This is a genomic window from Halalkalibacter oceani (assembly GCF_023715605.1).
GTDB classification, from domain to species: domain Bacteria; phylum Bacillota; class Bacilli; order Bacillales; family Bacillaceae_D; genus Halalkalibacter; species Halalkalibacter oceani.
This window is the reverse complement of the sequence record NZ_JAMBOL010000025.1, coordinates 1-48,425: the sequence shown is the minus strand read 5'-3', so window position 1 is coordinate 48,425 and position 48,425 is coordinate 1. Positions and strand designations below refer to the sequence as shown.

The following is a 48,425-nucleotide window of genomic DNA, read 5'->3' as shown; positions in this document are numbered from 1 at the left end:
TCCCGAAGGAATCAATCAGGTTCATCCGCTCGACTTGCATGTATTAGGCACGCCGCCAGCGTTCGTCCTGAGCCAGGATCAAACTCTCCATAAAAATGGTGAGCTGATTAAGCTCTTACGTTAATAAATTGACAGTCGCTTCACCCTGCATCCTGTGCAGGCTCCGCTGACTTTTTTGTGGTGACATTCGTCACCTTTTTCGCTTGGCTTTTGTTCAGTTTTCAAAGAACTCGTTGTCGTTTATGGCGACTTAATTATCATATCAAATACCGACTCGCTCGTCAATACTTTTTTTAATTAAGAGTTCATCCGTCATTGGCGACAAGAAATAATATAACATATTTTAAAAGAACAATGCAACACTTTTTTCATAAATATATTTATCCCGTCATGAGTTTTCGCTTGCTTTCGCCATCGTAATGACGACATTACCTTTCTTATGGCCTTTTTCTACATAACGATGAGCCTCCACTATTTTTTCTAAAGGATAACAGCGATCAATAACCGGTCTGAAAGCGCCGGTCTCCAACAACTCCTTTAACGTGATAAGATGATCTGTTCTCTCAGCAGAAACTCCGGAGATTACTTTCGTACGAGTCGTTATTGAAGCAGTGACACTTTGCCACATTTGCGAAAGCCCGCTAGCCCCCAAAATCAATCGTCCGTTTTTCTTTAACCGTTTTTGGCTGGAGAGGACAGATGCTTTCCCTACCGTATCAAAGATCATGTCATACTGTTCATCACTCGCGGTGAAGTCTTCTTTTTTGTAGTCGATAACATGATCTGCGCCTAATGATCTGACTAACGCGACATTCTCTGTACTGCAAACCCCTGTAACGAGCGCACCATAATGTTTGGCGAGCTGGACTGCAGCTGTCCCGACTGCTCCGGAAGCTCCATAAATGAGCACATTCTGTCCACTTTCTATATTCGCCTTTTTTAAAAAATGCAGGGCGGTTAATCCGCCGAAAGGAACAGACGCAGCTTCTTCAAAAGAAATAGCAGGCGGTTTGAATGTTAAGACTGCTTTTTCAGGCAGGCTTATATAGTCAGCATAAGCACCGAATGTCATTCCCGTTACGCCAAAAACGGCATCTCCGGCTCTGAGTCCGCTGACATCTTGACCGATCTCCTCCACCACTCCAGCGAATACCCCGCCTAAGACCGGCCTTCTCGGTTTCGTCAGCCCAAAGAAGAACCTGACAGGAAACGGCTCTCCCTTTCGCATACGCCAATCAGCTGAATTTACGGCGGTAGCCAATATTTTAACGACTATTTCCTCTCTTTTAGGTGCAGGCTTTGTCACTTCTTCAAGCCGGAGAACGTCCGGCGGCCCATAACTCTCACAAACGATTGCTCTCACTAGATCACACCTCTCCCTTTTCTCCCTAACATACTGCTTTATCGCGAGGCTGTGCAGCTACTAAAGTATGGTTTACATCAATCCTAAATCGCGGGCGCGGGCGACCGCTTCTGTTCGCCTTTGAACGTGCAGCTTATCAAAAATATTACGATTATATCCTTTTACCGTGCTCAACGCGAGAAACAGCCTGTCGCAAATTTGACGATTGGACAATCCTTTGGCGATCAGCTGCAGCACTTCCACTTCACGTGCAGTCAGAGGGTCGGGTAACGGCACAGCTTTTGCACCGCTATTTTCGCTCGTACGCTGTTCTGCACGACCAAGCAAAAGCAATCTTTGTCCATAAGGTGTCAGCAAACCTTGAGCCGCTGCTTCCGCTAACAAATTAACGATTGGCAGCCCTTCATCAAGAAAAAGCCGGACAAAGCCGTGTGGCTCGGCAATCCGCAAAGCATGCTTCAACGTTTGCAGCGCCTGTTTCTGTTCGCCGCGAGCGTGGAAAATAAGCGATTGAAGGATCTCTGCTTTAAGCTGTTCATCCTGCCATTCGTTTTCCACCACGTACCTGCGCCATGCCGTTAAGGTCTTCAGTGCCGTATGCGTATCTCCTGACGCGAGCGACACACGGGCTTGAAGGAGAGAGTGATCGATTGAATCAGCTAATTGAAGAGCGGCAGGCAGCTCCCCGTGCAGCAGCAGGATGCGCCCCCGCAAGGCCACAATAGCCGGCTGCAGCTTGTCGTACTGCTCCTGCCGGGCGATTTGCTCAAGCTCAGCCAACCGGGCTGAGGCCCCTATTGTATCTCCTCCTGTCAGCTGAAGCTGTATAAGAAACAATTCACACGCTGCAGCTCTGTCTGAGTTTTCGACTTGCCTCGCCAATTGTGCCCCTCTTTTGCCATGCTGAATAGAAGTGTTGACATCATTCCATTCATAGAAAATCCTCGCTAAGCCAAGATGCGCCTCACACGCTGCCGGGAGGGACGGTTGGCCGGCAAGCTCCAGGGCGTTCTGATACGTTCGCGCCGCCGGTTCAAGCAGCATTTCACTTTCCTGAACATTGCCCAGTCCGATTGTCGCCATAAGCGTAATCATCGAATGCCCAAGCTTCTTGCTGCTGGATATCGCCTCTGTATACGCCCGGCTGGCAGCGAGACGCTTCCCCTGAAGCTGATACGCGTAGCCAAGCGTCCAGGAAGCGGCCGTCCGAACGGGTACGTTGTCCGGACGCAAATAGCGCAGCGCCTGTTCGGATTGGTGAACAATCGTCTCAGCCTGATGCAGACTGACCGCTGCAGTCGCTCTGATCACGGCAATATGCCCAAGCAAGTTTCGATTGGCAGCATTTTGCTCAGCGTCTAGCAAAGCTGCTTCCGCCACCTGCAGCTTTTTCTCGATTCCAGTTAGTTGGCTGATGAACAATAATGCTGAAGCGTGTGCGACCATTAATGCCGGCCGCTCAACGAGTACGGCGGCAGGCAATGACTCCAACCAGTTTAAGACTGGCGTCACAGCTCCACGAAAGTGCAGCGGCATTCCTCCTCCGTCCATCAGCCGGCTCGCCCGCTCGATATCATTCGCCGCGGCGGCATGCTGAAAAGCCTCCAGCTCCAGGTCATGCTGTTCAAACCAGATACTCGCTCTTTTGTGCAGGCATGACTGCTCTGCTTCTGCCCCTTTGGCAGCGGCAAATTTCTTTCGTAAAAGATCGGCAAAAAGATGGTGGTAGCGATACCAGCATTTTTCATCATCCAGCGGAATGACAAACAGATTGAGCCTCGTCATCTGCTGCAACATTTCCTCGCTGCACTTCTCGTTTGGAAAGAATGTCCGTGCATCGAGAACGGCATCACAAAGGGATGCACAAAATCGTTCAAGAATCGAGGTTCGCAGCAGAAAGTGCTGCATGCTCTCTGGCAGCTGTTGCCACACCTCCTCTACCAAATAATCAAAAATAAAGGAATGTGTGCCGGTAAACGAGTTGATAAAATCAGTCTTGTTCTCCGCATCGCGCAAGGAAATCGCCGCCAATTGCATTCCGGCAATCCAGCCCTCCGTACGTGATTCAAGCAAGGCTGACTCTTCTAGTGAAAGATCGATATCCATCGCATCGGCAAAAAACTGAAAGGACTCGTTTTTGGTGAAGCGCAAATCAGATCCACGCAGTTCGGTTACGTGATCACGCGCCCTTAACCGTGCGAGAGGGAATGGTGGATCTTCCCGAGTGAGAAGGACAACGTGCATATTGGACGGGAGATGGGTAAGCAAAAAGAGGAGAATCTGATTAACGGAACCGGCAGCTACAAGATGGTAATCATCGAGCACGAGAAGGAAAGGACTCTCCATTTTCCCGATGTCATGAAGCAAAGAGGTCAAAAGGAATTCAGTTGAAGGGGATTGGGGAGTTTGAAGCAGCTTCATCAGCTGATCACCTGTCTTTTCTTTGATCGTTTGCAAAGCGGCGATCAGGTAAGTGATAAAGCGTTTTGGATCACAGTCTTCTTTATCTAATGAAAGCCAGGCAGCAGGACGCCCACATTGGGAAAGCCATTCGCTTGCTAGCGTTGTTTTTCCGCAGCCGGCTGAAGCAGAGATCAAGGTCAGTTTGCGGTGCAGTCCTTTGTTTAAGCGTTCTATTAAGTGGAGACGAGAGACTGCATTAGGTGGACAGGACGGAATAAAGAGTTTAGTGGAAATAAGCGCATCTTTCATTTGAATCTTCTCACCATCCTAAAAAAACTGTTGGGCTCGCTACATTTTTATAGAGAGGCGCGCGGGGTGCCCCTCTCTACAATAAGTAGTGTGAACGAAGGACGTACGGGATTATTTCTTTACAATCTCTTCAATATGAAGCTTTGGTTCCTGCACGAGCTGAATAATGGTATTGTCACTAAGCTTGACCATTGGTCTCGTTGGCGCCTGCTGATCAAAAAAGATGACTTCCGCCTCTTGACCGGATGACAAGCGGACCCGACTGCCAATCGTACTTTGAACTAAGCTTTGAACGAGCATTTCAACAACTTTTGTTTCAAGCTTTCCAAACCGCTCCTTCTCGATTTCTTCCAACACTTGAAAAGGGGAACGTTTTGGCCGGTAATGACGCTCTGAGATCATCGCATGATACATATCGGCGACAGCCACAATTTGACTGAACAAATGAATTTTTTCCGCAGACACCCCTAATGGGTAACCGCTGCTATCATACCGTTCATGATGCTGCAGCACCCCAACTAATATCGAATCGGTAACACCAGGGACACCTTTCAGCATTTTATAGCTGTAAATAGGATGCTTTTTCACTTTTTCATATTCTTCCTCGGTCAAAGAACCTGTTTTCCTTAAAATCGCTGAAGGGAGCTTTGCCATTCCTGCATCGGACAACGCCCCACACAAACCGACCTGGATCGAGCGTTCCTCAGTCAGTCGTAATTTTTTCCCCAGGAAAGCTGATAGGATTCCAACATAAACGGAGTGATGATAAAGATAATCCGCTTTATTATTCAAATGGTGGAGATGAAGCAAATAATCAGGTGAATGGTGGATTTTTTCAAATAGCGATTCAAAGAGTGATCTGACCGCAGACATATCTACCGCTTTTCCTTCTTTCCATGATTCGAAAAGCTTTTTGTACATTTTGACGGCTGAGAGATAGTCTTCTCCTACATCCGTTTCCTTTGACGCTGTCTGTTCTTCTTCAACCGCCGGCTCTTCTTTCACTGCGCCCGGAACAAACGTCTTGCCATCGGCGAGCCGCGGTCTTACCTCAACGGTTTCCACCAAAAAGGCTTTTAAAAATTCCAGATGCTCTTCATTCAAAACCGTGTTCCTCTTCACTAATGGAACTTCTGTTAAGCCCGGCACATCTTTTGACATCACGCACCCTGGTTGAAGCTGTGCTACTTTCACTTCCATCCCCGCTCATCTCCTCTTCTTTGAACCTTATCTTCTTTCTATTATATCGGCACATCGAAAAAAGAGCTATACGTCATGGCATAAAACAGCCTGTCCGTATAGCCCGAAAAATGAAAATATTATTCGTTACCGTCTTCTTCAATTCCTTCTTCTACTTTTGCTACTTCTTCATTTTCCTCTGGTTGATCCGCTTCTGCCTCTTCCACATCTTCCTCGTCTTCGATATCAACCCGGGCGACAGTCGCCACTTCTTCGCCTTCATCGACACGAATTAACATCACACCTTGCGTATTCCGTCCGGTCGTAGAAATTCCTTCTACTTGCGTCCGGATAATCACGCCGCTGGCGGTAATAATCATAATGTCATGATCTGCCGAAACGACCTTCAAAGAAACGAGCGGGCCATTTTTTTCGGTGATGTTACATGTTTTAATTCCTTTACCGCCACGGTTTTGAATCCGATATTCCTCAATTGGCGTCCGCTTTCCGTACCCTTTTTTCGTGACGATTAACACATCATGTCCTTCAACGACCATATCCATTCCGACGACACAGTCATCATCACCGAGCGTAATCCCGCGCACTCCGGCTGCCGTTCGTCCCATTAGACGGACATCCTGCTCATGAAAGCGAATCGACATCCCCTGCCTTGTGCCGATAATGATTTCCTGGTTGCCGTCAGTCAGACGGACACCATGAAGCTCGTCCTCATCGCGCAGGCTGATGGCGAACAATCCACCGCGACGGATATTGGCAAACGAAGACAGTTCTGTCCGCTTGGCGACCCCTTGATTTGTCAGGAAGAACAAATAGGCGTCATCTCTAAACTCTTCAATCGGAATAACCGTACTGATGTATTCACCCGGCTCAATTTGTAAAAGGTTGATAATCGGAATCCCTTTCGCCGTCCGGCCTAAATCAGGAACCTCGTACCCTTTCAGGCGATACACCTTCCCTTTGTTTGTAAAAAAGAGAATCGTATGATGGGAATTCGTCGTGAAAAGATGCTGAACAAAATCATTATCATTTGTCCCCATCCCTTGAATTCCTTTTCCGCCCCGCTTTTGACTGCGGTAAGTGGAAATCGGCATCCGTTTAATATAGCCGTGATGGGTAATCGTCACGACAATATTTTGCCGTGGGATCAGATCTTCATCCTCTAAATGATCCTCGCTCATCGAGATGACCGTACGGCGCTCGTCATTAAACTTCTCTTTAATCGCTGTCAGCTCTTCTCTGATGATTTCAAGAACCTTCTCCTCATCAGCCAAAATCGCTTTTAATTCAGCGATTCTTTCCATCAGCTCTTTATACTCGTTTTCGATTTTATCCCGTTCCAAGCCTGTTAAGCGCTGAAGCCGCATATCGAGAATCGCCTGCGCCTGCTCATAGCTCAACGAGAAACGCTCCATTAAGCCGTTGCGGGCAATTTCCGTCGTTTGCGAGGAACGAATCAGGCTGATCACTTCATCAAGATGATCTAACGCGATTCTTAACCCCTCTAAAATATGGGCGCGCGCTTCCGCCTTGCGCAGCTCGAATGCCGTGCGCCGACGGATAACTTCAATCTGATGCTCGAGGTAATACTCGAGACATTGCTTTAAGTTGAGCACTTGCGGATGCCCTTTGACAAGCGCCAGCAAATTAATCCCGAAGCTTGACTGCAAAGCCGTTTGCTTATACAGATTGTTGAGCAGCACATTGGCATTGGCATCGCGCCGCAGTTCAATCACGATTCGCATTCCATTCCGGTCGGACTCATCACGAAGATCTGTGATTCCATCAATCTTCTTATCGCGCACCAGTTCGGCGATTTTCTCGATCAGCTTTGCCTTGTTTACTTGATAAGGCAATTCGTGAACAAGAATCCGGCTTTTGCCATTCTGCTCCTCGATTGCTGTTTTCGCCCGCAGCGTGATTGAGCCTCTCCCCGTTTGGTAGGCGCGGCGGATTCCGGAACGGCCTAAAATTTCAGCACCGGTCGGAAAATCAGGCCCTGGAATATACTCCATCAACTCTTCGACCGTAATCTCAGGGTTATGCGACAAAGCGAGCACCCCATCAACCACTTCACCTAATTGATGCGGAGGAATATTTGTCGCCATCCCAACGGCAATTCCTGACGCTCCGTTCACGAGCAGGTTCGGAAAGCGCGCCGGAAGTACGACCGGTTCTCTTTCCGATCCATCATAGTTATCTGTATAATCAATCGTATCTTTGTTAATATCGCGCACTAATTCCATCGAAATCTTCGACATCTTCGCTTCAGTGTACCGCATCGCTGCCGCTGCATCGCCATCGACTGAACCGAAATTACCGTGACCATCAATCAGCATGTAACGGAAGCTGAAATCCTGCGCCATTCTAACCATCGTCTCATACACAGCGGAATCACCGTGCGGGTGATACTTCCCAATGACCTCACCGACAATACGTGCTGACTTTTTATAAGCTTTATCAGGCGTCATTCCTAATTCATTCATCGCAAACAAAATCCGGCGGTGTACCGGCTTCAGTCCGTCTCGGACATCAGGAAGGGCGCGACTGACGATAACGCTCATCGCGTAGTCCATAAAGGACTCTTTCATTTCCTGACTTATATTTATCGGTTTTACTTTCGATTGATCTTGCTCAGCCATTTGTATTAACCTCCATCTTCACGCCTAGACATCGAGATTCTTGACATACTGCGCATTTTCCTGAATGAAATCACGGCGCGGCTCTACTCGATCTCCCATCAAAATCTCAAAAATTTCATCCGCCTTCATCGCATCCTCTAACGTGACTTGAAGCACCGTCCGATGCTCGGGATCCATCGTCGTCTCCCAAAGCTGAGTCGGGTTCATCTCACCAAGACCTTTATAGCGCTGAATGCCGACTTTGCTGCGGTCCTCGACTTTCTTTAAAGCTTCCTCCAGCTCTTTCTCACTGTATAAATAGCTGACATCCCGGCCCACGGTCAGTTTGAAAAGCGGAGGCTGGGCAATATAAATATAGCCCTTTTCAATCAACGGCCGCATATAGCGGTAGAAGAATGTCAGGATCAGGGTGCGGATATGGGCTCCGTCAACGTCGGCATCCGTCATAATGATCACTTTATGGTAACGCGCTTTTTCAATATCGAAATCATCGGAAATACCCGTACCGAGCGCCGTAATAATCGCCCGGATTTCATTGTTGGCAAGAATCTTATCCAATCTCGCCTTCTCGACGTTCAAAATTTTTCCCCGAAGCGGAAGAATCGCTTGGAAATGACGGTCCCGCCCTTGCTTCGCCGAGCCGCCCGCCGAGTCGCCCTCAACGATATAAACCTCACTGATCGAGGCATCACGCGACGAACAGTCGGCAAGCTTCCCCGGCAACGAGCTGACTTCAAGGGCGCTTTTTCTTCTTGTTAATTCACGCGCTTTTTTAGCCGCTTCCCGGGCCCGGGAGGCCATCAGCCCTTTTTCAATAATCTTGCGCGCGACCTGCGGGTGTTCATTCAAAAACCGCGAAAAATGCTCGGAGAATAACGAATCGGTAATTGTCCGGGCTTCACTGTTTCCTAATTTCGTTTTCGTCTGCCCCTCGAACTGCGGATCGGGAATTTTCACAGAGATAATCGCCGTTAGTCCTTCTCTTACATCTTCCCCGGTTAAATTCGGATCATTTTCTTTGAAGAGGCCATTTTTTCGGGCATAGTCATTAATAACCCGCGTCAATCCTGTTTTAAAGCCGGATTCATGCGTCCCGCCTTCATGGGTACTGATGTTGTTCGCAAAGGAATAAATATTGCTGCTGTAGCTGTCGTTATATTGAACAGCAACCTCAACAGCTAAGCCATCCTTTTCACTTTCAATATGAATCGGCTCTTCGTGTAACACTTCTTTCGACCGGTTAAGATGCTGGACAAAGGAAGCAATCCCGCCTTCATAGTGATAGGTGGCTTCTTTTTCTTCTTCACGCTTATCCGTAATTTTGATCGTTAATCCTTTATTAAGAAAAGCCAGCTCACGCAGGCGTGTCGCGAGCGTATCGAAATCATATTCCGTCGTTTCCGTAAAAATCGTCGGGTCAGGCTTAAAATGAATGATCGTCCCAGTCTTGTCGGTTTCCCCGATCACCGATAAATCGGCAGCCGGCACCCCTAATTGATATTTTTGATAATGAATCTGGCCTTCACGGTGAACCTTTACTTCCAGCTCTGTCGAAAGAGCATTTACAACAGAAGCTCCGACTCCATGCAAACCGCCCGATACTTTATAACCGCCGCCGCCAAACTTTCCGCCGGCGTGCAAGACGGTCATAATCACTTCAACAGCTGGACGGCCCATTTTTTCCTGAATTCCAACAGGGATCCCGCGTCCATTATCTTCCACCGTAATGCTGTTATCTTCTTCGATCGTGACGTGAATCGTATCACAATACCCGGCCATCGCCTCGTCAATGCTATTATCTACAATCTCCCAAACCAAATGATGCAATCCGCGAGCGCTTGTAGAACCAATATACATCCCCGGCCGTTTCCGTACCGCTTCAAGTCCTTCTAAAACCTGAATCTGACTTTCATCATAGGATTGTTGTTCAGGATGTTGTTCATTCGTCACCTTGTTCACCTTCATTCTCATTTATCTATCAAATCTATTGCAAAAATCACTTGCCGTCAGGTCTCTCTCATTCAGCTTCTTTCTCGAAGGCATAGTCTGTCATCGTTTTTCCCATCGCCCGCCGATTCAGCGTCAAAGAAGAAACCGGAGAATAATAGATGTCGTTGTCTGTAATAACGATTGATTTAATATAATCAGCTGAAATGATCGTTTTTGCCTTGCGGGCTTCTTCTTCTTTCAGATAGGTTTTTGTTATCGAGGAATGCTCTTGGACATCGCGATTTAATATAGCAATAATATCTTTTGAACGGATCAGCACATCGCCGCCTAAATGAATAAACACCGGTCCACCGCCTCCCCAATCATCTTTTTTCCACCGTGCCTTCTGTCACTTCAAATACAGCCGCCTGCTTTAGCGTCTGTTCATCAATTCCTTCCACGCTTGTCGTTGTCACAAACGTCTGGACTTTATCCTGAATCGAGCGTAACAAATGGGACTGACGATAATCATCAAGCTCAGAGAGGACATCGTCCAGCAAAAGGAGCGGGTACTCCCCAACCTCGGCATAAATCAATTCAATTTCGGCTAATTTAAGAGCAAGCGCGGTTGTTCGCTGCTGACCTTGCGAGCCATATGTTTGAATATCATGCCCGTTCACCCGAAAGCTGAGATCATCCCGTTGCGGCCCAAAAAGGGTGACACCGCGTTGAATCTCCTTATCCCGCTTTTGTTTATACACTTGATAGAGTTCTTCTTTTATGTTCGACAAATCCATCTCGTCTGATACCTCTCCCGGGGGAACATAGCTGATTTCGAGCTTTTCTTTTCCCCGGCTGATATCGTAATGAATCGGAAAGGCCCATTCCTGCAACCGTTTCACAAAAGCGAGCCGGCGACTGATCACCTCTGCCGCCAGTGCGACAAGCTGATCGGTCAGAATATCGAGCATCTCACCTGAGCCTTTTCTCGCCTGAAGATCCTTCAACAGATGATTGCGCTGCACAAGGACTTTCTGATACAGGCCGAGATGATACAAATAGACCCGGCTAATCTGACCAATTTCCATATCAAGAAACCTTCTGCGGACTTGCGGGCTTCCTTTGACCAGCCCGAGGTCCTCCGGCGCAAACATGACGACATTCGCCGCCCCTACATACTCACTTAATTTGCGCTGCTCAAGCCCGTTGACCTTGCCTTTTTTCCCTTTCAGCGACAGGATCAACTCCAATTCAAAAGGACCCGTCCTTCTTGCGAAATGCCCTTCTATCCGTGCAAATTCCTCCCCCCAGCGGATAAGCTCCTTGTCCTTCGTCGTCCGGTGGGATTTGGCCAAAGCGAGAACATAAATCGCTTCCAGCACATTCGTTTTCCCCTGTGCATTTTCCCCAAGAAAAATATTTACGGGTTGTTGAAATGATAAGGCTGCCTGATCATAATTGCGGAATTGCCGAAGCGTAAGCTGCTTTAAATCCAAAGGGAGTCCCCCTATTCCGCTGCAATTTCAAATTCTGTTCCATCGGCGAGCGTCACTGTATCGCCCGGGCTGAGCTTTTTTCCGCGCCGGTTTTCTTCCTCTCCATTCACCCATACCACATGTTCAGCAAGATACCACTTTGCCATGCCGCCCGTGTCTATGATTCCTGCTTCTTTTAAAAATTGTCCCAGTGTTATGTACTCCGTCGAAATGGAGATTTGGTTCATTTCATCACTCTTTTCTGCATGAACTCGTTGGCGTATCAAAGGGAAGACAGCAACTCACCGTATGATTTGCTGTCTTCATAAAATCACGTCATTAGATTATCTTACTTTATATTGTACTAAACCAAAGCTGACTAGCCAAGTCTTATTGTGAGAGTCGTCCCGAATCATCGCGGGAATTTTAAGAAAAACGCCTCTGGCTTCGTTCCTAGCTGCTTTAATAGGTTCTTACCGGTGAAAAGAGATGCAAATAATTGTCATGATCAATCGGTTTGATGACGAACGGGCTCATCGCCCCGGTGAACATCACATGAATGTCCTCACTGTCAATAACCTTCAACGCATCAATGACATTTTTTCCGTTAAATGAAATCCTCATCTCTTCCCCGTCAATTTGCGCGTCGATATGCTCCGTAACCTTTCCGACCTCCGGTGAAATCGAAGTCACCTCAACCTGACCGTCCAATGTTTTTAAGTTAATTACATTGTTTTTTCCTTCTCTTGATAAGAGCAGCGCCCGCTCCAATGTGTGCAGAAATGACTTCGTCTTTAAGTGAAGCGACGTTTTCGACTGAGTCGGAATCATACTTTTCGTAACCGGATATTTCCCCTCCAGCAATCTTGAGAAAAAGAGCAGATTCTCCATTTTGAACAAAACTTGATTCTCCGTCACAACGACATCAATTAAGTCATTAGAATCATCAATAATTTTGCTAAGCTCAATCAAGCTCTTCCCAGGAATAACAACATTTTCAAATGAAAGGGAATTATCGTTCTTTTCGATTTTCGCCTTTCTGATCGCCAATCGGTGACTGTCTGTTGCAGTACAGATTAACTCTCCTTCCTCGGTCTCCAAGTTTACACCTGTCAACACCGGACGTGTTTCCTGAGTGGACACCGCAAACACCGTTTGCCTGATCATATTCTTCAGCATATCTTGCGGCAGTTTAAAAAGAAGATCCTCCTCAAGCTGCGGCAGACGTGGATATTCCTCTGGATCAAGGCCGTTTAAATTAAATACGGAAGAACCAGAACGAATCGTCGTCGCAAACTGATCGGTGACGCTCACTTCAATATCCTCACCAGGTAATTTCTTTACAATTTCCGCAAAAAAACGGGCCTGTAACACGATGCTGCCAGGCTGTTGGATCGTCACGATTTCTGAATCGGCATCCTCTTTTGGAATAAACGTTTCGATCGAGACATCCGAGTCACTGCCGGTCAGCGTGATTCCATCCTCTGTCGCCACAATTTTAATTCCCGTCAAAATCGGAATGGTCGTTCTTGATGAAACGGCTTTTGCTACATGCTGGACATCTTGAACAAATCGATCACGCGTAATTGTAAATTGCATTCTGAAAAACTCCTTATAATTCATTAATATTTTTGATAAAAAGTAGAAGTACTAGTAATAGGGCCTGTGGATTTGTGGAAAACTGATAAAAAGAACGAAAAAAGCAGCCTATCCACATGTGGGCAGTATGTTGATAGGCAAGTAGACATTATCCACAATTCACACAAAATAAAAAAGTTAAGAAGTACGAAGCTGGTCCATTAAATCCTGAATTTTCGCCTGGAATTCCTGATCACTTGCTAGCAAAGCGGAGATTTTTTCATGGGCATGAATCACCGTCGTATGGTCTCTGCCGCCAAATTCGCTTCCGATTTTAGGAAGGGAGGCATCTGTCAGCTCTCTCGATAAATACATGGCGATTTGTCTCGGGAAAGCGACGGATTTTGTTCGTTTTTTTGCTTTGAAATCCTCCAACTTTACATGATAGTGCTCACCGACAAATTTTTGGATGTCGGTGATCGTCAGCACCTTCGGCTTCGAATTCGGAATGATGTCCTTTAATGCTTCAGCGGCCAGATCGGCATTCATATCCTGATTAATGAGAGAGGAATAAGCGACGACCCGGATTAAAGCTCCTTCCAGCTCGCGGATATTCGTGTCGATTTGATTGGCGATATAAAGCATGACTTCATTTGGAATATCAAGGTTTTCCGCTTTCGCTTTCTTACGTAAAATCGCGATTCTCGTTTCTAAATCTGGCGGGGTGATGTCGGTAATTAACCCCCATTCAAATCTGGAACGAAGCCGATCCTCAAGTGTCGGGATCTCCTTCGGCGGTCTGTCACTCGAAATGACAATTTGTTTTGATTCCTCGTGAAGTGCGTTGAATGTATGGAAAAACTCTTCCTGAGTTTGTTCTTTTCCCGCTAAGAATTGAATATCATCTATTAGAAGCACGTCGACATTTCGGTATTTATTGCGAAAATGGACGGCTTTGTTATCACGGATTGCATTGATAAATTCGTTCGTAAATTTCTCCGAAGATAAATAAACAACTTTCGCATTCGGGTTATGATCCATCACATAATGGCCGATCGCATGCATTAAATGCGTCTTTCCAAGTCCAACCCCTCCATAAATGAAAAGGGGGTTGTACGCTTTTGCCGGAGCTTCGGCGACTGCGAGTGAAGCCGCATGGGCAAACCGGTTCCCAGAACCGATTACGAACGTATCAAACGTATATTTATCGTTCAGCATCGTCTTCGTCACATGATTTGTTTGGCCATTGTCCTGCACGGGCCGCTTCTTGGGCACCGGCTCAATCAGAAAGCTTTCCTCCATTTCATTTTGAGGAATGACAAATTTAGGCTGGAGTCTGGTTCCTGTCAGCTGTTCAATCGTGTCAGAGGTTAAATCAGCATAATGATCTTCAAGCCAATCACGGGCAAATTCATTCGGCGCCGTAATAATAATGACGTCGTTTTGGATGTCATTCGCCTTTGTCGCTTTTAACCATGTCTCAAAACTAGGCTTGCTGACCTTTTTTTCAATTTCAGCAAGAGCCTGGTTCCATAAATCATGGATGTTTTCCAAAAGTTTCGCCTCCTTGTCCTTTTTTCAATACAATACCAAACAAGCATCTACCGTATGTATAAGGCGATGAACGATTCAAACCGCTTAGCTGTTCAACCTTTGTACAATCATGAGATGCGTTCGTATAAATATACATATGCACATATAATGTGAAAAGGATATAATATAGTAGAAAAACGTCGCGAAGTTTTTTTTGAACAGGCTGTGGAGAAAAAAACTCACAAGATAAAAAAGATGTCCACAACGTTACCCACAGACTGTGGACAAGATTGTGACCGTGGATTGCTGTCCACGAGTGAAAACAACTTAATCATAGCAAAAAAACGCTTGAGTGGCAACGCTTTGTTGCATTTATCCACATAACACAGCATCTTGTGTTCAAATGATATCCACAGCACAAGATATGTGAACAAGTTGTCAGTATTTTTGTGGAGAAGTCGGATTGTGTCGAGAAATGATTATCCACAAGAGATAAAATGTAAAAATTGCTAGAAGGATTGTAAAGAAATTTAGTAGACTGTTAAAATGGAAAGAGGGAAAGAAACAAGTTGAAAAGGTTTCTTGACAACTGCACCTAATGTTCCTTATAATTTACAAGAATGTCTTTTTGAATAGTATCCTCAGGGAGGTGTAATAAATGGGAAAACCAACATTTCAACCGAATAATCGTAAGCGTAAAAAAGTCCACGGTTTCCGTGCGCGTATGAGCACTAAAAACGGCCGTAAAGTGTTAGCGCGTCGTCGTCGTAAAGGAAGAAAAGTTTTATCTGCATAGGCCACTGAATGTCAGTGGTCTTTTTCTTCATGTTTATCTTGAGGCCATGTCGCTGAAAGAGGGAGGAAGAGAGAGACGCTGGCAAGTAAGGAGTGAAGAGGTTGAAAAAAAAGCAGCGGATTAAAAAGAATGAAGATTTTTCTCTAGTTTTTAAGCAAGGTCATTCCGTTGCGAATCGACAGTTCGTTCTTTATATCCTGCCAAAAGAGGGACAAACCTGTTTCCGATTAGGTTTGTCAGTAAGCAAACGTGTCGGAAACGCGGTTACCCGGAACCGAATTAAGCGTTATGTGCGGGAAGTGTTTCAGGCAAAGCGGGAGCAGCTTAAGGCAGGGGCTGATTATGTAGTGATTGCGAGAAAACCGACGGCAGAGATGAATTTACAAGAAATCGAGCAAAGCATGCTGCATGTGCTGAGAAAGGCCCGTGCGTTAAAACAAAGAACGTCAAAGCGGGAGAGTGACAAGTAGTGGAAGCTGAACAAAAAGAGCTTGCTGCTGCGTTTGTTACAGGCCGAGGATGAAAGAAAGCTCCTTTCAGCCAGCTGTAGAGGCCCGGCACGATGCATTTAAGAAAAGCGCGACCGCGTTTTTCTGTAAAGCGTTAACATATAGATGAAAAGAAGCGAAACAAGGAGGAGAACACGTGCTCAAAAAATTTGGCTTGGTTGCGATGATGGTTGGGCTGCTTGTTGTCATGACGGGCTGCTTCGATGTTGACCAACCAATTAATGAAAATAGTGAGGGTTTTTGGGATTCTTATCTTGTTTACCCTCTTTCATGGGTAATCATTTACTTTGCCGATTTATTTAATGATGACTTTGGGTTATCGATTGTTGTCGTGACGATTTTGCTGCGGCTGTTAATTTTGCCGTTAATGATTAAACAGACGAAGAGCGCGAAGGCGATGCAGGCGATTCAGCCTGAAATGGCCAAGCTGCGTGAAAAGTACAGCGCGAAGGATCAGAAAACACAGCAGAAGCTCCAGCAGGAAATGATGGCGATGTTCCAGGAAAAGGGCGTTAACCCGTTAGCGGGCTGTCTGCCTTTATTAATTCAAATGCCGATCTTGCTTGCCTTTTATCATGCGATTATGAGAACGGAAGAAATTGGCGGACATCATTTCCTCTGGTTCGCGCTTGATGCTCCGGATCCCTATTACATCTTGCCTGTTGTCGCCGGTATTACGACGTTTATCCAGCAGAAAATGATGATGGTTCCGGACAATCCGCAAATGAAAATTCTATTGTATATGATGCCGATTATGATTTGTGCGTTTGCTATCTTCTTCCCAACAGCGCTTACTTTGTACTGGGTAGTTGGTAATATCTTTATGATAGTTCAAACCTATTTCATAACTGGACCGAATGCCGGCAAATCCAAAGTGGCTGAGGCCAGTTCGGGAGGCAAAAAGAAGTGAAAAAAGTGATTGTGTCAGGAAAAACGATAGATGAAGCTGTCGAGAAGGCGATCAATGAATTACAGACAACAAGAGACAGGCTGTCTTATCGTGTTGTTCAGGAACCTCAAAAAGGTTTTTTCGGTATTCTTGGTTCAAAGCCTGCGATGATTGAAGCACATCTTTTACCTGATCCAGTCGATGTCGCGTTTCAGTTTTTGGAACAAACAGTTGCGTTGATGAAGGTAAATGCGACCCTTACGAAGGACGATGCGGGAGAGCATATTGTCTTTAATCTATCAAGCGAAGAAGAACTTGGCCGTCTGATCGGCAAACGGGGACAAACGCTTGAATCATTAGAGTATTTGACGAATCTTGTCGCGAACCGCCAGGATGGAACGTATACCCGGATTGAGCTTGATGCAGAAAACTACCGTGAACGCCGCAGGCAAACATTGGAGCAATTAGCCGAACGGGTTGCGTATAAAGTGAAAACAACAAAAGAGCGTGTTTCGCTTGAACCGATGAATGCCCTTGAACGGAAAATCATTCATACGACGTTGCAGCGGGTAGAAGGAGTCGAAACTGTCTCAGAAGGAAAAGGGCTGAAGCGTCATGTCGTCATTCAGCCTCATCAATCGTAACTAAATGAAAGCAGGCTGTCTCCAATTGGTGATCTTCCGTCCGAAAAAGAGACAGCGGCTTACTGCGCAATGTGCAGACTCCGTTTCGGGGGTGTGCCAAAAGGAGAATCAGCCCTTTTGGCACACCCCTTAAGCAATGTGTGGAGCCGCTGCAAACTTTTGCAGCCGATTGCAGCACTGTGCAGCAGCCTGTTCATGGTAATTCCACTCATGCTGTGCTATTCTAATCTTTTAGATGACAGGTTTCCGGTTGCTCTTTGCCGGACCTGATAAAGACGGATATGTATGAAATGAAGCGAAGCAACCGAACAATAGATAAGAACGTAATGAAGATAATGAAGCGAGGAGGAGGTGAGTGAGCATGCAATCTGATACAATTGCAGCGATCTCGACCGCATTGGGAGAAGGAGCGATCGGAATTGTCCGCTTAAGCGGAGAGGAAGCGATTTCGATTGCGGATAAGATGTATAAAGGTAAGGACGCGCTTGCGGAAGTCGCTTCTCATTCGATTGTGTACGGTCATATTATTGATCGCACAACGGAAGAGCTGATCGAAGAAGCGATGGTGTCGGTGATGAGGGCGCCGCGGACGTTTACGAGAGAAGATGTCGTTGAAATCAATTGTCATGGTGGCTTGCTTTCCGTTAACCGGGTCCTCCAGCTCGCGCTGAAAAATGGGGCGCGTTTAGCAGAACCGGGTGAATTTACAAAACGGGCCTTTCTTAATGGGAGAATTGATTTGTCGCAAGCTGAGGGGGTAATGGACCTTATTCGCGCCAAAACCGACCAGGCGATGAATGTTGCCTTGAAGCAGGTCGAAGGAAGGCTCTCGACAAAGGTCCAAGTGCTGCGCCAGGCTTTATTGGAGACCGTCGCCCATGTCGAGGTGAATATCGATTACCCGGAATATGACGCGGAGACGATGACGCATGCGCTTTTACGGGAAAAAGCGGAGTTTGTAAAGAATGAAATCGACAAGCTCCTTCGTACGGCGGCACAAGGGAAAATATTGCGTGAAGGACTTTCGACGGTGATTATCGGACGTCCGAATGTCGGCAAATCTTCCTTATTGAATAGTCTTGTTCATGAAAATAAGGCAATCGTCACCGATATTCCCGGCACAACGCGGGATGTAATTGAAGAGTATGTCAATGTCAGGGGGGTACCTCTACGGCTTGTCGATACAGCAGGAATCCGGGAAACCGAGGATATCGTTGAAAGAATCGGCGTCGAACGGTCGCGTCAGGTGTTAAAGGAAGCTGACTTGATCTTGCTCGTTTTAAACTATGGCGAGGAGCTTTCGCCTGAAGACCGGGCGTTGTTTGAAGCGGTGGCCGGCATGAATGTGATCGTCATTGTCAATAAAACGGACCTGCCGCGGAAAATAAATATGGAAGAGGTTCGGGAATTAGCTGAAAAAGAGCAGCTTGTCACGACCTCCCTTCTTCATGATGAAGGAGTAGATCAGTTGGAACAGGCGATCGCTGAGTTGTTTTTTGGCGGAGGCATAGAGAGCGGAGATATGACCTATGTCTCCAATTCCAGGCATATTGCCTTGCTGGAGCAGGCAAAAGCGACGATTACAGACGCACTGGACGGAATAGAAGCCGATGTCCCGATCGATATCGTGCAAATCGATATTACGCGTACATGGGAGCTGCTCGGTGAAATTATTGGTGAGAGTGTACAGGAAAGCTTGATTGATCAGCTTTTTTCACAGTTTTGTCTTGGGAAATAGAAGATATAAGGAGGTAGTTGAAAATGAGTTATGATGGTGGTCATTTTGACGTGATCGTCATTGGAGCCGGCCATGCAGGTGTCGAGGCGGGGCTTGCCTCTGCAAGAATGGGCGCGAATACGCTTATGCTGACGTTAAATCTTGATGCCGTGGCGTTTATGCCATGTAACCCTTCTGTAGGAGGCCCGGCAAAAGGGATTGTTGTCCGGGAAATTGATGCGCTTGGCGGTGAAATGGGCAGAAATATCGATAAAACCCATATTCAAATGCGAATGCTTAATACGGGGAAAGGCCCGGCAGTAAGAGCGCTGCGGGCGCAGGCTGACAAATTCATGTATCAGCATGAAATGAAAAAGACGATTGAGGAGCAGGAAAACCTTTTGCTCAGACAGGGAATGGTCGAGCGTCTGATCGTCGAGGATGGCGTCTGCCGAGGAGTAGAAACGAATACCGGAGCAAAGTATTATGCCAAGGCTGTTGTGATTACGACCGGAACGTACTTGCGCGGAAAAATTATCCTCGGGGAGCTGGCGTACGAAAGCGGGCCGAACAATATGCAGCCGTCTGTGCAGCTGTCTTACCATTTACAGGAACTCGGGTTTGACATGGTTCGCTTTAAAACGGGCACACCGCCGCGTGTGAACGGGAGCACGATCGATTATTCGCAGACAGAAATTCAACCGGGAGATGACCAGCCGCGGGCATTTTCCTATGAAACGACGAAGTATATTACCGATCAGCTTCCGTGCTGGTTAACGTATACGAGCGAGGAAACCCATCAGATCATTTCCGGCAATTTAAATCGTTCGCCGATGTATTCCGGGGTCATTGAAGGGACGGGACCGCGTTATTGTCCATCAATAGAAGATAAGATTGTTCGCTTTTCGGATAAGCCGCGTCATCAAATCTTTTTGGAGCCTGAAGGACGCAATACATCTGAAGTATATGTACAGGGGCTGTCAACGAGCTTGCCGGAAGACGTCCAATTAAACATGTTAAAAAGCATTCCCGGGCTGCAGGAAGTGCGGATGATGCGTCCTGGTTATGCGATTGAGTATGATGCGATTGTGCCGACGCAGCTCTGGCCGACATTGGAAACAAAAGCTGTTGAAGGCTTGTTTACCGCCGGCCAAATTAACGGAACATCCGGTTATGAGGAAGCAGCCGGACAAGGAATTATGGCAGGCATTAATGCAGCCCGCAAGGCAAAGGGGGAGGAGGGCGTTATTCTTGACCGCTCTGATGCCTATATCGGCGTCCTCATTGATGACCTTGTCACAAAAGGAACGAATGAGCCGTACCGCCTGCTGACATCACGGGCTGAATATCGCCTGCTTTTACGCCATGATAATGCCGATCTTCGTTTGACAGAGCTTGGTCACCAAATCGGACTCATTCCAGACGAACGATACGAGCGCTTTTTGGTGAAGAAAGCGCAGATCGAGGCGGAGAAAAAGCGGCTTGAATCGATTATCGTCAAGCCATCGCCCGAGCTGGCTCAACTGTTGGAAGAAACCGGATCAGCACCGTTGCAGGAAGCAGTTCGCGCGACGATGCTCTTAAAGCGCCCAGAGCTCGGCTACAAGGATGTTGCTAAAGTGATTGAGCCGCCGTCAGAGACGTTGAGTGAGGATGTTACGGAGCAGGTTGAAATTCAAGTGAAGTATGAAGGGTATATTGAAAAGCAGCTTCAGCAAGTGGAGCGAGCGCAAAAGATGGAAAACAAAAAAATCCCAGAAGATCTTGATTACTTTGCGATTAACGGTCTTGCTTCAGAGGCTAAGCAAAAACTGAGCGAGGTTCGACCGCTGTCCGTTGGTCAGGCTTCTCGTGTATCCGGTGTGAATCCGGCGGATATTTCCATTTTACTCGTTTATTTAGAACAAGGCAGATTGGCAAAAATCCAATAAAACGGAGCGAACGGATGAGTAAAAAACAATTTATACCTTTATTAGAAGAAAAAGGAATAAGGCTGTCGACGAAACAGGAAGAGCAATTCTTTTCGTATTTTCAGCTGCTTGTCGAATGGAATGAAAAAATGAATTTGACGGCGATCACTGAAGTCGATGAAGTATATATGAAACATTTTTATGATTCCTTGTCGGCTGCTTTCTACTATTCCTTTCAACCGGGTCAGCGCTTAATTGATGTTGGCGCTGGTGCCGGTTTTCCAAGCATTCCGCTCAAGATTCTTTTTCCTGAGCTGCATGTCAGCATTGTTGATTCCTTAAAGAAACGAATCCATTTTTTAGAGCATCTTGCCGCGGAATTGGAGCTGACGGATGTGTCATTTTATCATGATCGTGCGGAAACATTTGGTCAAAACCCTTTGCACCGTGAGGCCTACGATATTGCCACTGCCCGGGCGGTGGCGAGAATGTCGGTTTTGGCTGAGCTTTGTTTGCCGCTGGTGAAAAAAAATGGCGACTTTTTGGCGATGAAAGGGGCAGGAGGAGCAGAAGAGGTGGCTGATGCTTCCAAGGCCTTATCATTGCTCGGAGGGGAAGTTGTGTGCGACTATCACTTCCGCCTGCCAATTGAAGAAAGCGAACGGCATATTATTCATATTAAAAAGAATAAACCTACACCGAAGAAATACCCGCGCAAACCTGGAACACCGAATAAAGCGTCTTTATAAAAAAGATGTTTCACGTGAAACATCGACTCATTGTTTCACAGGCTGCTGCAAAGCAACTTTTGGCATAGCCTCACGGAAATTTCACTTGACGGTATCTTATGTGAGCGATATAAAAGAACTAGAGAGAAAAGCAGGACATGATCAACAAATGTCGAATGTAGAAAGACGGTTACTATCAGAAGGTGGTGTCAGGCGATGAAGCAACCGTTTTCCCGCCTTTTTGGCTTTAGTGATAAGCAGGAAGAGGTTGAAGTGAGTGGGAATGAAGAGGTAAAGCAGCTTAAAATTACCGAGATTGTTCCTAATCGTTTTCAGCCCCGGACCGTATTTGACCAGGAGCGAATTGATGAGCTAGCCCAAACGATTCGTACCCATGGTGTCATTCAGCCAATTGTGGTCAGAGAACGTGACGGAAAGTATGAAATCATTGCAGGGGAAAGAAGATGGCGAGCTGTAACGTCACTCGGATGGGAAACGATCCCTGCCATTATAAAAGAATTTAATGATTCCCAGACGGCTTCTATAGCTTTAATTGAGAATCTCCAACGAGAAGGGTTGACGGCGATAGAAGAAGCGGTCGCTTATGCGAAATTAATTGAAATCCACGGATTAACCCAGGAAAGCTTAGCCCAACGATTAGGAAAAGGCCAATCAACGGTTGCCAACAAGCTGAGATTGCTTCACCTTCCGGAAATCGTACAAACAGCTATCATGAACAGGGACATATCAGAACGGCATGCGCGCGCGTTATTAGCCTTAAAGGATCAACAGCTTCAAACTAAGCTTTTGGATGAAATAAAAGAAAAGCAATTGAATGTGAAACAGACAGAAGAGAGGGTCAAACTCCTTCTTGAGGGACAACCTGCCCCGAAAAAGAAGCCAAAAAGAAAGTCCTATTCTAAGGATATGCGGATTGCGATGAATACGATCAGACAGTCAGTTGATATGGTCATGAAAAGTGGGTTACATGTCGATACAGATGAAGAAGAACATGAGGAATTCTATCAATTCACCATTCGCATTCCAAAGAAATAAAATAGAGAATGGGGCGAAAGGTTGTTTTAAGCAATGAATGTAACCGTCACGATCTTCTAAAGCCCGTTGTGAGTAGGTTTCTCACAACGGGCTTGTGGCGAGGATAGCCATTCCCAACAGATTAACTTGATTCTATTATTTATTTTTGGAAGAACGTTCAGGAAGTAGTATCGTTCTGGATGTTGTCTCCCCTGACAAAAAAGATTGTCGGGGGTTTTTTTAAAAGGTTGAAGCTGAAAAGACGATAATTGGTTATTTTGACATCCGCAGAAGTTACGATTTATAACTTTCTGAAAACGAATGCAAATAATTATGGTAGAATAAAAGCAGCAATGCGAATGTTTGGACGGAAAGCAGGTGACAGTGTGGCCAGAATTATTTCTGTAGCGAATCAAAAAGGTGGCGTCGGAAAAACGACGACAGCTGTCAATTTAAGCGCGTGTTTAGCTCATTTAGGCAAAAAGGTATTGCTTGTCGACATCGACCCACAAGGGAATGCAACAAGTGGGGTTGGTGTGGAGAAGGGGGAAGTCGATGAATGCATTTATGACATTCTTGTGGAAGATGTAGACGCGACTGAAGTCATTCGTTCTACTCCTTTAGCAGGGTTGGAAGTTTTGCCTTCAACGATTCAATTGTCGGGCGCTGAAATCGAGCTCGTTCCGACGATTTCCCGGGAGGTTCGTCTGAAAAGAGCGTTAGCCGCCATCTCTGATAAATACGATTATATTTTTATTGATTGTCCACCTTCCTTAGGTTTATTGACGATTAATGCACTGACGGCTTCTGATGCAGTATTAATCCCGGTTCAATGTGAATATTATGCACTGGAAGGATTAAGTCAATTGCTGAATACGGTCCGACTCGTGCAAAAGCATTTAAATACAGAGCTTGAAATTGAAGGAGTACTGCTAACGATGCTTGATGCCCGGACGAATTTGGGGATCCAGGTGATTGATGAAGTCAAAAAATACTTCCGAGAGAAAGTATTTGAAACAATCATTCCACGAAATGTTCGTTTAGGAGAGGCTCCAAGTCACGGACAGCCGATTATTGTCTATGACGCGAAATCACGGGGAGCCGATGTCTATATAGAATTAGCAAAGGAAGTGGTAGCAAGTGGCGAAAGGGTTAGGTAAAGGGTTACAGGCGTTATTTCCTGACCAGTCAGGTGAGCTGAAAGATCAGATTGTACAAGTTGCCATTAAAGAATTGCGACCAAATCCGTATCAACCTCGCCAATCATTTTCAGATGAATCGATTGCGGAGCTTGCTGATTCCATTACCGAGCATGGCATTCTGCAGCCAATCACGGCGAGAAAAAGCATCAAAGGCTACGAAATTGTAGTTGGCGAGCGGCGCTATCGGGCTGCACAAAAAGCCGGTTTGAAAGAAGTTCCCGTCATTGTAAAGGAATTTGACGAACAGAAGATGATGGAGCTCGCTTTGATTGAAAATTTACAGCGGGAAGACCTGAATCCAATTGAAGAGGCTGTCGCTTATGAAAAGGTGATGGAGCAGCTCTCGTTGACCCAGGAGCAGCTGGCGGCCCGTCTTGGAAAAAGCCGTCCTCATATTGCCAATCATCTGCGGCTGCTGCAGCTTCCAAAAGTGGTGCAGCAATTCATTTCAGACGGCAAACTTTCAATGGGGCACGGCCGCGCTTTGCTAGGGTTAAAGGATAAGAGAAAGCTTTCTGCTCTTCTTGAAAAAATCTTACAGGAGAGATTAAGCGTTCGTGAGGTTGAAAGCCTGGTCAATCAAGTAAATGAGCATGTTCCACGTGAAACAAAACGAAAAAAAACAAAGCTTTCTCCATTTTTGCAGACTCATCAAGAGGCGCTACGCAGCCGCTTAGGTACATCAGTCGCGATTAAACCGGGAAAGCGAAAAGGGAAAATTGAGATTGAATTTTTTTCGGATGAAGATCTGGAACGAATCATTCAATTGTTAAATGTGGAAGAAAAGGTGTAACATGAAAACTGGCTCATTGATAGTTGAGTCAGTTTTTCTATTTATAAAACGACGTGAATGAACAGATAAATAAAGAAGAGGAGACTAAGAGATGATTTATTTTGATCACGCTGCTTCTTCATTTCCAAAGCCAAAAGCGGTTGCTGATGCCATGTATGAAGCGGTTACGCAGTATGCTGCAAATCCAGGGCGCGGCGGACATGTTCTCGCTGAACGTGCCCGCCTGGCAGTAGATGAGGCAAGAACAAAGCTGGCAACGTTCTTTGGTGCGCCACATCCCAAACATGTCTGGTTTTATCAAAATGCGACGATGGCGTTAAATCAAGCCTTGTTCGGATTTCGCTTTGCCGAGGGCGATCATGTCGTCACGACAGCATTTGAACATAACTCTGTGCTGCGGCCGCTTGAACGACTGAAACGAGATAAAGGGATAGATGTCACCTATGTAAAGCCAAATGACGAAGGTGAAATTACAGCTCAGGCGTTGATCGAAGCATGCACAGCGAAAACAAAAATGTTCGCCATCAGTCATGCTTCTAACGTAACGGGTGCGTTTGTTCAAATGAATCAGCTGGCTTCCTTCGCAAAAGAAAATCAGATTGCTGTTCTGCTTGACGCTTCCCAGACAGCAGGAACGTTGCCGATTGACCTAGAGAACGATGGGATCGATCTGCTCGCTTTTGCTGGTCATAAATCGCTGCTCGGTCCACAAGGGACAGGTGTTCTCATAAGCAGGGAAGATTATGACTTGCTTCCTCTCGTTGAAGGGGGAACGGGGAGTTATTCTGAGCTGCCACATCAACCGCATATATGGCCGGACCGATATGAAGCTGGTACCTTGAATACCCCGGGTATTGCCGGTCTCGCGGCAGGAATCGAGGCGATCATTGAAAAAGGGATCACATCGATTTATGAGCATGAGCAGGCGTTATTAACACTTTTTATAGAAGAGACAGAGCAGATCAGCGGACTGAAACATTACGGCCCGATGGATTTGTCGAAACGGGTCGCTGTTGCTTCTTTTTCTTTGGAGGGGATTGGCAGTCATGAACTGGCGATTATTTTGGATGAACATTATCAAATTGCTGTGAGGGCCGGTCTTCATTGCGCTCCGCAAACCCATCAAGTGCTCGAGACGAGTGACAGTGGGCTCGTTCGCGTCAGTTTCGGTCCCTACAATACAAAAGAAGAAGTAGAGACGCTCATTCGAGCATTAAAGGAGATCCAACAGGCTTTCGGATAAGGTTCCATGAGGAAATAGGGATGGTTCAAAAGGCTGGTTACTCCTTATGAAACATCCCCTTCTTTTGAGGTTGATTTTAAGCTGAGAGCACGGAAAAAGGAAGGACGTGTTTCCTTTTCAGGCAGCTTCTCGTCTGCCTTTTTAATAGAAGCTGCCATCGTCTCAGCCATTTGAACGACGGTAAACAGCCGTGTATTTTGGAGAATGAAATAATCCATCATTCCGCCAATATTAACAATCCCGGTCATATGAATATCGCCAACTTCGGGGAGTTTCTTCTGAACCGCAGCTCCGGGATGGAGAGGTCCTTCAGCTAATGTAATTTTGCCAACTCCCGATAATCGTCCTAAACAAGCATCTATCGCCAAAATAAAAGAGCGTGGATGCTTATTTTTGATGTCCGCTAATTTGTCCTTTAAATTAACTGCATGGACAGGATGCTCAAGCGTCCCGTACACGATAAAGTGGCGCAGGTTTTGATGGGCAAGAATGGAGCCAATTAAAGGTCCCAATGAATCGCCGGTTGAGCGATCTGTCCCGATACAAATAATAACCAAATCGGATCGCGTATGGTTCTTCGTCATACAAGTGAGCTGATCTGCTAATACGTCAATAACTCCTTCTGCTTCCATGTGAACACGTAAGGGAGAATGTTTTTTTGCGAATAGACGATGGTTTGTACTCATATCATCGCCTCCTTTACCATAATAGTAATAGTATACGGAAAGTTTTTCCTTTCTATACATACGGATTAAAGGAGCGATGGGGATGTGGGCAAATGGACTGAAATGGATGTTCCTGATCATAGGAACGATGATCGGGGCAGGCTATGCTTCCGGCAGGGAATTATGGGAATTTTTTGGAGCGGAAAGTGGACTAGCAATTCTATTATTTACCATTCTTTTTACAATTTGCTGTATGGTGATTATGACGATCAGCTATACGCATAAATCGCGCCATTATCTCCCCGTCCTCCAGCTGTTAATGGGAAAGCAGCTGACGAAGCTCTATGATTTTATGATTATGCTTTATCTTTTTTCAACGACCGTCATTATGCTGGCCGGGGGAGGGGCGACGCTGGAAGTATTTCAGTTTCCTTATTGGCTCGGAACCGTTATTTTAGGCGGCTTTGTCGTTCTCTTATTCGTGTGGGATACGAAAGGGGTGACAGCGATGAATGCGATTCTAATTCCAATTTTGATTTTTTGTCTAGTTGGAGTATTAATTGCTTTTCAGTCGCTGCAGGGCTTTCCAATTCACCTTTCTTTGGACGAGCAGAGCAACTGGCCGTCGGCTTTAACCTTTACTGCCTTGAATATTTTGCCACTGGTCGCCGTTTTGGCGGCAATTGGCGATGAAATGAAGCATAAGGGGGAAATTTGGATTGCCAGCATTGGCAGCGGTCTCGCGCTTGGAAGTGTCTCCTTTCTTTATAATGAGTCCCTTCTCCAGGTCGCAGGCGATATTATGCTTTACGAAATTCCGTTATTCGCCATTTTAAAGCACTATCCTTATTATATGGTGTTAATTATGACCTTGCTGTTGTGGATGGCGATTTATACGACAGCCGCGGCGGGAGTATTTGGGCTGCTTTCGCGGATGAAGGACTGGATCAAAGGACCGGCGTGGCTGCTCGCTTTATTGCTGATTGCCATCATGTCGCCGTTGACGACGTTCGGCTTTTCCAACTTAATTGCCATTCTTTATCCGTTATATGGGGTACTGAATTTATATGTTTTCGCTGCAATTTTGCTTTATCCGATTTTTCATCATCGTTCGCTGTAGAAGATAGAGAGGACGGCTATTCCTTCCAGCCTGTTTCGTGTATAATAGACGAGCATAGGACAGTAGAGGGAAGGAGGCACCTGGCATGGCTGATAAGGAGTTTGCATTGCATGATGTCGTGGAGATGAAAAAGCAGCATCCATGCGGAGAAAACCGCTGGAAAATCATCCGAATGGGGATGGATGTCCGGATTAAATGTCTTGGTTGCCAGCACAGTGTGATGCTACCCCGTAAAGAATTTGCAAAAAAAATGAAAAAAGTGATTGAGAAAGCAGGCGAATAAGCGCACGGAGCGTTTGTCTTTTTCACAGGAAATCTCTATAATTGGTATCATTATCATAGAAATGAAGCGATAGATGAAAATAGAACGAAGGAAGTGAGTCGTCATGGCCTTAACAACAGGTATTGTCGGTTTGCCGAACGTAGGTAAATCGACGCTTTTTAATGCAATCACACAAGCAGGAGCGGAATCCGCCAACTACCCATTTTGCACGATTGATCCAAATGTCGGCATTGTCGAAGTGCCCGATCACCGTTTGCATACATTAACCGAGCTGGTCGAACCGAAAAAAACAGTTCCGACCGCCTTTGAATTTACCGATATTGCCGGGATTGTCGAAGGAGCGAGTAAAGGGGAGGGATTGGGAAATAAGTTCCTTTCTCATATTCGCCAAGTCGATGCGATCTCCCATGTCGTTCGTTGCTTTGCGGATGAGAACATTACCCATGTCGCTGGAAGCGTCAACCCGCTTAATGACATTAAAGTGATTAATCTTGAGCTGATCCTCGCCGACTTTGAAACAGTGGACAAGCGTATTACCCGCACGGCGAAGCTCGCGAAAACGAAAGATAAGGACGCTGTCGCTGAACTGGAAGTGCTGGAATTGTTGCGCGATGCGTTTGAAGAGGAAAAGCCGGCGCGCAGTATTGAGTTTACCGAAGAACAACAGAAAATCGTCAAACAGCTCCATCTGTTAACGAGCAAGCCGGTGCTTTATGTCGCCAATGTCAGCGAAGAAGATCTCCTGTCGCCAGAAGATAATGATTATGTGAAGCAGGTGAAGGAATTTGCGGCCGCTGAAAATAGCCAGGTGATCGTCGTCTGTGCGAAAATTGAAGCGGAAATTGCCGAGCTTGAAGGAGAGGAAAAGCAAATGTTCCTTGAAGAGCTTGGAATTCAAGAGTCGGGGCTTGATCAATTGATCCGCGCCGCCTATGAATTGCTCGGCTTGCAAACATACTTTACAGCTGGTGTTCAGGAAGTACGTGCCTGGACATTCCGCAAAGGGATCAAAGCACCGCAGGCCGCGGGCATTATTCACTCTGACTTCGAACGCGGCTTTATCCGCGCCGAGGTGGTTTCCTATGAAGATCTCGTCGATGCCGGCTCCATGACCGTCGCCAAGGAAAGAGGGAAAGTACGGCTTGAAGGAAAAGACTATGTCGTTCAAGATGGGGACGTCATTCATTTCCGTTTCAACGTATAAAGTCCAACAATGTCGATGTACAATTGAGCAGATTCGCCTGCTGTTTTGAGGGTGTGCCAAAAGCCAGCTTTTTTCCTTTTGGCACGCCTTTTGTTTTGCCGCTGATCAGCTGGAAAATAGCTTGCAGTCGATCATTGGTTCTGGTATAATCTATAAATGCGAGTAAAATGACTCCTTATTGATGAGTTTTGCTCCTTGCTCCAAAACGGAGCCGTTAGACCAAAAGGAGGTGACCGGAATGCGTAAGTACGAAATTATGTACATCATCGCTCCAAACCTAGAAGAATCAGCAACAAAAGAGATCATTGAACGTTTCAATGGTGTTTTGACAAACAATGGAGCTGAGATCGAAAAGGTAGAAGAGATGGGCAAACGTCGTTTAGCATATGAAATCAATGATTTCCGTGAAGGTTTCTATGTGCTTCTAAATGTACAAGCCAACTCTGAAGCGATTGCAGAATTCAACCGTCTAATTAAGATTAACGACAACGTGATTCGTGTTCTTATTACAAAAGACGAAGATTAATGAATACAATGGGGAGGGGTATGGATGCTTAACCGAGTCGTGCTTGTAGGACGCTTAACGCGTGATCCTGAGCTTCGCTATACGCCGAATGGCGTTGCGGTTGCGAATTTCACATTAGCGGTAAATCGCACATTTTCCAATCAGCAGGGCGAACGCGATGCTGATTTTATCAATTGTGTCGTTTGGCGGAAGCCTGCCGAAAATGTGGCGAACTACTTGAAAAAAGGCAGTCTTGCTGGTGTAGATGGCCGAATTCAAACACGCAGCTACGACAACAACGAAGGTCGTCGTGTCTTTGTAACTGAAATTGTCGCAGACAGTGTGCAATTTCTTGAGCCCCGCGGTGCGAGCCAAGGGCAGGGAAATGATTATTTCGGTGGTCCGCCTTCAGGTGGCAACGACTTTGGGAATCAGCAGAACCCTAATCAGAACCGATCATCTGGCGGATTTAATGATGATCCATTTTCCAATGATGGAAAGCCAATCGATATTTCGGATGATGATTTGCCGTTCTAATCAACCTCTCTCCTTAGTCGATCCGTTTATGAAAATAAAGATACTATTTTATAGGAAAGGAGTGCTGTCAAATGGCTCGTCGTGGTCGTCCAAAGCGTCGTAAAGTTTGTTTCTTTACAGTAAACAAAATTACAAAAATTGATTACAAAGATACGGATCTTCTGAAGCGTTTCATTTCTGAGCGTGGTAAAATCCTACCTCGCCGTGTAACTGGAACGTCAGCGAAGTATCAACGTCAATTAACAATCGCAATCAAGCGCGCTCGTCAAATCGCTTTATTGCCTTATGTATCAGAGGTTAACTAATTGGATTTCAATCAGGCTGTTGAGTATATCGCTCAGCAGCCTGTTTTCATTCACTCGTCTTCAGGAAGATGTGACAATCCTCGGCGTTCGCTTTAATTTTGCGGCTGGATACGCTAAAATAGACAAGGATATGGGAAACCATCAAAAATTGTGAGGACAAATGAAAACAAAGGATGTAGCTTCGGCAGTAATGACTGCGATGTTAAAAAATGAGGTGGATATGTGAAAGACATAAGAACACTGACAGAAGGGGCTATTTTGGCCGCTGTGTTTGCGATTCTTTTACTGGTGACAGCATATGTTCCGCTTGTCGGGATGATTACGCTCTGGGCGCTGCCGCTCCCGTTTGTGATTTATGTGCTGCGGCGCGGTTTAAAGGCCGGCTTTATGCTCGTGGCGGTCGCCTGCTTTCTTGCTTTTCTGGTCGGAGGACTTCCTTCTGTCCCTGCGGCGCTTGTATTTGGAAGTGCCGGGTTAATCGTTGGGGAATTATACCGGCGGGAACAACCAGGATTGACAGTTTTAGTCGGCGCGGGCTTAACATATACCGTTAACATGCTGCTCGTTTTTTTAGGGCTGGTTTTCCTATTAGGAGAAAATCCGATGCAAATGGCAGTGGATTTAACCCGCGAACAAATTGAATTCGCTGAATCAGCTTTTGATATGCCTACTGAGTCTGTGGCCCAAATGAATGAGATGCTCAACCAGCTTGGCTATTTAGCGCCTTTAATGATCGTCGGTGCGGGAGTGTTTTGTGCGCTGATTACACTATGGATCAGCCGCCTCGTCCTACGCCGGTTAGGCCATGAGGTTAACGGACTGCCTCCGTTTCGCGAGTGGCAGTTTCCAAAATCATTTCTGTGGTATTACTTAATTGTGCTAATCCTTGCGATGGGTGGATTCGAACAAGGGACGACGATGTATGCGATCGTCTGGAACCTGTTTCCTCTGCTTGAGATTATATTAGCGGTACAGGGATTTGCCTTTATCTTTTTCTTTTGTCATCACCGAGGAATTTCGAAGGCTGTACCGATTCTTTTAGTCATTTCAGCGATCATCATGTCGCCTTTATTGTTCATCATTCGAATTCTGGGAATCATTGATTTAGGCTTTGACTTGCGAAAACGCGTCATAAGCCAGAAAAAATAGGAGCTGACATTATGCCTGAGTTCTTAATGAAACGGTGGCACGGCTACCACGTCAAAGCTCTGTTTGCTGTCGCTGTTCTCTTTCTTGGCATCTTGACATTTTTTCAATGGCAAATAGGAGTGGTTGGCTTTATTCTACTGGGAGTGTTAGCGATTTATTCTGCTCAGGCCAAACGCTCCTTTGAGCGGGAACTTGAGCATTATGTCATGACGCTGACCTATCGGGTGAACAAAGCCGGAGAAGACGCGGTTACCAAAATGCCGATCGGTATTCTTCTTTACAATGAAACGGGAAACATTCAGTGGGTAAATCCGTTTATGGCGACGTTGATTGACGAAGACCTGTTAAATAAAGGGTTGGAAGAGCTGAGTGAGGAAATCGTGGAAATGCTTCGTCAAGAAGAGGATGAGAAGGTCATCACGCTAGAGGACCGCTATTATCATGTGACGCTTGAAAGGGAGGAGCGCCTGATATACTTCCTTGATGTGACCGAAAAGGAGAAAACGAAGGAACGCTTTGAAGAAACACAGACTGTTGTTGCCCTGATTTATTTGGATAATTATGATGAAATCACTCAAGGCATGGAGGACCAGGTTAGAAGCCGTTTAATCAGCCAGGTGACAGCTGCCCTCAACAACTGGGCAAATGATAACGATATGCTGTTAAGAAGAACGTCGTCTGACCGCTTTATCGCGGTGTTTAATGCGAAAACACTGGAAATGATTGAAGGGCAGCGGTTTGACATTATTGATGAAATTCGCCAGCTTACCGGAAAAGATAAAGTGCCGATCACCTTAAGTATCGGTGTCGGAACGGGGGAGAATTCATTAAGAGAGCTGGGCCAGCTTGCTCAATCAAGTCTTGATCTCGCTCTTGGACGTGGAGGAGACCAGGTGGCGATTAAACAAAGGAATGGCAAAGTCCGCTTTTACGGTGGTAAATCAAATGCGATGGAAAAACGGACACGGGTGCGGGCACGCGTCATTTCTCATGCTTTGCGTGATTTCGTGCTTGAATGTGAAAAAGTGATGATCATGGGTCATCAAAATCCGGATATGGATGCGATTGGCGCGGCGATCGGTGTGCAGAAAATTGCTGAAGTGAATGGCAAGGAAGGCTATATTGTTCTTGATCCGAGCGACATTAACCATGACGTTCAGAAGCTGATGGAGGAAGTCGAAAACCATGACCATCTCTGGTCACAGTTTATGACACCGGAAGAAGCAGAGGAGCAGATTACGCCACAGACGCTGTTAATTATCGTTGATACTCATAAACCGTCGATGGTGATTGAGCCCGCGCTGCTGGACCGGGTAGAGCGGATTATCGTGCTTGACCATCATCGGCGCGGCGAGGAATTTATAAAAGACCCTGTTCTCGTTTATATGGAGCCTTATGCGTCATCAACTGCTGAGCTCGTTACCGAGCTGCTGGAGTATCAGCCGAAGCAGCTGAAAATGGATCGGCTCGAAGCAACCGCTTTGCTGGCGGGAATCATTGTCGACACGAAAAGCTTTGCCGTGCGCACCGGCGCTAGAACCTTTGATGCGGCTTCGTTTTTACGTTCAAACGGAGCAGATACGACGCTCGTACAAAAGCTGCTGAAGGAGGATCTTGAGCAGTATGTGAAACGGGCAAAGCTCGTCGAAAGCGCCGAATACTACCGCGATGGCTTGGCGATTGCGGTAGCGGAGGAAGAAGAAACCTACAGCCAGATTATTATTGCCCAGGCTGCCGATACGTTGTTGAATATGAAGGATGTCGTTGCATCATTCGTTATTTCCAAACGAAAAGATGGTATGATTAGTATAAGTGCCAGATCGCTTGGGGACTTCAATGTTCAGCTGATCATGGAAAAGCTAAATGGCGGAGGGCACCTCTCCAACGCAGCTGCGCAGCTCGAGGAAGTGACGATTGAGGAAGCGAAAGAGCGGCTGCAGGAAGCGATTGATGATTATGTTGAAGGAGGTCAATCATAATGAAAGTCATATTTCTAGAGGATGTAAAAGGAAAAGGGAAAAAAGGCGAAACAAAAAATGTTTCTGAAGGCTATGCCAGAAACTATCTTATCCCCAATCAGCTTGCTGTTGAAGCGACAAAAGGCAATATGAAAAACCTGGAAGCGCAAAAGAAAAGTGAGCAAAAGAAGCAGGAAGAAAACCTCGCTGAAGCTGAGGTCTACAAAGCGGAGCTTGAAGCGCTTGAAGTGAAAATCACAGCGAAAGCCGGGGAAGGTGGACGCCTGTTCGGAGCGATTTCCACAAAGCAGATTGCCGAAACATTGGCGAAGATGAAAAAGAAAGTCGATAAACGGAAAATTATGCTTGATGAACCGATACGTTCATTGGGATATACAAACGTCCCGATCAAAATTCATCCGGAAGTGATCGCAACCGTCAAAGTCCATGTCGTAGAAGAATAACAGCATAAGAGAGAAGGGTGACAAAAACGAGTGTTCTCTTGACCAGTGGTGGTATAATTAGGGCTGAACTAGCTTATCCATTCACTAGGAAGAGGAGGCATTCGCGGATGTCACCCTTTTTCAAAGTTTACAATTTTGTAGGTTAATTCGCGTGAAAATGTCGGCTGGGGCCCGTTACAAAAATACGTAGCAGCTCTGGACGGCACTTTTGTGGGATAATTTGAGGAAGGCACTGGCTCCGCACCGTGCTTCTATGAAAGGATGAACATGCATGAGTGATCTGTTTGCTGATCGCACACCACCGCAGAATATTGAAGCTGAACAGGCCGTACTGGGCGCTATTTTTCTGGCCGATGAAGCCCTTGTGACAGCTTCTGAACGTCTTGCACCTGAAGATTTTTATCGTGCGGCTCACCAGCGGGTATATCAAGTCATGCTTGAACTGGCTGAAAAGGGAGAGCCGGTCGATCTTGTAACGGTGACAGCTGAACTCCAGGATCGCAAATGGCTCGATGATATTGGCGGCGTCGCTTATCTCGGCGACTTGGCCAATGCTGTGCCGACGGCGGCCAATGTGGAGTACTACAGCAGGATCGTTGAGGAAAAGTCCCTATTGCGCCGTCTGATCAAAGTGGCGACGAGCATTGCCGCTGAAGGCTATGCAAGTGAAGAAGAAGTCGACGCGATTCTCGATGAAGCGGAAAAGAATATTCTCGATGTCTCACAGCGTAAAAATACAAGTGCCTTTATTTCGATCAAAGATGTGTTGATCGAAACGTACGATAAAATCGAAATGCTTCAGCACCATAAAGGGGACATTACTGGGATTCCAACTGGATTTGTTGAGCTTGATCGCATGACGGCAGGCTTTCAGCGGAATGATTTGATTATCGTCGCTGCCCGCCCGTCAGTCGGTAAAACGGCATTTGCCCTAAACATTTCGCAAAATGTTGCCACCCGTACCGACGAAAACGTCGCGATCTTCAGCCTGGAAATGGGGGCGAGTCAGCTTGTTCAGCGGATGCTTTGCGCAGAGGGAAACATTGATGCCCAGCGGATGCGGACAGGGGCGCTTAATACCGAGGATTGGCAGAAGCTGACGATGGCGATGGGGAGCCTGGCGAAAGCGGGAATTTACATCGATGATACGCCGGGTATTAAGGTCAATGATATCCGTGCCAAATGCCGGCGCTTAAAGCAGGAGCACGGACTTGGGATGATTATGATTGATTATTTGCAGCTCATTCAGGGCAGCGGCCGCAGCGGGGAGAACCGCCAGCAGGAAGTATCTGAAATATCGCGCTCGCTAAAAGCAATTGCCCGTGAACTCGAAGTGCCTGTAATTGCGCTCTCGCAGCTTTCCCGTGGCGTGGAATCAAGACAGGACAAACGTCCGATGATGTCCGATATTCGGGAATCGGGAAGTATTGAGCAGGATGCCGATATCGTCGCTTTCCTTTATCGCGATGATTATTACGATAAGGAAACGGAAAATCAGAACATCATCGAGATTATTATTGCCAAGCAGCGTAACGGCCCGGTTGGAACCGTGGAGCTGGCATTCGTAAAAGAATACAACAAATTTGTCAATTTGGATCGCCGTCATGATGAACGCGATATGCCGCCGGGAGCTTAAATAAGCTTGCGGTATTTTTTTTGAATTTGTTAAAAAAGGAAAAATAGGGCCAAAGGCTGAACGCTTGTTGGGCGGCATGACTGTCCCGTGCGAATAATCGAATATTTAACGAACAAAACTAGATCTCTATGAATCCAATGTTCGGATTTTCGTTGACGGCGATAGAGGGAATTGGTATACTTAACAAGGCTTTGGAAAAAACTTGACTATATGATCGTTAAGGTGGAGGTGCATCAAATGTCATCAGTTGTAGTCGTTGGTACCCAATGGGGAGATGAAGGAAAAGGAAAAATTACAGATTATCTTTCTGAAAAGGCGGAAGTCGTTGCTCGTTACCAAGGTGGAAATAATGCTGGTCACACGATTGTCTTTGGAGGAGAAAAATACAAGCTTCATTTGATTCCATCAGGGATTTTTTATAAAGATAAAAGATGTGTTATTGGAAACGGGATGGTGATTGATCCGAAGGCGCTTATCGAAGAGCTCGCTTACTTGCATGAGCGCAATGTCGATACGAGCAATTTGCGGATCAGCAACCGGGCCCATGTGATTCTTCCGTATCATTTAAAGCTTGATATCGTCGAGGAAGACCGTAAAGGAGTAAATAAGATCGGCACGACGAAGAAAGGGATCGGCCCGGCTTATATGGATAAGGCGGCACGAATCGGTATCCGGATTGCCGATCTGCTTGATAAGGAAGTCTTTGAAGAGAAGCTTGAGCGTAATCTAGCTGAAAAGAACCGCATGTTTGAGAAGTATTATGAAGTGGAAGGCTTTACAAAGGAAGAGATTCTGGAAGAATATTTCGAGTACGGCCAACAGATTGAAAAGTATGTTTGTGATACATCGGTTGTGTTGAATGACGCCCTTGATGAAGGAAGACGCGTGCTTTTTGAAGGAGCGCAGGGGGTTATGCTTGATATTGACCAGGGGACATACCCATTTGTTACATCGTCCAACCCAATTGCCGGCGGCGTTACGATCGGTTCAGGCGTTGGTCCTTCCAAAATCAACCATGTGGTCGGTGTCTCAAAGGCGTATACGACGCGGGTTGGAGATGGTCCTTTCCCGACAGAGCTTCATGATGAAATCGGAAACCAGATTCGTGAAGTAGGAAATGAATACGGTACGACAACAGGCCGTCCGCGCCGTGTCGGCTGGTTTGACAGCGTCGTCGTTCGTCACGCTCGTCGTGTCAGCGGCATTACTGATCTTTCTCTTAATTCAATTGACGTGCTGACAGGCATTCCAACTTTAAAAATTTGTACGGCTTATAAGTACCGTGGCGAGATCATGGAAGAATTTCCGGCCAGCTTAAAAGTACTGGCGGAATGCGAGCCTGTTTACGAAGAGCTTCCAGGCTGGGATGAGGACATCACAGGCGCGAAGTCATTAGGTGAGCTTCCAGTCAATGCCCGTCATTACATTGAACGCGTTTCGCAATTGACAGGCATTCCGTTAACGATCTTCTCTGTCGGACCGGATCGCAGTCAAACGAATTTAGTACGCGGTGTATTTGCCTAAATAAATGAAGTAGGAAATGGTGTCCGCTGACCGCGCTGCAGCGGACGCCTCCGTTCCTGCCATATGTTTTTTTCTCTTTGCTTTTACACCCGTTTGAGCGGTGTGCCAACAAGGAAACAGCTTTGCCACATCATCTTTACGTTCTGATTGGAAAAGCACTTGCATCGGGCGTCATTTTTCGCTATCCTGTAAAGAGTACGGATCAGAACGCGATCCGGGAAATAAAAACTTTTTCAAAAAAATTGTTGCGCATCGATAGGCGCTATGCTATTATAAATCTTGTCGCTAAGATAACACTCATTTGAAGATGCCATCCTCAACAAAGAGATGCAACATTTGAGCGAGGGAGCTAGGAGCCATTAGCTCAGTTGGTAGAGCATCTGACTTTTAATCAGAGGGTCGAAGGTTCGAGTCCTTCATGGCTCACCATGTTTACGTTCACTGGCCCGTTGGTCAAGCGGTTAAGACACCGCCCTTTCACGGCGGTAACACGGGTTCGAATCCCGTACGGGTCACCATACATATTTTAGCGAAATTGGTCCGGTAGTTCAGTTGGTTAGAATGCCTGCCTGTCACGCAGGAGGTCGCGGGTTCGAGTCCCGTCCGGACCGCCATTTTCTTACTCATATCCTATACAGAATGGCTTGGTAGCTCAGTCGGTAGAGCAATGGACTGAAAATCCATGTGTCGGCGGTTCGATTCCGTCCCAAGCCACCATTTTTATTTTCAACGAGTCGTCTCGACGCAGCCCGCATCGAAGCAAAAGCTGTCAAGAGGAAGAGACACAGTCTTCAGCATAAAGTAAGGAACACTATCTAAACCATGCCGGTCTAGCTCAATTGGTAGAGACGAGCAAAAGCATCGTCGAATAAACGGCGAGTTGTCTCGACGCAGCCCGCATCGGAGCATAATCAGGCAAGAGGAAGAGACACAGTCTCAGCATAAAGTAAGGAATACTATCTAAACCATGCCGGTCTAGCTCAATTGGTAGAGCAACTGACTTGTAATCAGTAGGTTGGGGGTTCAAGTCCTCTGGCCGGCACTTCTCAAATCCACATGGGTATCTGTGTGGATTTTTTCATTTGTCAGGCTGCGCTGAATCTTTAGCCGGAGGCACTGTCACGACAATAGGCGGGGAAATTCAAAAGCGACTTCCAAATTTAGCTAAAATTCTAGTAATGTAACAACAATATTACAATCTTTTATCATTTTTTTTCATTTGACCCCTGACCTTAATAGTATGCTAGAATGGAGAAGGTTGACGAATAGTGTCAACCATTGTTGTACTGTCGTGTCAGGGGATAGTAAGGGATCCTTCCTGGTTCTATACGGAAGGGGAGTTTTACGGGGGGAATTTATAGATGAGCTCTACGAACATAGGCTCTTTGAATAGGAGAAAAAAAGTACTGATTGGTCTTATGCTGCTTATGATGATCGTTGCGGCACAAATCGTGAAAGCCGATGGAAAGCTGATCTATACGATTTATCATGTGTATGTCGATGGAAACCACGTCGGTTATTTGCTAGATGAAGAAAAGTATAACAGCCTGGTTGAAAATATGGTAGAAACCTATCAGGAGCAATATCCGGATTACTCGCTTCAGATCGCTGAGCAGGTCGAAATTATTCCTGAATTCGTCTTTCACCAAAAGAGTATGGATGAACAAACGCTCTCTGCATTAAAGGAGAAGTTGTCTGTTGAGGCGGAAGCGGTGGCGATTTATGTGAATGAAGAGGCTGCTGTTTATTTGCCAACGGAGGAAGAGGCCGACAAGACGCTTGAGAGCTTTATTACGCAATTCGTTGATGAACAGGAATATGAGACGTATCTCGAAATCGAAGAGGCCGCGAAGGCTAGTGAGACTGAGGAAACGACTGTCTCAGCGGCAGAAGTCGGAGAGACTGAGCTCGTTGATGTTGAATTGAGTGAGGACGTCGTACAGGTCGCGCAAAAGACAAGTCCGGAAAATGTTCTGACTGTAAAGGAAGCTGTAAAAAAGCTGACAAAAGGGGTACTGGAAGAGCAGCCATACGAGGTAAAAGAAGGCGATGTTCTCGGCAGCATTGCCAATGAACACGACTTAACAACAGCTGAGCTGCTCGACTTAAATGAAGGGCTGACTGAAGAGACGGTTTTGCAAATCGGACAAGAACTGAAGGTTACTGCCTATGAACCTTATATGGAAGTCATCTCAACGATGAAAAAGTCGGTGGAAGAAGAGATTCCTTTCCAAATCGAGGTGAAAGAAGATGAATCGATGTGGAAGGGCGATCAGAAGGTGACCCAACCGGGCCAGAACGGCTTGCAGCTTGTCGATTATCAATTAACGGAACGAAATGGTCAGCTTGTTAAAAAAGAAGCAGTACAGGAAGAAATCATTCAAGAGCCGGTTACAAAAGTCGTTGTGAGAGGAACGAAGGAAATGCCTTCACGCGGTACCGGCGAGCTGAGCTGGCCGGCTGTAGGCGGCTATATCTCAAGCTACCAGGGGAACCGCTGGGGAAGATTCCATCGCGGAATCGACATTGCCCGTCCGAGCAACTACGATATTCTTGCTGCTGATAACGGTACGGTCACCTTTGCCGGCCAGCAAGGAGGCTACGGCAATGTCGTGAAGATTAATCATAACAACGGAATGGAAACATTGTATGCCCATCTGCGCTCGATTGACGTCCAGGTTGGCCAAACCGTCGCCCAAGGGCAGAAAATCGGTGTTATGGGAACGACCGGAAATTCGACCGGTATTCATCTTCACTTTGAAGTAACCGAAAATGGACAGCTGAAAAACCCGATGGATTATTTGAATCGGTAAAAATAAGCTTTTTATGGCTATCTCAAAAGAGTGAATCTATCTTTTGAAGATAGCCTTTTCTAATACATTTAGAGTACAGGACTGAATTGGGAAATCGTTCTTAAAAACGAAAGAGCATTAATGTGTTAGAATGTGAGGGAGACTACTTGAAAACGGGAGAGATTCTGAATGGATAAACGAATTTTAGTTGTCGATGATGAAAAACCGATTGCAGATATATTAAAGTTTAATCTTGAGAAGGAAGGTTTTGCTGTTACATGCGCCTATGACGGGCTGCAGGCGATTGAGGCGGTCAGCAACGAGTCGTTTGATTTGATTCTGCTTGATATTATGCTTCCTCATAAAGATGGAATGGAAGTTTGCCGCGAGGTTCGTAAAAAATACGATACGCCGATTATTATGCTGACGGCAAAGGATTCCGAAATTGATAAGGTGCTCGGGCTTGAGCTTGGTGCTGATGATTATGTGACGAAGCCTTTCAGTACACGGGAATTGCTGGCGCGGGTCAAGGCTAACTTACGTCGCCATAAAGTGAGCGGGGAAGAAACGAACGCGCAGCGGGAAATTGTCGTTGGTGATTTAACGATCTACCCGGAAGCGTACCAGGTAAAACGCCGCGGGGAAACGATCGAGCTGACTCATCGTGAGTTTGAGCTGATTCATTATTTGGCCAAGCATCTCGGGCAGGTTATGACGAGAGAGCATTTGCTCCAGGCAGTATGGGGCTATGATTACTTTGGTGACGTGCGGACCGTCGATGTGACCGTCCGGCGCTTGCGCGAGAAGGTCGAGGATAACCCGAGCTTTCCAGTCTGGATCATCACACGGCGTGGAGTCGGGTACTATCTGTCCTCCCCGGAAAAACAGGAGCAATCGTAAATGAACAGAAAAGTTGGCTTTTTTAAGTCGATTCGCTTTAAGCTGATTATTATTTATGTTCTTCTCCTTTTAATTGCGATGCAAATTATCGGCGTCTACTTTACCCGGCAGCTGGAGGATCAGCTTGTCGCCAACCATGTCGACTTATTGAAAGAACGGGGCAACCTCCTCGCCTATAATCTGGCTCAGGAAATGACGGAGGTCCGCGAAGACCGGAGCACATTGACAACAGATATCCGGTCATTGCTGCGTGATATTTTCTCGATTGAAAATGCGGAGGTTCAGGTCATTGACCAGAATCGGGTTGTAATCAGTACCTCCAACTTTCAAAACCGGCATATCGTCGGTCAGCAAAGCACGGAAGTCCGGGTAACTCGCGCGTTAATCGGGATGCCCGATGAAACGATTTTGCGCGACCGGCACACAGGTCATCGGATGGCTGTGCTCGCTGTGCCGATTACGACCGATGATGGGCCGATTGGCGCGCTTTACATTGAAGCTTCGATTGAAGAAATTTATGGACAAGTGCAGGAAATTAACGGCATTTTGGCGAGCGGGGCGTTCATTTCTTTAACGATTTCCGCCTTGCTTGTTGTCCTATTGGCGCGGACGATCACGGCGCCGATCATTGATATGCGAAAGCAGGCCCTGCGGATGGGGCATGGAGACTTTTCCCGTCAAGTAACGGTTTACAGTACAGATGAAATCGGTCAGCTGGCGATTTCGTTTAACGAGCTGACGATGAAATTACAGGATGCAACAGTGACGCGCGACCGTGAGCAGAAGCGGCTGAAATCCGTGTTAACTCATATGACCGACGGGGTCATTGCGACCGATGAACGTGGACGAATCATTTTGCTGAATAAGCGGGCCGAGGAGCTGCTGTCTGTTGCCAGCTATCAGGTAATCGGTCAGCCGATTCTTGAAGTGCTGAAGCTGTCGGAGAGCTTTGCGATTTATGATTTGTACGATCAATCCGACTCCGTCTTGCTCGATTTCAGTACCGATGAAAGCGAATATATGCTGGAAGCCAGTTTTTCCGTGATACAGGAAGAAAACGGTCCGATTAATGGTCTGATTACGGTGCTGCATGATGTGACAGAGCAGGAAAAAATTGAACAGGAGCGGCGAGAGTTTGTCGCGAATGTCTCGCATGAGCTGCGGACGCCGCTGACGACGATGAAAAGTTATTTGGAGGCGCTTGAGGATGGAGCGATCACTGATCCGGAGATTGCGCCGCGCTTTTTAGGAGTGACACAAAATGAAACGGAGCGGATGATCCGCCTCGTCAATGATTTGCTCCAGCTTTCGAAGATTGACAGCAGAGACTATCGACTGACGTTGCAATGGGTCGATTTTGGCCAGTTTTTACATAGCGTCATTGACCGGTTTGAAATGATTGCTGAGGAAAAAAATATCGAATTTTCGCGGGCGATTACCGCGCACCCGACGTATGTGCAAATTGATCGCGATAAAATGACACAGGTGCTCGACAACATTATTTCCAACGCGATGAAATACTCGCCTGAAGGAGAAGGAGGAAATGTCGTTATCACCTTGCTTCATCAAGGCCACAATGTTCGGGTAAGCATCTCTGATCAGGGGATGGGTATTCCCCGGGAAAATCAGGCGAAAATTTTTGACCGCTTTTATCGCGTTGATAAAGCAAGAGCGAGAAGCGTCGGCGGGACAGGCCTCGGGCTGGCAATTGCCAAGGAGCTTGTCCATGCGCACCGCGGTGAAATCTGGGTTCAAAGTGAATATGGGGAAGGAACGACGATCTACTTTACATTGCCTTATTCCACATTCAAGGGGGAAGAGGAATGAATTACGAGCATATCAAAACCGGACTGTTAATCGGGCTCATCGGCTTAAGCATGGTGCTGACATGGAAGCTCTGGACCTTTCAGCCAAACTTCGCCCTGCTTGATGATACGACGCGCTATGTGCCGAATGAAGCTGTGAGCGAAGAGAAAAGGCTGACTGATCTGATCTTACCTGAGCAGATGGTGATTCATTATGGAGATCAGCATAGCATGATTCCGCGCGAAGCGGCAGAGTTTGAAGAGCTTTATCAAAGCCTGCTCAACGCCAGTCTCGATGAAGGGGAACTGATGTCGGCCGGTCCTTTTCCGAAGGAGGGGACAGAAGGTGGGATTGAGTTTGTTTTTCCTGCCGCCTTGCCGATTGATATTTTTCTCGGATTGTTTCAGGTTGACCGGGAAGAAATGAGTAGTCCGATCACAGCGGTGAACCGCTTGTATGTCTATATTGAAGAGCAGTCGGAGCAAGTCCGGATGCAGCTGCTTTCAAGTGAAGATGAGCCTATAGTAGAGCTTGATACAACGCTTGCGCCAGGCGAACTTGAAGAAAAGGTTGTCCGCGGAATTGAGGAGTACCCGGCTGTGACGGCTTTGTCAGAAATAGATGAGGCGCTGCAATCTACTAACAAAGCGATCTATATCCCGAATGAACCACTTACAGCTGAGCGGTTATCTTTTACCGTTTCGCCAATTCCGGGTGAGTTTTTCAGGCAGTCGTTATTTACCGATCCCGATTCGGTCAAATATTATCGCCAGTCCGGCAGTGAAGAGTCTTATACAGATGGAAACCGGATTATTAATATTAACAACAATGGGTTGTTTATGGAGTATAATAATCCGATTTTTTCAGACACACAGGAGCGGAGCAGCAAACACATCATTTTAAGCAGCTATGAATTTATTAACGGCCATGGCGGCTGGTCCGATCAATATTTACTGTCGAGCTGGGTGTCAACCGAGGCGCGCGATGAAGCTGAATACCGGATGCATGTCAATGACTTACCGGTCATCTCCTTTCAGGGCCTTGATCAAATGAAGCTCTCGACGACTCGTTCTGGCAATCAAATTGAAAGCTATTCCCGGCCGTTGTTTGATTTGGACGCCAGTCCGATCGATGCACGGCAGCAGGTTGAGCTGCCGAGTGGCGAAAGGCTCGTTGAGCGGCTGCGTGACCAGGAATTTTTTGATTTCGAGCGTTTAGAGAAAGTCACGGTCGGCTATGAAATGATTATGCCGAACCCTTCTTTTGTAACGGTAAATCCATATTGGTTTATTCTCTACGATAACCATTGGCAGAAAATAACGTTTAATGAGGAAGGGGGAGAAGCGGATGGATTGGAGTAAAACGAAAACAATCTTTATCGTCACCTTCCTTATCCTTAATTTATTTTTGACGTGGCAGCTCGTTGAAACGAACAGCGCCAATCAAATTAGTGTCATAACCGAGGCGACGATTCAGGAGAGGTTGAATCAAATGAACGTGACGATTGAAGCCGAACTTCCTGAAGAAGAGCTGCTCGGCCGTCATGTCATCAGCAAAAAGGTACCGCTCACAGAGGAGGCTGCCGCTGGACTGGCGGAGCAGCAAAGCCTCAGGCTGACAGAAGGGGGCGAAATTATCTCCGAGCTGCTCGAGCCGTACCCGACAACGTCTGAGCAATTCTGGACGGAGCTACAGACCTTTTTGACGACGTATGTGTATCAGGGAGACGAGTACCGCTACGGCCACTTTGACCCTGAGACAGGGCAGATGAAACTCTATCAGACATTTAAGGATAAAACGGCCTACACATTTGATGAAGATCCGCTTGTGCTTTGGTTTGACGAGAGCCAGCAAATCATCGGCTATGAGCAGAGCTATTATGAATTTGAAGAGCTTGATGGCCGTGAGCGCGAAATGCTATCCAGCTTAAAGGCATTGGAAGTCTTGTTAAATGACCAATTAATCAGAGCCAATCAGACCATTTCCAGCATTGAATTTGGTTATTACAGCTTTTTCAGCCCCCAAGGCGGCGTACAGGTTTTTGCGCCAATGTGGAGAGTGATGGTCGAGGATGAGACGTACCTCGTCAACGCGATAGAAGGCTCTGTTCAGCAAATAACGTAGAAAGGGTGTTTCGATGACACTGCGCTTTAGTGTACTTGCCAGCGGGAGCACGGGGAACGCGATTTATGTGGAAACGAACAAGCAGCGGCTTTTAATCGATGCCGGCTTAAGCGGCAAGAAGATGGATGAACTGTTTACCCATATTAACCGCGACCCGAAAGAGCTCGACGGGATACTTGTCAGTCATGAGCATAGTGACCATATAAAAGGAGTCGGCGTTTTTGCCAGAAAGCATAAGCTGCCGATTTACGCCAATCAGTTAACGTGGCAGGCGATGGACGGCCAGCTTGGCACGATTCCAGTCGAGCAGAAGTTCACGCTCGGCACAGGTGAAGTGAAAACATTCGGCGATCTGGATGTCGAGACATTCGGGGTTTCCCATGATGCGGCTGAACCGATGTTTTTCTGCTTTCATCACGAAGGAAAAAAGCTCGTGCTGGCAACCGACATGGGCTATGTCAGCGAGCGGATTAAAGGGACGATCCGCGATGCCGATATGTACATCTTTGAATCGAATCATGATTTAAATATGCTGCGGATGGGACGCTATCCGTGGAATGTGAAAAGACGGATTTTAAGCGATGTCGGCCATGTTTCCAACGAGGATGCCGCGCTTGCTCTTTCTGAAGTAATCGGTGATCGAACAAGCCGGATTTATCTCGCCCACCTCAGTCTCGATAATAATATGAAAGACCTCGCACGCCTGTCTGTCGAGCAAGTGCTTAAGCAGGAAGGAATGGCTGTCGGCGAGCAATTTGAGCTCTACGATACCGACCCGCACACCCCAACAGCGCTGGCTGTCGTTTCCTAAAAAAATGCCCCACAAGGAGTACTTTCTCTTGTGAGGCATTTTTTATCTTAATAGAGAACTGGGCAAAGGGAAAAGCTTTTGCGCCGGCCTCCAGCAATGAGCGTAACCGCCACAAGCGCTTATTCGCCGTCTAAGAAGCCTTCTGCAAAAATGTCCAGCAAGTATTCAAGTGTAATTGGGTCACTGTAGGTTACCGCTTTTGTCTCGATTTCAATCACATGACCATTTTGCACCGCAGGAATGCTGTTCCACATCTCAGTTTCCATAAAAGCATTGTCTTCCCCTTGGTTTCTGCTCAGGACGATATAATCTCCTGCATATTCCGGGATCACTTCCTGAGACAGCATATAATAGCCCTCGCCTAACGCATTCTCTTTCACCAGTTCGGGCATTCCAAGTCCCATCGCCTGGTAGAGAATTTCCGTACCGCGTGCCCAGTCATCACCGAAGACGGAAAAATCCTTGCCGTTCGTCTCCAGCACTGACACCGTGACATCCTCGCCGGCTTTTGCTTTTACCGCTTCACCAAGCTCTGTCGCCCGCTCAGAGAAGTCGTCAATCCACTGCTGCGCTTCCTCTTCTTTATTCAGCAATTTGCCAATCTCAAGCTGTTGCTCCAAGTAGTCGAGCTTACCCCATGTATAGACGACGGTCGGGGCGATTTTTTCCAATTGGTCGAGATTTTCGGTCGTCGAACCGGCAATAATCAGATCCGGATTTTGCGAGATAACCGTTTCCAGATCCGATTCGGAAACGACGGCAATATCCGTTAATTTTTCGGTGAAAAGCGGGTTCATGTTCGTCCATTGATCAACACCAACGATTGCGCCATCAAGCGCCAATACATTCGGCGCATTTGTTAAGGCGACGATCCGCTGTGGATTTGCCGGAACGTCAATCGGCCCATTTTCCGATTCATATGTAACCGTCTCCGAATTGTCCGCCTCATCGGCTGTATGTGTATCGTCTAAACCAGTATCAGTCGAATTGGTCTCACTGCCGCAAGCGCTGATAAAGGCGAGCATCCATATCAACATTAGGATAAAAAGCTTATGTTTCATTTCCCGACCTCCTCATAGATTTAATTAATAATGATTCTCAATATCACATATTTCACTATAAATTTTCTATCTGCGGTTGTCAATCATTTATCGCACGTATCAAGCTGATCGACTAATCTACCGCGCGTGAAGGTCCTTTTTCCTCGTTCATTTTACATGGTTATGCGTCATTTTTGTTGGGAATTATAGTAGAAGTATCAAAAATATACGAAAAGCAGGTATCGAAGTAGCATTTTAAAAAGCAGATATTATAATAAGAAACAAATACATCATATAAAAAAAGGATGGTGTGCCAGTCATGGGTTATTACGACGAACAAGATTATCAACGTCCTACTAGACAGAAAGGCTTAAAACGCTTTTCTGGCCTATCGGCTTTTCTTGGTGCTATTGTCGGGGGTCTGATTGTTTTATTTATGTTACCTGTATTTTCAAATGCTGGCCTATTACCGTACAGTCTTGCAGATAATGATACGAGTGATGAGGTAATCGAACCGAACATCCCTCAGGAAGGGCTGGAAACGGTCAATGTCAACGTGAATTCTGATATCGTGAAAGCGGTAGAAAATGTATCTGATGCCGTAGTTGGAGTGATCAACATGCATCAGTCAAGCGTCTTTTCCCAGGAAGCGGGAGAAGGCACCGGCTCAGGCGTCATTTACAAAAAGGCGGGCGACAAAGCCTTCGTCGTCACCAACCATCACGTTATTGACGGAGCCAATCAAATTGAAGTCAGCCTGACAGACGGCACGCGCGTCCCGGCGACGCTGTTAGGAACAGATGTGATTACCGACCTTGCCGTTCTTGAAATCGACGGCAGCAACATCGAAACGGTCGCAGAATTCGGCAACTCGGACTTGCTGCGTGTCGGAGAACCGGCAATCGCAATCGGCAATCCTCTCGGGCTGCGTTTCTCCAGCTCTGTAACACAAGGAATCATCAGTGCGACAGAACGCAGCATCCCTGTTGACTTAACAGGAAATGGCCAGGTAGACTGGCATGCCGAAGTACTGCAGACAGACGCAGCGATCAATCCGGGGAACAGCGGTGGCGCCCTCGTCAATATTGAAGGCCAGGTCATCGGGATTAATTCGATGAAAATCGCCCAAGGCGCCGTCGAAGGAATCGGCTTTGCGATTCCAACAGGAATTGCCCTCCCGGTTATTGAGGACTTAGAGCGCTATGGTGAAGTTCAGCGTCCACAGCTCGGCGTCGGCATCCGTTCGCTATCGGAAATCCCTAGCTTCCACTGGCAGGAAACATTGAAGCTGCCTGAAAGTGTGAAAGCAGGTGTCGTCGTCACAAGCGTCACACCAATGTCACCGGCAGAGCGCGCCGGCTTGCAGGAGTATGATGTCATCGTAGAGATTGATGGCGAAGAAATCGGCGACGGTCACGCTCTCCGCAAATTCCTATATACAGAACGCGAGATCGGTGACGAAGTCGAAGTCACCGTATACCGGGACGGCAGTAAGCAAACCGTCACAGTTCAGCTCGCTGAACAGCAAAATTTTTAACTAGATGAGAAACCGGCTACAAGCTCAAATCGCTTGTGGCCGGTTTTTTGGTGTGCCCGGCATGTGCATGGGCTATAGGGTTCAAGTCCCGAGCAGTGAAGGTCACTGTAACTGTTAGCCAACGACAAGGGTGTCTAGGGTGACCTAGAATCTGAAGGAAGTCCGAGGCA

The 48,425-nt window shown here is 46.6% G+C and carries 41 protein-coding genes, 5 tRNA genes and 1 rRNA gene; 34 read left to right on the top strand and 13 right to left on the bottom strand.

Annotation, left to right across the window (positions count from 1 at the left end):
* The 11 genes from M3202_RS18230 to dnaA form a co-directional block, all read right to left on the bottom strand.
* Positions 1-94: ribosomal RNA gene (locus M3202_RS18230) — 16S ribosomal RNA — on the bottom strand; the annotation flags it as partial.
* 294 nt (positions 95-388) lie between these two features.
* Positions 389-1,363, bottom strand: a complete 975-nt coding sequence (locus tag M3202_RS18225; RefSeq protein ID WP_251224674.1) for an NAD(P)-dependent alcohol dehydrogenase — start codon at positions 1,361-1,363, stop codon at positions 389-391.
* 72 nt (positions 1,364-1,435) lie between these two features.
* Positions 1,436-4,075 carry a winged helix-turn-helix domain-containing protein gene (locus M3202_RS18220; RefSeq protein ID WP_251224673.1) on the bottom strand — a complete coding sequence of 880 codons (2,640 nt, stop codon included), beginning with the start codon at positions 4,073-4,075 and terminating at the stop codon, positions 1,436-1,438.
* 111 nt (positions 4,076-4,186) lie between these two features.
* Entirely contained in the window at positions 4,187-5,275 is a 1,089-nt protein-coding gene (locus M3202_RS18215; protein ID WP_251224672.1) for an HD-GYP domain-containing protein, read from the bottom strand.
* Between the two features lie 119 nt (positions 5,276-5,394).
* Positions 5,395-7,914: a DNA gyrase subunit A gene (gene gyrA, locus M3202_RS18210; RefSeq protein WP_251224671.1), complete on the bottom strand. Its 2,520-nt coding sequence runs from the start codon at positions 7,912-7,914 to the stop codon at positions 5,395-5,397.
* A gap of 24 nt (positions 7,915-7,938) precedes the next feature.
* The gene (gene gyrB / locus M3202_RS18205; RefSeq protein WP_251224670.1) at positions 7,939-9,879 is read right to left on the bottom strand and encodes a DNA topoisomerase (ATP-hydrolyzing) subunit B; all 1,941 of its coding nucleotides are present in this window, start codon (positions 9,877-9,879) and stop codon (positions 7,939-7,941) included.
* A gap of 52 nt (positions 9,880-9,931) precedes the next feature.
* The gene (gene remB, locus M3202_RS18200; RefSeq protein WP_251224669.1) at positions 9,932-10,207 is read right to left on the bottom strand and encodes an extracellular matrix regulator RemB; all 276 of its coding nucleotides are present in this window, start codon (positions 10,205-10,207) and stop codon (positions 9,932-9,934) included.
* Between the two features lie 19 nt (positions 10,208-10,226).
* Complete coding sequence (gene recF, locus M3202_RS18195) at positions 10,227-11,339, bottom strand: DNA replication/repair protein RecF (RefSeq protein WP_251224668.1); 1,113 nt, start codon at positions 11,337-11,339, stop codon at positions 10,227-10,229.
* Between the two features lie 11 nt (positions 11,340-11,350).
* Positions 11,351-11,566: a S4 domain-containing protein YaaA gene (yaaA, locus tag M3202_RS18190; RefSeq protein ID WP_251224667.1), complete on the bottom strand. Its 216-nt coding sequence runs from the start codon at positions 11,564-11,566 to the stop codon at positions 11,351-11,353.
* A 214-nt stretch (positions 11,567-11,780) separates the two neighbouring features.
* Complete coding sequence (gene dnaN / locus M3202_RS18185) at positions 11,781-12,917, bottom strand: DNA polymerase III subunit beta (RefSeq protein ID WP_251224666.1); 1,137 nt, start codon at positions 12,915-12,917, stop codon at positions 11,781-11,783.
* 177 nt (positions 12,918-13,094) lie between these two features.
* Positions 13,095-14,450: a chromosomal replication initiator protein DnaA gene (gene dnaA, locus M3202_RS18180; protein WP_251224665.1), complete on the bottom strand. Its 1,356-nt coding sequence runs from the start codon at positions 14,448-14,450 to the stop codon at positions 13,095-13,097.
* Between the two features lie 637 nt (positions 14,451-15,087).
* Between dnaA and rpmH the strand changes: the two genes are divergently transcribed.
* The 11 genes from rpmH to M3202_RS18125 all read left to right on the top strand — a co-directional run bounded on the left by rpmH (position 15,088) and on the right by M3202_RS18125 (position 25,895).
* A complete protein-coding gene (rpmH, locus tag M3202_RS18175; protein ID WP_003323480.1) occupies positions 15,088-15,225 on the top strand; it encodes a 50S ribosomal protein L34 in 138 nt (45 codons plus the stop codon).
* 101 nt (positions 15,226-15,326) lie between these two features.
* The gene (rnpA, locus tag M3202_RS18170) at positions 15,327-15,695 is read left to right on the top strand and encodes a ribonuclease P protein component (RefSeq protein WP_251224664.1); all 369 of its coding nucleotides are present in this window, start codon (positions 15,327-15,329) and stop codon (positions 15,693-15,695) included.
* 175 nt (positions 15,696-15,870) lie between these two features.
* Positions 15,871-16,644, top strand: coding sequence for a YidC family membrane integrase SpoIIIJ (spoIIIJ, locus tag M3202_RS18165; RefSeq protein WP_251224663.1), 774 nt, complete (start codon positions 15,871-15,873; stop codon positions 16,642-16,644).
* Positions 16,641-17,267, top strand: a complete 627-nt coding sequence (gene jag, locus M3202_RS18160; protein WP_251224662.1) for an RNA-binding cell elongation regulator Jag/EloR — start codon at positions 16,641-16,643, stop codon at positions 17,265-17,267. The genes spoIIIJ and jag overlap by 4 nt, the downstream gene beginning before the upstream one ends.
* Before the next feature lie 361 nt (positions 17,268-17,628).
* Complete coding sequence (gene mnmE / locus M3202_RS18155; protein WP_251224676.1) at positions 17,629-19,005, top strand: tRNA uridine-5-carboxymethylaminomethyl(34) synthesis GTPase MnmE; 1,377 nt, start codon at positions 17,629-17,631, stop codon at positions 19,003-19,005.
* 23 nt (positions 19,006-19,028) lie between these two features.
* Positions 19,029-20,915 carry a tRNA uridine-5-carboxymethylaminomethyl(34) synthesis enzyme MnmG gene (gene mnmG, locus M3202_RS18150; RefSeq protein WP_251224661.1) on the top strand — a complete coding sequence of 629 codons (1,887 nt, stop codon included), beginning with the start codon at positions 19,029-19,031 and terminating at the stop codon, positions 20,913-20,915.
* Between the two features lie 14 nt (positions 20,916-20,929).
* The gene (rsmG, locus tag M3202_RS18145) at positions 20,930-21,643 is read left to right on the top strand and encodes a 16S rRNA (guanine(527)-N(7))-methyltransferase RsmG (protein ID WP_251224660.1); all 714 of its coding nucleotides are present in this window, start codon (positions 20,930-20,932) and stop codon (positions 21,641-21,643) included.
* A gap of 195 nt (positions 21,644-21,838) precedes the next feature.
* Positions 21,839-22,678 (top strand): nucleoid occlusion protein, encoded by an 840-nt coding sequence (noc, locus tag M3202_RS18140; protein WP_251224659.1) that lies wholly within the window; start codon positions 21,839-21,841, stop codon positions 22,676-22,678.
* Positions 22,679-23,016: 338 nt separating this feature from the next.
* The gene (locus M3202_RS18135) at positions 23,017-23,817 is read left to right on the top strand and encodes a ParA family protein (protein ID WP_285890600.1); all 801 of its coding nucleotides are present in this window, start codon (positions 23,017-23,019) and stop codon (positions 23,815-23,817) included.
* The gene (locus M3202_RS18130; RefSeq protein ID WP_251224658.1) at positions 23,798-24,652 is read left to right on the top strand and encodes a ParB/RepB/Spo0J family partition protein; all 855 of its coding nucleotides are present in this window, start codon (positions 23,798-23,800) and stop codon (positions 24,650-24,652) included. The genes M3202_RS18135 and M3202_RS18130 overlap by 20 nt, the downstream gene beginning before the upstream one ends.
* 91 nt (positions 24,653-24,743) lie before the next feature.
* Positions 24,744-25,895, top strand: a complete 1,152-nt coding sequence (locus M3202_RS18125) for an aminotransferase class V-fold PLP-dependent enzyme (RefSeq protein WP_251224657.1) — start codon at positions 24,744-24,746, stop codon at positions 25,893-25,895.
* 44 nt (positions 25,896-25,939) lie between these two features.
* Here M3202_RS18125 and yyaC read toward each other — a convergent pair whose 3' ends face one another.
* Entirely contained in the window at positions 25,940-26,581 is a 642-nt protein-coding gene (gene yyaC, locus M3202_RS18120; protein ID WP_251224656.1) for a spore protease YyaC, read from the bottom strand.
* Positions 26,582-26,663: 82 nt separating this feature from the next.
* On the opposite strand from yyaC, the gene M3202_RS18115 reads away from it, so the two are divergent.
* From M3202_RS18115 to M3202_RS18010, 22 genes are all read left to right on the top strand, one after another.
* Entirely contained in the window at positions 26,664-27,680 is a 1,017-nt protein-coding gene (locus tag M3202_RS18115) for a YkvI family membrane protein (protein ID WP_251224655.1), read from the top strand.
* 85 nt (positions 27,681-27,765) lie between these two features.
* Complete coding sequence (locus M3202_RS18110; protein WP_251195500.1) at positions 27,766-27,963, top strand: DUF951 domain-containing protein; 198 nt, start codon at positions 27,766-27,768, stop codon at positions 27,961-27,963.
* Between the two features lie 103 nt (positions 27,964-28,066).
* A complete protein-coding gene (ychF, locus tag M3202_RS18105) occupies positions 28,067-29,167 on the top strand; it encodes a redox-regulated ATPase YchF (RefSeq protein ID WP_251224654.1) in 1,101 nt (366 codons plus the stop codon).
* A 238-nt stretch (positions 29,168-29,405) separates the two neighbouring features.
* Positions 29,406-29,693 (top strand): 30S ribosomal protein S6, encoded by a 288-nt coding sequence (rpsF, locus tag M3202_RS18100; RefSeq protein WP_251195502.1) that lies wholly within the window; start codon positions 29,406-29,408, stop codon positions 29,691-29,693.
* A 24-nt stretch (positions 29,694-29,717) separates the two neighbouring features.
* On the top strand, positions 29,718-30,209 hold the full coding sequence (gene ssb, locus M3202_RS18095) for a single-stranded DNA-binding protein (RefSeq protein ID WP_251224653.1): 492 nt from the start codon (positions 29,718-29,720) through the stop codon (positions 30,207-30,209).
* A 71-nt stretch (positions 30,210-30,280) separates the two neighbouring features.
* Positions 30,281-30,514, top strand: coding sequence for a 30S ribosomal protein S18 (rpsR, locus tag M3202_RS18090; RefSeq protein WP_251224652.1), 234 nt, complete (start codon positions 30,281-30,283; stop codon positions 30,512-30,514).
* A gap of 222 nt (positions 30,515-30,736) precedes the next feature.
* Positions 30,737-31,663, top strand: coding sequence for a YybS family protein (locus M3202_RS18085; RefSeq protein WP_251224651.1), 927 nt, complete (start codon positions 30,737-30,739; stop codon positions 31,661-31,663).
* An 11-nt stretch (positions 31,664-31,674) separates the two neighbouring features.
* Positions 31,675-33,642 carry a DHH family phosphoesterase gene (locus M3202_RS18080; RefSeq protein ID WP_251224650.1) on the top strand — a complete coding sequence of 656 codons (1,968 nt, stop codon included), beginning with the start codon at positions 31,675-31,677 and terminating at the stop codon, positions 33,640-33,642.
* A complete protein-coding gene (rplI, locus tag M3202_RS18075; RefSeq protein ID WP_251224649.1) occupies positions 33,642-34,085 on the top strand; it encodes a 50S ribosomal protein L9 in 444 nt (147 codons plus the stop codon). Before M3202_RS18080 ends, rplI begins: the two co-directional genes overlap by 1 nt.
* 271 nt (positions 34,086-34,356) lie before the next feature.
* Positions 34,357-35,721, top strand: a complete 1,365-nt coding sequence (gene dnaB, locus M3202_RS18070) for a replicative DNA helicase (RefSeq protein WP_251195508.1) — start codon at positions 34,357-34,359, stop codon at positions 35,719-35,721.
* Between the two features lie 237 nt (positions 35,722-35,958).
* Entirely contained in the window at positions 35,959-37,245 is a 1,287-nt protein-coding gene (locus M3202_RS18065) for an adenylosuccinate synthase (protein WP_251224648.1), read from the top strand.
* Between the two features lie 353 nt (positions 37,246-37,598).
* Positions 37,599-37,674: transfer RNA gene (locus M3202_RS18060), tRNA-Lys, on the top strand.
* A gap of 14 nt (positions 37,675-37,688) precedes the next feature.
* A tRNA-Glu gene (locus M3202_RS18055) sits at positions 37,689-37,763 on the top strand.
* A 19-nt stretch (positions 37,764-37,782) separates the two neighbouring features.
* Positions 37,783-37,859, top strand: a tRNA-Asp gene (locus M3202_RS18050).
* A gap of 27 nt (positions 37,860-37,886) precedes the next feature.
* Positions 37,887-37,962 (top strand) — tRNA-Phe (locus M3202_RS18045).
* 252 nt (positions 37,963-38,214) lie between these two features.
* Positions 38,215-38,287: transfer RNA gene (locus M3202_RS18040), tRNA-Thr, on the top strand.
* Between the two features lie 319 nt (positions 38,288-38,606).
* Positions 38,607-40,058 (top strand): peptidoglycan DD-metalloendopeptidase family protein, encoded by a 1,452-nt coding sequence (locus M3202_RS18035; RefSeq protein ID WP_251224647.1) that lies wholly within the window; start codon positions 38,607-38,609, stop codon positions 40,056-40,058.
* A 168-nt stretch (positions 40,059-40,226) separates the two neighbouring features.
* Positions 40,227-40,937, top strand: coding sequence for a response regulator YycF (yycF, locus tag M3202_RS18030; RefSeq protein WP_251224646.1), 711 nt, complete (start codon positions 40,227-40,229; stop codon positions 40,935-40,937).
* Positions 40,938-42,764, top strand: a complete 1,827-nt coding sequence (gene walK / locus M3202_RS18025; RefSeq protein ID WP_251224645.1) for a cell wall metabolism sensor histidine kinase WalK — start codon at positions 40,938-40,940, stop codon at positions 42,762-42,764.
* Positions 42,761-44,104, top strand: a complete 1,344-nt coding sequence (locus M3202_RS18020; protein ID WP_251224644.1) for a YycH family regulatory protein — start codon at positions 42,761-42,763, stop codon at positions 44,102-44,104. Before walK ends, M3202_RS18020 begins: the two co-directional genes overlap by 4 nt.
* Positions 44,091-44,867 carry a two-component system regulatory protein YycI gene (locus tag M3202_RS18015; RefSeq protein WP_251224643.1) on the top strand — a complete coding sequence of 259 codons (777 nt, stop codon included), beginning with the start codon at positions 44,091-44,093 and terminating at the stop codon, positions 44,865-44,867. The genes M3202_RS18020 and M3202_RS18015 overlap by 14 nt, the downstream gene beginning before the upstream one ends.
* Positions 44,868-44,880: 13 nt before the next feature.
* Positions 44,881-45,678 (top strand): MBL fold metallo-hydrolase, encoded by a 798-nt coding sequence (locus M3202_RS18010; protein WP_251224642.1) that lies wholly within the window; start codon positions 44,881-44,883, stop codon positions 45,676-45,678.
* 119 nt (positions 45,679-45,797) lie between these two features.
* Here the strand turns inward: M3202_RS18010 and M3202_RS18005 are convergent, their stop codons facing one another.
* A complete protein-coding gene (locus M3202_RS18005) occupies positions 45,798-46,739 on the bottom strand; it encodes an iron-hydroxamate ABC transporter substrate-binding protein (protein ID WP_251224641.1) in 942 nt (313 codons plus the stop codon).
* Between the two features lie 298 nt (positions 46,740-47,037).
* Here M3202_RS18005 and M3202_RS18000 point away from each other — a divergent pair, with 298 nt between their 5' ends.
* Positions 47,038-48,255 (top strand): S1C family serine protease, encoded by a 1,218-nt coding sequence (locus M3202_RS18000; protein ID WP_251224640.1) that lies wholly within the window; start codon positions 47,038-47,040, stop codon positions 48,253-48,255.
* Positions 48,256-48,425: the final 170 nt, after the last annotated feature.

What these genes read in the sequence shown, in the direction of transcription:
- M3202_RS18220 (WP_251224673.1), bottom strand. Translation starts at nt 4,075, where the DNA reads ATGAAAGATGCGCTTATTTCCACTAAACTCTTTATTCCGTCCTGTCCA.
- M3202_RS18215 (WP_251224672.1), bottom strand. Translation starts at nt 5,275, where the DNA reads ATGGAAGTGAAAGTAGCACAGCTTCAACCAGGGTGCGTGATGTCAAAA.
- rsmG (WP_251224660.1), top strand. Translation starts at nt 20,930, where the DNA reads ATGAGTAAAAAACAATTTATACCTTTATTAGAAGAAAAAGGAATAAGG.
- rplI (WP_251224649.1), top strand. Translation starts at nt 33,642, where the DNA reads ATGAAAGTCATATTTCTAGAGGATGTAAAAGGAAAAGGGAAAAAAGGC.
- M3202_RS18080 (WP_251224650.1), top strand. Translation starts at nt 31,675, where the DNA reads ATGCCTGAGTTCTTAATGAAACGGTGGCACGGCTACCACGTCAAAGCT.
- M3202_RS18010 (WP_251224642.1), top strand. Translation starts at nt 44,881, where the DNA reads ATGACACTGCGCTTTAGTGTACTTGCCAGCGGGAGCACGGGGAACGCG.
- M3202_RS18035 (WP_251224647.1), top strand. Translation starts at nt 38,607, where the DNA reads ATGAGCTCTACGAACATAGGCTCTTTGAATAGGAGAAAAAAAGTACTG.
- gyrA (WP_251224671.1), bottom strand. Translation starts at nt 7,914, where the DNA reads ATGGCTGAGCAAGATCAATCGAAAGTAAAACCGATAAATATAAGTCAG.
- yaaA (WP_251224667.1), bottom strand. Translation starts at nt 11,566, where the DNA reads ATGAACCAAATCTCCATTTCGACGGAGTACATAACACTGGGACAATTT.
- M3202_RS18020 (WP_251224644.1), top strand. Translation starts at nt 42,761, where the DNA reads ATGAATTACGAGCATATCAAAACCGGACTGTTAATCGGGCTCATCGGC.
- yyaC (WP_251224656.1), bottom strand. Translation starts at nt 26,581, where the DNA reads ATGAGTACAAACCATCGTCTATTCGCAAAAAAACATTCTCCCTTACGT.
- M3202_RS18065 (WP_251224648.1), top strand. Translation starts at nt 35,959, where the DNA reads ATGTCATCAGTTGTAGTCGTTGGTACCCAATGGGGAGATGAAGGAAAA.
- M3202_RS18110 (WP_251195500.1), top strand. Translation starts at nt 27,766, where the DNA reads ATGGCTGATAAGGAGTTTGCATTGCATGATGTCGTGGAGATGAAAAAG.
- rpsF (WP_251195502.1), top strand. Translation starts at nt 29,406, where the DNA reads ATGCGTAAGTACGAAATTATGTACATCATCGCTCCAAACCTAGAAGAA.
- gyrB (WP_251224670.1), bottom strand. Translation starts at nt 9,879, where the DNA reads ATGAAGGTGAACAAGGTGACGAATGAACAACATCCTGAACAACAATCC.
- M3202_RS18015 (WP_251224643.1), top strand. Translation starts at nt 44,091, where the DNA reads ATGGATTGGAGTAAAACGAAAACAATCTTTATCGTCACCTTCCTTATC.
- ssb (WP_251224653.1), top strand. Translation starts at nt 29,718, where the DNA reads ATGCTTAACCGAGTCGTGCTTGTAGGACGCTTAACGCGTGATCCTGAG.
- rpmH (WP_003323480.1), top strand. Translation starts at nt 15,088, where the DNA reads ATGGGAAAACCAACATTTCAACCGAATAATCGTAAGCGTAAAAAAGTC.
- noc (WP_251224659.1), top strand. Translation starts at nt 21,839, where the DNA reads ATGAAGCAACCGTTTTCCCGCCTTTTTGGCTTTAGTGATAAGCAGGAA.
- M3202_RS18125 (WP_251224657.1), top strand. Translation starts at nt 24,744, where the DNA reads ATGATTTATTTTGATCACGCTGCTTCTTCATTTCCAAAGCCAAAAGCG.
- M3202_RS18135 (WP_285890600.1), top strand. Translation starts at nt 23,017, where the DNA reads ATGTTTGGACGGAAAGCAGGTGACAGTGTGGCCAGAATTATTTCTGTA.
- dnaB (WP_251195508.1), top strand. Translation starts at nt 34,357, where the DNA reads ATGAGTGATCTGTTTGCTGATCGCACACCACCGCAGAATATTGAAGCT.
- M3202_RS18115 (WP_251224655.1), top strand. Translation starts at nt 26,664, where the DNA reads ATGTGGGCAAATGGACTGAAATGGATGTTCCTGATCATAGGAACGATG.
- yycF (WP_251224646.1), top strand. Translation starts at nt 40,227, where the DNA reads ATGGATAAACGAATTTTAGTTGTCGATGATGAAAAACCGATTGCAGAT.
- mnmE (WP_251224676.1), top strand. Translation starts at nt 17,629, where the DNA reads ATGCAATCTGATACAATTGCAGCGATCTCGACCGCATTGGGAGAAGGA.
- rpsR (WP_251224652.1), top strand. Translation starts at nt 30,281, where the DNA reads ATGGCTCGTCGTGGTCGTCCAAAGCGTCGTAAAGTTTGTTTCTTTACA.
- M3202_RS18005 (WP_251224641.1), bottom strand. Translation starts at nt 46,739, where the DNA reads ATGAAACATAAGCTTTTTATCCTAATGTTGATATGGATGCTCGCCTTT.
- M3202_RS18000 (WP_251224640.1), top strand. Translation starts at nt 47,038, where the DNA reads ATGGGTTATTACGACGAACAAGATTATCAACGTCCTACTAGACAGAAA.
- dnaN (WP_251224666.1), bottom strand. Translation starts at nt 12,917, where the DNA reads ATGCAATTTACAATTACGCGTGATCGATTTGTTCAAGATGTCCAGCAT.
- mnmG (WP_251224661.1), top strand. Translation starts at nt 19,029, where the DNA reads ATGAGTTATGATGGTGGTCATTTTGACGTGATCGTCATTGGAGCCGGC.
- walK (WP_251224645.1), top strand. Translation starts at nt 40,938, where the DNA reads ATGAACAGAAAAGTTGGCTTTTTTAAGTCGATTCGCTTTAAGCTGATT.
- ychF (WP_251224654.1), top strand. Translation starts at nt 28,067, where the DNA reads ATGGCCTTAACAACAGGTATTGTCGGTTTGCCGAACGTAGGTAAATCG.